The sequence below is a fragment of the Lacinutrix sp. YIN62 genome, assembly GCF_057219185.1.
Genome location: NZ_JBXVVH010000026.1, coordinates 1 through 47,341, shown reverse-complemented (window position 1 = coordinate 47,341; position 47,341 = coordinate 1). Strand labels below are relative to the sequence as shown.

General features: G+C 33.0%; 42 protein-coding genes, 1 tRNA gene and 1 pseudogene. 19 read left to right on the top strand and 25 right to left on the bottom strand.

The window, feature by feature from the left end; genetic code table 11:
• Positions 1-700 precede the first annotated feature (700 nt).
• The 6 genes from AC2D8I_RS14590 to aroC form a co-directional block, all read right to left on the bottom strand.
• The gene (locus tag AC2D8I_RS14590; RefSeq protein WP_484706766.1) at positions 701-1,861 is read right to left on the bottom strand and encodes a peptidase MATCAP family protein; all 1,161 of its coding nucleotides are present in this window, start codon (positions 1,859-1,861) and stop codon (positions 701-703) included.
• Positions 1,862-1,863: 2 nt separating this feature from the next.
• Positions 1,864-2,691: an N-formylglutamate amidohydrolase gene (locus AC2D8I_RS14585; RefSeq protein ID WP_484706765.1), complete on the bottom strand. Its 828-nt coding sequence runs from the start codon at positions 2,689-2,691 to the stop codon at positions 1,864-1,866.
• 4 nt (positions 2,692-2,695) lie between these two features.
• Entirely contained in the window at positions 2,696-3,538 is an 843-nt protein-coding gene (locus AC2D8I_RS14580; protein WP_484706763.1) for a sulfurtransferase, read from the bottom strand.
• Between the two features lie 76 nt (positions 3,539-3,614).
• Complete coding sequence (gene gshB / locus AC2D8I_RS14575; RefSeq protein WP_484706762.1) at positions 3,615-4,652, bottom strand: glutathione synthase; 1,038 nt, start codon at positions 4,650-4,652, stop codon at positions 3,615-3,617.
• A gap of 58 nt (positions 4,653-4,710) precedes the next feature.
• Positions 4,711-6,030, bottom strand: coding sequence for a dicarboxylate/amino acid:cation symporter (locus AC2D8I_RS14570; RefSeq protein ID WP_484706761.1), 1,320 nt, complete (start codon positions 6,028-6,030; stop codon positions 4,711-4,713).
• A 145-nt stretch (positions 6,031-6,175) separates the two neighbouring features.
• Complete coding sequence (gene aroC / locus AC2D8I_RS14565; RefSeq protein WP_484706760.1) at positions 6,176-7,234, bottom strand: chorismate synthase; 1,059 nt, start codon at positions 7,232-7,234, stop codon at positions 6,176-6,178.
• A gap of 118 nt (positions 7,235-7,352) precedes the next feature.
• Between aroC and AC2D8I_RS14560 the strand changes: the two genes are divergently transcribed.
• Positions 7,353-8,207: a hypothetical protein gene (locus AC2D8I_RS14560; RefSeq protein WP_484706759.1), complete on the top strand. Its 855-nt coding sequence runs from the start codon at positions 7,353-7,355 to the stop codon at positions 8,205-8,207.
• A gap of 140 nt (positions 8,208-8,347) precedes the next feature.
• Positions 8,348-9,184: a UDP-2,3-diacylglucosamine diphosphatase gene (locus AC2D8I_RS14555; RefSeq protein ID WP_484706758.1), complete on the top strand. Its 837-nt coding sequence runs from the start codon at positions 8,348-8,350 to the stop codon at positions 9,182-9,184.
• Here the strand turns inward: AC2D8I_RS14555 and AC2D8I_RS14550 are convergent.
• Positions 9,181-12,099: an FAD-binding and (Fe-S)-binding domain-containing protein gene (locus AC2D8I_RS14550; RefSeq protein WP_484706757.1), complete on the bottom strand. Its 2,919-nt coding sequence runs from the start codon at positions 12,097-12,099 to the stop codon at positions 9,181-9,183. The two genes, AC2D8I_RS14555 and AC2D8I_RS14550, sit on opposite strands and share 4 nt — an antisense overlap.
• Positions 12,099-12,566, bottom strand: coding sequence for an Lrp/AsnC family transcriptional regulator (locus AC2D8I_RS14545; RefSeq protein WP_484706756.1), 468 nt, complete (start codon positions 12,564-12,566; stop codon positions 12,099-12,101). The genes AC2D8I_RS14550 and AC2D8I_RS14545 overlap by 1 nt, the downstream gene beginning before the upstream one ends.
• Before the next feature lie 155 nt (positions 12,567-12,721).
• Between AC2D8I_RS14545 and AC2D8I_RS14540 the strand changes: the two genes are divergently transcribed.
• The 4 genes from AC2D8I_RS14540 to AC2D8I_RS14525 all read left to right on the top strand — a co-directional run bounded on the left by AC2D8I_RS14540 (position 12,722) and on the right by AC2D8I_RS14525 (position 16,172).
• The gene (locus AC2D8I_RS14540; protein WP_484706754.1) at positions 12,722-13,528 is read left to right on the top strand and encodes a 2-oxoadipate dioxygenase/decarboxylase family protein; all 807 of its coding nucleotides are present in this window, start codon (positions 12,722-12,724) and stop codon (positions 13,526-13,528) included.
• An 83-nt stretch (positions 13,529-13,611) separates the two neighbouring features.
• Positions 13,612-14,085, top strand: coding sequence for a hypothetical protein (locus tag AC2D8I_RS14535; protein WP_484706753.1), 474 nt, complete (start codon positions 13,612-13,614; stop codon positions 14,083-14,085).
• 96 nt (positions 14,086-14,181) lie between these two features.
• Positions 14,182-15,090 carry a sugar phosphate nucleotidyltransferase gene (locus AC2D8I_RS14530; RefSeq protein WP_484706752.1) on the top strand — a complete coding sequence of 303 codons (909 nt, stop codon included), beginning with the start codon at positions 14,182-14,184 and terminating at the stop codon, positions 15,088-15,090.
• Entirely contained in the window at positions 15,084-16,172 is a 1,089-nt protein-coding gene (locus tag AC2D8I_RS14525; RefSeq protein WP_484706751.1) for a phosphotransferase enzyme family protein, read from the top strand. Before AC2D8I_RS14530 ends, AC2D8I_RS14525 begins: the two co-directional genes overlap by 7 nt.
• Here the strand turns inward: AC2D8I_RS14525 and AC2D8I_RS14520 are convergent.
• The 12 genes from AC2D8I_RS14520 to AC2D8I_RS14465 form a co-directional block, all read right to left on the bottom strand.
• The gene (locus tag AC2D8I_RS14520; RefSeq protein ID WP_484706750.1) at positions 16,158-17,561 is read right to left on the bottom strand and encodes a Gfo/Idh/MocA family protein; all 1,404 of its coding nucleotides are present in this window, start codon (positions 17,559-17,561) and stop codon (positions 16,158-16,160) included. The genes AC2D8I_RS14525 and AC2D8I_RS14520 overlap by 15 nt on opposite strands.
• A gap of 144 nt (positions 17,562-17,705) precedes the next feature.
• Positions 17,706-18,842 carry an N-acetyl-alpha-D-glucosaminyl L-malate synthase BshA gene (bshA, locus tag AC2D8I_RS14515; RefSeq protein WP_484706749.1) on the bottom strand — a complete coding sequence of 379 codons (1,137 nt, stop codon included), beginning with the start codon at positions 18,840-18,842 and terminating at the stop codon, positions 17,706-17,708.
• A 15-nt stretch (positions 18,843-18,857) separates the two neighbouring features.
• Positions 18,858-21,782, bottom strand: a complete 2,925-nt coding sequence (locus tag AC2D8I_RS14510; RefSeq protein ID WP_484706748.1) for a serine hydrolase domain-containing protein — start codon at positions 21,780-21,782, stop codon at positions 18,858-18,860.
• A gap of 261 nt (positions 21,783-22,043) precedes the next feature.
• A complete protein-coding gene (locus AC2D8I_RS14505) occupies positions 22,044-22,529 on the bottom strand; it encodes an ABC transporter ATPase (RefSeq protein WP_484706747.1) in 486 nt (161 codons plus the stop codon).
• 46 nt (positions 22,530-22,575) lie between these two features.
• Complete coding sequence (locus AC2D8I_RS14500) at positions 22,576-24,066, bottom strand: PH domain-containing protein (protein WP_484706746.1); 1,491 nt, start codon at positions 24,064-24,066, stop codon at positions 22,576-22,578.
• Positions 24,059-24,568 (bottom strand): PH domain-containing protein, encoded by a 510-nt coding sequence (locus AC2D8I_RS14495; RefSeq protein WP_484706744.1) that lies wholly within the window; start codon positions 24,566-24,568, stop codon positions 24,059-24,061. The genes AC2D8I_RS14500 and AC2D8I_RS14495 overlap by 8 nt, the downstream gene beginning before the upstream one ends.
• A gap of 77 nt (positions 24,569-24,645) precedes the next feature.
• Positions 24,646-25,437, bottom strand: coding sequence for a (Fe-S)-binding protein (locus AC2D8I_RS14490; RefSeq protein WP_484706743.1), 792 nt, complete (start codon positions 25,435-25,437; stop codon positions 24,646-24,648).
• A 51-nt stretch (positions 25,438-25,488) separates the two neighbouring features.
• Positions 25,489-25,929, bottom strand: a complete 441-nt coding sequence (locus tag AC2D8I_RS14485; protein WP_484706742.1) for an LNS2 domain-containing protein — start codon at positions 25,927-25,929, stop codon at positions 25,489-25,491.
• Positions 25,926-26,285 (bottom strand): hypothetical protein, encoded by a 360-nt coding sequence (locus AC2D8I_RS14480; RefSeq protein WP_484706740.1) that lies wholly within the window; start codon positions 26,283-26,285, stop codon positions 25,926-25,928. The genes AC2D8I_RS14485 and AC2D8I_RS14480 overlap by 4 nt, the downstream gene beginning before the upstream one ends.
• A gap of 53 nt (positions 26,286-26,338) precedes the next feature.
• Positions 26,339-27,652 (bottom strand): 4Fe-4S dicluster domain-containing protein, encoded by a 1,314-nt coding sequence (locus AC2D8I_RS14475; RefSeq protein WP_484706739.1) that lies wholly within the window; start codon positions 27,650-27,652, stop codon positions 26,339-26,341.
• 15 nt (positions 27,653-27,667) lie between these two features.
• On the bottom strand, positions 27,668-28,615 hold the full coding sequence (locus AC2D8I_RS14470) for an MlaD family protein (protein ID WP_484706738.1): 948 nt from the start codon (positions 28,613-28,615) through the stop codon (positions 27,668-27,670).
• A 56-nt stretch (positions 28,616-28,671) separates the two neighbouring features.
• Complete coding sequence (locus tag AC2D8I_RS14465) at positions 28,672-29,733, bottom strand: N-acetylmuramoyl-L-alanine amidase family protein (protein ID WP_484706737.1); 1,062 nt, start codon at positions 29,731-29,733, stop codon at positions 28,672-28,674.
• 134 nt (positions 29,734-29,867) lie between these two features.
• On the opposite strand from AC2D8I_RS14465, the gene AC2D8I_RS14460 reads away from it, so the two are divergent.
• Both AC2D8I_RS14460 and AC2D8I_RS14455 read left to right on the top strand, forming a co-directional pair.
• Positions 29,868-32,636 (top strand): putative LPS assembly protein LptD, encoded by a 2,769-nt coding sequence (locus AC2D8I_RS14460; RefSeq protein WP_484706736.1) that lies wholly within the window; start codon positions 29,868-29,870, stop codon positions 32,634-32,636.
• A gap of 43 nt (positions 32,637-32,679) precedes the next feature.
• Positions 32,680-33,060: a RidA family protein gene (locus AC2D8I_RS14455; protein WP_484706735.1), complete on the top strand. Its 381-nt coding sequence runs from the start codon at positions 32,680-32,682 to the stop codon at positions 33,058-33,060.
• A gap of 179 nt (positions 33,061-33,239) precedes the next feature.
• Here AC2D8I_RS14455 and AC2D8I_RS14450 read toward each other — a convergent pair whose 3' ends face one another.
• The 3 genes from AC2D8I_RS14450 to AC2D8I_RS14440 form a co-directional block, all read right to left on the bottom strand.
• Positions 33,240-34,622: an alanine/glycine:cation symporter family protein gene (locus tag AC2D8I_RS14450; RefSeq protein ID WP_484706734.1), complete on the bottom strand. Its 1,383-nt coding sequence runs from the start codon at positions 34,620-34,622 to the stop codon at positions 33,240-33,242.
• Positions 34,623-34,860: 238 nt separating this feature from the next.
• Positions 34,861-36,192 carry a DEAD/DEAH box helicase gene (locus AC2D8I_RS14445; protein ID WP_484706733.1) on the bottom strand — a complete coding sequence of 444 codons (1,332 nt, stop codon included), beginning with the start codon at positions 36,190-36,192 and terminating at the stop codon, positions 34,861-34,863.
• A gap of 239 nt (positions 36,193-36,431) precedes the next feature.
• Positions 36,432-36,653 (bottom strand): hypothetical protein, encoded by a 222-nt coding sequence (locus tag AC2D8I_RS14440; protein WP_484706732.1) that lies wholly within the window; start codon positions 36,651-36,653, stop codon positions 36,432-36,434.
• Positions 36,654-37,519: 866 nt separating this feature from the next.
• Here AC2D8I_RS14440 and AC2D8I_RS14435 point away from each other — a divergent pair.
• From AC2D8I_RS14435 to AC2D8I_RS14400, 8 genes are all read left to right on the top strand, one after another.
• Positions 37,520-38,368 (top strand): DUF2911 domain-containing protein, encoded by an 849-nt coding sequence (locus AC2D8I_RS14435; RefSeq protein WP_484706731.1) that lies wholly within the window; start codon positions 37,520-37,522, stop codon positions 38,366-38,368.
• Positions 38,369-38,637: 269 nt separating this feature from the next.
• On the top strand, positions 38,638-39,027 hold the full coding sequence (locus AC2D8I_RS14430) for an acyl-CoA thioesterase (protein WP_484706730.1): 390 nt from the start codon (positions 38,638-38,640) through the stop codon (positions 39,025-39,027).
• A gap of 95 nt (positions 39,028-39,122) precedes the next feature.
• Positions 39,123-39,207, top strand: a tRNA-Ser gene (locus AC2D8I_RS14425).
• Between the two features lie 860 nt (positions 39,208-40,067).
• Positions 40,068-40,379 carry a hypothetical protein gene (locus tag AC2D8I_RS14420; protein WP_484706729.1) on the top strand — a complete coding sequence of 104 codons (312 nt, stop codon included), beginning with the start codon at positions 40,068-40,070 and terminating at the stop codon, positions 40,377-40,379.
• Between the two features lie 284 nt (positions 40,380-40,663).
• Positions 40,664-41,167 carry a hypothetical protein gene (locus AC2D8I_RS14415; protein WP_484706728.1) on the top strand — a complete coding sequence of 168 codons (504 nt, stop codon included), beginning with the start codon at positions 40,664-40,666 and terminating at the stop codon, positions 41,165-41,167.
• 295 nt (positions 41,168-41,462) lie between these two features.
• Complete coding sequence (locus tag AC2D8I_RS14410; RefSeq protein ID WP_484706727.1) at positions 41,463-41,645, top strand: hypothetical protein; 183 nt, start codon at positions 41,463-41,465, stop codon at positions 41,643-41,645.
• Between the two features lie 488 nt (positions 41,646-42,133).
• Positions 42,134-42,277, top strand: coding sequence for a hypothetical protein (locus AC2D8I_RS14405; RefSeq protein ID WP_484706726.1), 144 nt, complete (start codon positions 42,134-42,136; stop codon positions 42,275-42,277).
• A 4-nt stretch (positions 42,278-42,281) separates the two neighbouring features.
• Entirely contained in the window at positions 42,282-42,659 is a 378-nt protein-coding gene (locus tag AC2D8I_RS14400; protein ID WP_484706725.1) for a hypothetical protein, read from the top strand.
• 73 nt (positions 42,660-42,732) lie between these two features.
• On the opposite strand, the gene AC2D8I_RS14395 is transcribed toward AC2D8I_RS14400, so the two are convergent.
• Positions 42,733-44,286, bottom strand: a complete 1,554-nt coding sequence (locus AC2D8I_RS14395) for an IS1182 family transposase (RefSeq protein ID WP_484706724.1) — start codon at positions 44,284-44,286, stop codon at positions 42,733-42,735.
• Between the two features lie 283 nt (positions 44,287-44,569).
• On the opposite strand from AC2D8I_RS14395, the gene AC2D8I_RS14390 reads away from it, so the two are divergent.
• Positions 44,570-45,091: a hypothetical protein gene (locus tag AC2D8I_RS14390; RefSeq protein WP_484706723.1), complete on the top strand. Its 522-nt coding sequence runs from the start codon at positions 44,570-44,572 to the stop codon at positions 45,089-45,091.
• Positions 45,092-45,189: 98 nt separating this feature from the next.
• Here the strand turns inward: AC2D8I_RS14390 and AC2D8I_RS14385 are convergent.
• A pseudogene (locus AC2D8I_RS14385) lies at positions 45,190-45,537 on the bottom strand (transposase); the annotation flags it as partial.
• Between the two features lie 69 nt (positions 45,538-45,606).
• Between AC2D8I_RS14385 and AC2D8I_RS14380 the strand changes: the two are divergent.
• The gene (locus AC2D8I_RS14380; RefSeq protein WP_484706722.1) at positions 45,607-46,011 is read left to right on the top strand and encodes a hypothetical protein; all 405 of its coding nucleotides are present in this window, start codon (positions 45,607-45,609) and stop codon (positions 46,009-46,011) included.
• A gap of 79 nt (positions 46,012-46,090) precedes the next feature.
• Positions 46,091-46,657: a hypothetical protein gene (locus AC2D8I_RS14375; RefSeq protein WP_484706721.1), complete on the top strand. Its 567-nt coding sequence runs from the start codon at positions 46,091-46,093 to the stop codon at positions 46,655-46,657.
• Positions 46,658-47,341 lie beyond the last annotated feature (684 nt).

Below are 47,341 nucleotides of genomic sequence, written 5' to 3'. Positions count from 1 at the left end.
AACAAGTGCATAGAATTTTATTTTTACTCACATCTTTAATTATTTGCAGAAACTTCAAATGTGTTCGTGAATCTCGTAAAAAGTCGATTTCTTAAAATTTATGCTGTTGTGGCAAGCTTACGAGAATCGTCTAAAATTTTTTATTACGTACATTTTATCGAATACGCGATTTTTATTAATAGCAAAAAGGTTAGCTTTTTTTGGCGCTGGCAAAGCGGTTGGAAATTGAGTTTAAAATTAAATGCCATAAAGCATTTAATTTTTTAAAAACAATAAAGCGGTTGGGCGCGGCAATTTTACATAGCGACTAATTATAGTACACTTATTTAGTTCTGAAGTTTCTTGAGAATCGCGTATTTAAAAAATGTTGAAGGATTGTACAGAATATTAAAATTAAACGAGAAGCAAAACGATGAAGTTTAATGACCCAAACAATAAATATTATAATGCACAATAAACACTCTGGGATATTTTACATAATATAACATTATAGCTACACATCTAAATTATTCTAACGAAGCCACAAATTAGCTTTTACATAATGGCTGTCGATATAAAACACTAGCGTGTTATTATATCTGCAATTATGTAAAATGCAAGCATCCGCCAATTTGCTATATGAATGTACTATAATTTTTATTATGTAAAATAGACTATTTTGATGCCCCTTTTAAATTAAAACACATTTGATTAGCTCTACTTATATTAAGTTGTTTAAAATAGAATCAAAATCGGTATTAGAATTACTATTCTTATAATATGCTTCTGTAAAATACTTATTAGGTTTAGCTAAACCGAGTCTCTGCATTTTTTTTATAACCTCTTTATACTCTAGAGTAACTTTCCCTGTGAGTAATACTTTAAGATCTTTCTTATTTTTGGCATACTGATAGACTTTATTTAAACCTGTTAGGTATAAATAATCTTTTGTGAAACCGCCACCTCTATGGATTCGTACGGTGATTCCAAAAGCATCGTCTCTATTTAGTTTATATTCCTTATATAGTAAATCGAAGGTCATTTCAAAATTAAAGCCTTTTGCTAACGTATCGGTAGCAATCACTCTATAGGCTAATTCTCTTAAGCGTGTTAGCGTTAAGCAGTCCGACATATATTCTGAATACACTGCTAGGCCTTCTTGTGTTTCTACATTTTTAGGAAAACCACTCCAAAAAATATGTAAGGGTTGCTCTAAGGCATTAAAAGTTGTTACGAGGTGTACTCCAATTTCATGATTGGCTAACACTTTTAATTCATTTTTACTGTATTTATAGTTTTTCTGTATGACTAATGTCTTTTGTTTATTTAATACCATTGCCATAGCAGATAGTTTTGTAGACTTTTTAATCGTGAATTTAAAACCATAGCGTTGGGCATAGGTTTCAAAATAAGCTATGGCATCATCTGCGCTATACATGGGCAAATGTTCCTCTAGATTAGAGCTTTCAAAATTTAATATCCTTTTTGCGTTGTCTATGTCTTGTACTGTTGGTGTTTTAAAAACCGCTAAGCTTTTGTTATAAAATGCTTTGCCTTGGCCAATATTTTCAATACATTCAATAATACCAGCATATTCAAATATAATGTCCTGGTACAGTTTTTTTATATCGTCATCTTTTATTCCCTCTAAATCAATCGCTCGTATCTTTTTATACAACTTAGCCGTATCAAATTTTACTTCAGGATAATGAAATTGTGGTGAATAGTTATATCGTGAAGAAAAAAAACGTGTCTTTTCTTCTACTATATTCAATGGGTTTATATAATTGAGAATTTGGATCTTTTGCGTTAGTTGGTCTAACTTTTTATCTATTTTAAATAGCTCCTTATAGGGATTCGCTAGATCTTCATCAATATTCATAGTTATAAATGTCTTTTTAAAAAGGCATTTGTATGTGTTACCATACATTCTCTAAGTTGAAGCTCTACAGCTGCAATTACTTCTGGGTATATTATGTTACCATATTCGTCGCAATATACCTTTGCCATTTCAGTAGCCAAAACTAAGGTATTTTTAAAGTTTTGCGAAATGAATTTTAAAAAATAACCATTGCCTTTAAAAGTATCATTTATCTTAGCTGTTGATTTTATGTTATTTGGCAATTTCAAGTCTTTTAAACATTGCTGCCATTCGACTATAGCTATTGCAAAACGTTTTTGGTCTATATTGCTTGTTCCAAGGTTCCATACAGGGACTTTTCGTTGCCATCGTTTCCAATTATAACTGTGCATATCGTACACTATAGCCATTCCAAATTTGGACTCTATTTTTTGTATTAGTGCAAATATCACTTTATAAAAAGCGGCATGTTTAGCTAATGAGAATTGTTTTTCTGTTTCTGGCAAAGGAGTTTTCCATAATTGTTTCCCCCAAGCACTCGTGTAGACTGCCTCCTCTGGCATTCGGTTTAAATCGTACTCGAAACGCGAGTCACGACCGGCAATAACTATAGGGTGTGAAATGACCATATCCTTGGTTTCTGGATCTTCTTCGTACCAACGCTCGTATTCTGTATGTAAACAGTTATCCCATAGCGATTTTCTAAACTGGTGCCCATCATGTATTGCGCCACAAACATATGGCACATATTTCTCTAGTTTTAAAGTAAAAGAATAGTCCTCTGCAACCGCATGAAAGGTTGCTTCTGCTTCAATCCTAGCGATAATATCTTCTATACTTAATTTTTGCATTTATTTACAATGTTGTTAAACTTCCGTATTCTGTCCAGGAGCCATCATAAACGCGTGTCTCTTGATAACCAGCAACTGTGGCTGCTAAGTCCAAGATACAAGCAGTAATACCAGACCCACAAGTAAAAACAAGTGTATTCTCTATAGGGAACTGTTCTTTAAATATATTTTGTAATGCTGTTTTCGATTTTAATTTCCCATTTTCTATACAGCTTGTAAATGGGAGGTTTTTAGAGTTTGGAATGCTTCCGCTTCGTAAGCCTACTCGCGGTTCTGGGATTTCACAATAGAACCGTTTAGAAGATCGTGCATCAACGATAGACACCCGAGTGGCCTTTGAAAGCTGTTCTATTTCGGAAAAATAAACTATGTTTTCGCGGTTAAATTGTGCCTTAAAATCTCCATAAAGGAGGCTTTTATTATTTTGTTTGGCTTCTGTTTTATAGCCTAAACGTTGCCATTCTGGAAGGCCACCATTTAACACTGTAACCTTAGTAAACCCAAATGTTTTAAACAGCCACCAAGCTCTGGCACTGGAATAAATACCTTTATCGTCGTAAATAACTATTGTACTGTTATTATTTATACCTAGTGCCCTTACTCCTTCTTCAAATTGAGTTTGTAATGGGAAACTGTTAGGAAATGTTCCGGAAGGATCACTAAATACCTGTTTTATATCAAAAAAAAGAGCATTAGGTATTTGCCGTTCAGCGTGAGTTATATTTGGTGCTGTCACCTTAGAGATGCTCGCATCTAGTATTACTACATTTTCTATCTCTAATAGCCTTTTTAATCTTTTTACAGAAATAATTGGCTTCTCAAGTTCTATTTTAGGAAGTAAAATCATAATATAAATAAAATTAACCTTTATTTTGTGATGTTACAAAACAAGCACAATCTAAACGCGATTCTCATTGTTACAATTAAGCTTCTTCAACAGTCTTCCGCAACCGTGAGCGTCTGTTAAAAGCTTCCAGTTTATCTAGGACTTTACTTTCTAGAAAATCAATAACTTTTTCTTCTACTTTAAATTTATTTTTGCCTACTTTGTTAATATTAATAATGCCCCCTGGCGACATAACGTTAACTTCTACTAGCTTACCACCAATAACATCTAGTCCAACAAAAAACAAGCCGTCCTTTACCAGTTTAGGTCCAATTTGCTTACATAAATCTTTTTCAACTTTAGTTAAGGTATGTTTATGTACAGTACCTCCAGCAGAAACATTAGAACGGTGATCATCGCTTCCAGGAACGCGTTTCATTGCCCCTAAGGGTTCTCCATTAAGCATTAATATACGCACATCGCCTTTGTCTGCGCCTTCTATATAATCTTGAAGGATTACATAATTAGAGGCCCCATTATTATTATCGATATAAAAATCTAGTAACGAATTTATATTGCTCATCGCGCGTTTCTCTATTAAGATAACGCCAGAGCCTCCAAAACCATTTAGTGGTTTTAGGATCATTTTATCGGCTTTAGACTCTTTTATTTGTTGAATTAAGTATTTTTTATTTTTAGAGACATGTGTATTGGGGATAATATTACTATGAATATCTCCAAAAACAGCGGTATATAACTTATTATTGGCCTCCCGCATTCCTTGTAAGGAATTCATAATAAACACATCATCCTTAACCGAATCTAAAAAATTAAGCATAATAGGGTCTAAGGGCGGATTAGCTCTAAAAAAGATAACATCGAATCCAGCCAGTGGTAACATTTCTTCCCGGGGCACTACTTTTTTATGAAACGCTTTTAATGTGGGTGGTACCTTATCCATTTTGTCTATAACAGTACAAAAGGCATTAGTAACACTATTGCGTATTGTTAGATTTGCAGGAGAACATAAAGCAACTCCATGCTTTCGTTTTACACATTCTTTGATTAAAGCGAGACTTGAATCCTTTTCTGGTTCTATATCTTCCCAAGGATACATTAAAAAGCAAACATTCATATTCCTATAATTAGTTGGTTATCATAAAAATAGGAATAAAAATTAACTTTTAGTGTATTTATTCCTTGGAATAATTATCATCCCATTCTTTTGGTTTTGGATCGTGTAGTTTTCCTAAAGATTTAGCTACCAGCATAGATACAGTAGCATCTCCAGTAACGTTAACTACAGTTCTACACATGTCTAACGGTCTATCTACAGCAAAAATTAATGCCAATCCTATTGGTAATAATTCTGCAGGAAATCCTATAGATTCTAATACAATAACTAGCATAACCATACCTGCACTAGGTACTGCTGCGCTTCCTATAGAAGCTAATAAAGCTGTTGCTATAATAACCAATTGATTTGTAAAAGTTAAGCCTTCTGGCCAAATAACTTGCATAATAAAGACGGCAGCTATGCCTTGATACAAACTGGTTCCGTCCATATTTACAGTAGCACCAACAGGCAATACAAATCCAGAAACCTCTTTATCGACACCAAGATGTTCTTCTACACGTTCCATAGTTACGGGTAAGGTTGCAGCACTAGAACTGGTTGAAAAAGCCAATAATTGCGCTGGGCTTATTTGTTTTAAAAACCACAAGGGTGATTTTTTAGTATATACTTTTATTAATAGTAAATAAAACCCAATCATTAAGGCCAATCCAAGGACCACACAACCGGCATACCAAAGGAGTTTTATAAGAATCGCTGTGTCATCAAAAGCAACAATAACGTTGGCCATTAAAGCAAATACTGCATAAGGGGCAAATAACATTATTAAATCGACCATTTTCATAACAACTTCGTTTAGGGAATCGAAAAAGTTCACTAGAGGCTTTGCTTTTTTCTCTGGGATTAGCAATAGACAAATTCCTACAAAAAGTGCAAAGAAAATAACTTGTAACATTTTTGCATTTCCTAAGGCTTTAAATATATTACTTGGAAAAATATCGACTAATGCTTGTAGTGGTCCAGCATCTTTTTGTGCACTGGCTTTCATTAATTTATCTGTAACACCAGCATCATTTTCGTACTTCACTTTTATTTTCTCAATGGTCTCTTGAGACATGCCTGTTCCTGGCTGTACTGTATTTACGATGGTAAGCCCTATAATAATAGCCACTAAAGTGGTTCCTATATAAATAACAATGGTTCGCAATCCCATTGTTTTAATTTTGGAAATATCTTTTAAATCGGAAACCCCTTTAATTAGTGATGCTAATATTAATGGCACCGCAATAAGCTTTAATAGGTTTATAAATATTTTACCAAAAGGCGCAATCCAATCGGATACAAACCCCTTACCATCAACGGTATTCATGATAAACCCAAAAATGATCCCTAGTATCATTCCTATTATTATTTTCCAGTGTAATGCGATTTTCTTCATTAAAAATTTATTTTTATTCCATATAAAATGGAACGCTATTTTATTTGTTAGTCTTTGTCTTTAAATGGGTTCATTATTAAAAATGAAATAAACCGCCTTTAATTTGGTCTACTAAAAGCACAAGCCCTTTCATTAGAAAAGCAGATCAATACATTTTATTCAATAAATGCATATCGGCAAGTACCAATGCTGCCATAGCTTCTACTATAGGTACTGCTCTTGGTACAACACAAGGGTCATGGCGTCCTTTTCCTTGCATTTTAACAATGTTTCCTGCTTTATCTAATGCGTCTTGTTCTTGCATAATAGTTGCAACGGGCTTAAACGCTACGCGGAAATAAATATCCATACCGTTGCTAATACCGCCTTGAATACCACCAGAAAGGTTTGTTTTTGTAGTGCCGTTTGGGTTAAACAAATCATTATGGTCACTACCTTTCATTTTAGCGCCACAAAATCCGCTACCGTATTCAAATCCTTTAACCGCATTTATCGAAAGCATCGCCTTTCCTAAATTAGCATGTAGTTTATCGAATACAGGTTCTCCTAATCCTATTGGAACATTTTGAATAACACACGTAATTGTACCACCTATAGTATCCCCTTCTTTACGAATCGCCTTAATACGCTCAATCATTAGTTTTGCAGTTTCAGGATCAGGACATCTAACGGCATTAGATTCTATTTTAGAAAAATCTAAATCTTGATAAGGTTTGTCTATAAAAATAGCACCAACAGAAGAGGTAAATGCATTTATTTTAATGCCTTTTAGTACTTGCTTAGCAATAGCGCCAGCAACGACTCTACTCGCGGTTTCTCTAGCAGAACTTCGTCCACCACCTCTATGGTCTCGATGGCCATATTTTTTATCGTAAACATAATCGGCGTGACTTGGTCTATAGGTGTCCTTTATATGTGAATAGTCCTTAGATTTCTGATTTGCATTTTCAATAATAAACCCAATCGGGGCTCCTGTTGTTTTGCCTTCGAAGATTCCAGATAGAAATTTGACTTCATCGGGTTCCTTTCGTTGCGTAACTATTGCAGATTGCCCAGGTTTACGTCTATTCATTTCATTTTGAATAGACTCAAAATCAATAACAACCCCAGAAGGACATCCTTCTATAACGCCACCTATAGCGACCCCATGTGACTCGCCAAATGTGGTAAGGTTAAATAACTTTCCAAAGGAATTTCCTGCCATACGATCTATTTTTGTGCTAATGTAAATGTTATATCACAAAAACAAAAATTGTACTTTAAGTTTATCCTTTTTAACTAAAAATAAACTAATTTAGTGCGTTTATATAATTATTGTTTTTATGAAATACTATAAAGTCCCTAATTTACTATTTCTTGCCTTATTAATGGTTATGTCTTGCTCTAAAGATGACGACGCCTCTATATCGAACCTAGATACCACAACTATAAACGGTAACTACTTCCCTTCTACTCTAGACAGTTCATGGGAGTATACCATTTCCAATAATAACACGGTCACTAATGCATTAACGACCACTACAGATAACCTCTATGTGGTAAACGAAACAGACGAGCTATTTGAATTAGAAGCAAATAATAACACTCTTGCAAATGGCTTTGTGAATGGTTTATTAACGGCTACGGCATTATCGCGAACAACGACAGCATTAACTTTAAATGGCACACTGGGTTTACCAGCACCTATTGGCGATTTATTGGCTTTAGATATTGAATTAAACAACATTAAACTTTATCAAACTAATGCGGCCAATGGTACCGTATTATCTAGTGATAGTAACACTATAGAAGAAGATTTTAACAGTTTCCCGTTAACTGTAAATTATACGTTATCTACAACAGCTCTGGGATATATAGAAACTATAGAGTTTAATGGCGATACTTATAACGATGTTATTTCATCAAGCCTAAAGGTAAATTTAAATGCTACTACTGCATTAGTGGTTGGTGGTTTCCCTGTAAATTTAACTATTATAGAACCACAAGACGTTATTGTTGTAACTAGTTATTTCGCTAAAAATATTGGTTTAGTACATGCTGAAACAAACATGAACTATACGCTTAGTGCAATAGCGATAGCGGCACTGGAAGCTCAAGGTATTGATTTAGAAGGTTTACCGACTGCTGGTGCGACCACAAACACACAAAATTTAACAACTTATACAATTAGTGAGTAGGTTGTACTTCCTTTTATTTTCTCCTAGCTCCTTTTTTTTAATAAACAATTAGTTTACAATTACTTATAGATATGATAATTAACTGCTAATGTTTAAGTAATATTAGTGTGTGTTCTTTGTAATGATAAAACACACACACATTGAAACTAAAACGTAAAATAGAAATTGCTGTTATTTCCGATGTACATTTAGGCACCTTTGGATGTCATGCCAAGCAGCTACTAACTTATCTAAATAGTATTGCCCCTAAAAAACTCATTCTAAATGGTGATATTATAGATATTTGGCAGTTTAATAAGCGTTATTTTCCGAAAGCTCACCTACAGGTTATAAAAAAAATAATGGATTTTGCTTCAGAGGGTGTAGATGTTATTTATATTACAGGAAATCACGATGAAATGTTACGCCGATTTAGTGGTACTACTATTGGTAATATCTCTATTGTAAACAAAAAGATTTTAGAGCTTGATGGTAAGACCGCTTGGTTTTTTCACGGCGATGTTTTTGATGTCTCAATCCAAAACGCCAAATGGCTCGCCAAATTAGGGGGCTACGGTTACGATTTACTAATCTTAATAAATCGTTTAGTAAATTGGGGATTGATAAATTTAGGAAAAGAAAGGTTCTCGCTATCCAAAAAAATAAAAAACAGTGTAAAACGTGCCGTAAAGTACATAGGTGATTTTGAAAATGTAGCTGCCGATTTAGCAATTGAAAAAGGGTATGATTATGTTATTTGCGGACACATACATCAACCCAAAATGCTACACAAAAAAAACAAATTAGGCGAGGTTATTTATTTAAATTCTGGCGATTGGGTAGAAAATTTCACAGCACTAGAATACCAATTTAAACGGTGGAAAATTTATAATTATAACAACGATAAACGTACTGCCTTTTTTGCAGATGAAGACCTCAAAGATATGGATATGAAAGACCTTATTGCTGCCATAACAATTCTAAAGCCTAAAAACTAAATTAATGCCGCCTTCAAAATAGAAATAGGATGCAGTGCTTCCCGCCCTGTTCCGTCTTTTATTTGATGTCTACAACTGGTGCCGTTAGCAGCGATAATAACAGCTTCTGAGGCTTTTCTTACCGCTGGAAATAATGTTTGCTCTCCAATCTGCATACTCACTTCATAATGTTCTTTTTCATAACCAAAACTCCCTGCCATACCACAACAACCACTAGGAATTAGTGTTACTTTATAATTTTTAGGCAAATTTAACAGGTTAAAACTATGTATTTGGCTACTTTTTGCCTTTTGATGGCAATGCCCATGAAATTTAATCGTACATTCTTGTTGAGTAAATTGACTTGTTTTAATATTTCCTATGGCAATTTCATTGCTTATAAATGCATCTATTAAAAAAGTGTGTTTTGCTATTTTATTTGCTGATGGCTTATCCTTGGCTAGCTTTAAATATTCATCTTTAAAAGTTAATATCGCAGAGGGCTCAATGCCAATTAAAGGGGTGTCTTCTGAAATTAAATCTTTGTACAATGCTACATTGTCATTTGCTACTTTTTGAGCCTGTTTTAAAAGGCCTTTGGAAAGAAATGCACGACCTGATTCTTGGTTTTTTACTATTTTAACCTCATAGTTTAAAGCCTTTAAAAGCGTTAAAGCATCTGCTCCAATAGGACTATCTAAATGATTGGTAAACTCATCATTAAACAAATACACTGTTTTTATTTTACACGATGTAACTTCTTGTTTTTTAGTGTTTATATATATATCATATAAAGAATTACTTGATAGCAGTGGTAAACTCCGTTCTTTTGCGACATTAAGTGTTTTCTTTAAAATAGCGGCTGTTATTTTATTAGAAAAGATCCTATTTGTAAAACCAGGCGCCAACCTTCCCCAGTCGTTTAACTGGTTGTTGTATGCAAATAATTTTGTGCGTAAAGACACCCCGTTTGCTTTTTGATATTGGTATAAAAATTCAGCTTTCAAGCTTGCAATATCAACGCTACTGGGACATTCACTAGAACAAGCTTTACAACTTAAGCATAAATCGAAAACGTGTTTTAACTCTTCTTGGTCAAATTTATTAACCTTATCAGACTGCGTTAAAAACTCTCGTAATGCATTTGCTCTTGCTCTTGTGGTATCTTTTTCATTACGCGTTGCGCGATAACTGGGACACATTGTCCCTCCAAACTCTGGTGTTTTTCTACAATCTCCAGAACCATTACACTTTTCGGCTTCTCTTAAAATACCTTGAGATGCCGAAAAATCCATAAAGGTTTTAATCTCTGGGGCTTTTCTTCCAGGAGTATAACGTAACGATTTATCCATAGGATAGGCCGCAACGATTTTCCCTGGATTATAAATATTATGAGGATCGAATACCGATTTCACCTGCTTTAAAAGCTCATAATTAGCATTACCAATCATTAACGGTATAAATTCGGCACGTACAATTCCATCGCCATGCTCGCCACTAAAAGAGCCGTTATATTTTTTTACTAGTTTAGCAACGTCTGTTGTTATTTTTCTAAATAGCACAACATCTTCTTCTTGCTTTAAGTCTAATATAGGCCGTAAATGAAGCTCTCCTGCACCGGCATGTGCATAATACACAGCATCTTGGTTATACGTTTTCATTAATGCCGCAAACTCCGAAATATAATCTGATAAATCCGATAAGGTTACTGCTGTATCTTCAATACAGGCTACCGCCTTTTTATCGCCAATAATATTTCCTAATAAACCTAAACCTGCACTACGTAAGTTATTTGCTTTATTAATATTGTCGCCAACAAGCATTGGGTTTGCATAACTTAATTTTGTTGCGTCAATAGTTTTTACTAAAGCTGCAGCTTTAATTTTAGCCTCTTCTAAGGTGTTTGCTCTAACTTCACACATTAAAATAGCTATAGGGTCGCCTTTTATAAAAGCCCTATTCGCTTGCTGTGTCGCATTTCGTTTTGTACAATCTAAAATGGTTTTATCCATCATTTCACAGGCATACAAATGATGTTTCATTGCTGGTGCTACAGCTTTCAAACAGTTTTCAATACTCGCAAAATGCGCAGCTACCATTACCCCTTCTTTAGGTGGTAATCGGTCCAATTTTAAAGTGATTTGTGTTGTAAATGCTAGGGTTCCTTCACTTCCTGTTAGTAATTTACACATATTAAAAAGTGTTTCATCTTCAGAAAATACACTTGTATTTAGTAATTCATCTACCGCATAACCTGTACTCCTTCTGTGTATTTCAGGTTTAGGAAACTGTGCTTTTATTTCTTTTTGTGTCGCTGCTACATCAAGACTGGTATATAGAGAATTATAAATAGCACCTTCTAAGGTTTTTAGTGTTCTTTTCTGCTGAAAATCTGCTGCGCTTAGTTCTGAAAAAACAGCTTCACTACCGTCGCTAAGAATGGTATGTAATTCCAGCACTTTATCTCTTGTAACGCCATACTGAATAGACGTTGTACCTGAAGAATTATTACCTACCATTCCACCAATCATACACCGATTAGAAGTCGATGTATTCGGCCCAAAAAATAGACCGAAAGGCTTTAAATAATTATTTAATTCATCTCTAACAACTCCTGGCTGTAAGGTAACTGTCATTTCAGATTCGTTAACCTCTACTATTTTGGTAAAGTGCTTAGAAACATCGACAACAATGCCTTTACCAACACATTGCCCTGCTAAAGATGTTCCTGCTGTTCTAGGAATTAACGAGGTATCATGTGTTTTTGCAAACGCAACAAGCGTTTTTATATCTTTATTATGTTTTGGGTAAGCAACTGCCAAGGGCAACATTCTATATACAGATGCATCTGTAGCGTATAATGCACGCATAAGAGCGTCATAATGAAGTGCCCCATCTAAGGTTTCTGCTAATGCTTTTAAAAGAGTATTTTTCATTATTCCGTCTTAGAAATTACAGGGATTGATCGATTAAAATTAGTTGTAAAACAAATAAAAGAATCTGTTCCCGCCACACCTTCAATTTCATGAATTTGATTGTATAAAATTTGCCTTAAATGGTCATTGTCCATTGCATAAATTAATACAAAAATAGCATATTTACCAGACACGTAATTGCATTCTTTTATTTCAGGAATCTGTTCTAAAAACGCTACTACTTGAGTTGCAGATCGTGCTTCTTTTAATCGAATACCTACAAACGATTTTGTACTATATCCTATTTTTCGTTCATCTAATATTAAATCTGCCTTTTTTATAACGCCATCGTCTTTCATTTTTTTTATACGCTGGTGCACTAAAGAATTCGAAATCTTTAACGCTTCGGCTATTTTAGAATACGCTTTTCTAGCATCCGTTCTTAAAGCAGATATAATCTGTTTATCTACATAATCAAGTTGACTCATCTGTTCAAAAAAAATAAATTATAAAAACCAATTTAACCATTAAACAATTCAATAGCTATTTAATATTAAAAATAACATTCAAATTAAAACAAAAGTAATCATACAAGACCTACATAAAGGTTAATTTGATTTAAATTTGCTGAAAAATAATTTTTATGACGACTACAGTGTTATTTAACAAATTATGGAATGAATACACAGAACGCACTCCATCTGCAAAAAAGATAAACCATTTATTTGAATCCCAAGGCAATACGATCTCTAATGATCATGTTGCATTTAGAACTTTTGATGATCCTAGAGTAAATATTGATGTTTTAGCGACCGTATTTATTAATAATGGTTATGAATATAAAAAGGACTACCATTTCTCTAAGAAAAAATTATACGCAAAGCATTTTGAACACAAAACAGATAAGCAAGCCCCTTTAGTATTTATTAGTGAGTTAATTACCAGTGCATTTTCTGTTGAAACGCAATCCATAATTAACAACACCTTAAACAGTATCGATTTTAATAGTATCCCTGCTGCAGAACTTCCATTTTTGGGCCGCTTATGGAGCACCCCTTCATATGAATTATATACCACACTATTAAAGGAGTCTGAATATGCTGCATGGTTATACGCTAATGGCTTCTGTGCTAATCATTTCACTATAAATGTAAATGCTTTAGAAACTTTTAAAACCCTTAATGAAGTCAATATTTTTTTAAAAGACAATAATTTTAAAATGAATACTTCTGGAGGAGAAATTAAGGGAAATCCTACATTATTATTAGAACAATCTAGTATATTAGCAGACAAAATAACCCTTGATTTTCTTGAAGAGAAAAAAGAAATAACATCTTGTTACTACGAATTTGCGTATAGATATATGAGAGCGGGCATTTTATTTAAAGGTTTTATTGCTGATTCTGCAGATAGAATTTTTGAAAGTACAGATGTAACACTTATTAGTTAAAATTAAATTCAACAATAAAGAATGTTAATTTTTTTTTTAACATAAAAATGTTTAAATTTAAATTAAATAAGAAAACTAAATTTATGAAAAAATTATTTTTATTAGCACTAGTTATAATGGGGTTTACAACTAGCGCAGCTGCACAGGAGGTTTCTGAAAACGCTATCGGACTCCGTTTTGGCGGCAATGATGGCTTTGGGACTGAGATATCGTATCAACGTGCATTATCGGGAAATAACCGTTTAGAATTAGGCTTAGGCTGGCGTTCTGGCGACGACCATGATGGCTTTAAACTTATAGGTCTTTACCAATGGATGTGGCACTTAGAAGGTAATTTTAACTGGTACGCAGGTGCCGGTGGTGGTTTTGCCTCTTACGAATATGAAAATGATTTAGGTGATGATTCTTTTGTATTTGCTGCTGGAGATATCGGTATTGAATATAATTTTGATATTCCCTTACTAATCGCTGTGAACATAAGACCTGAAATAAGTTTTGGAGATCATAATGATGATTTAGATTTTGATTTCGGCCTTGCTGTTCGTTACCAATTTTAATACTATATACCCCTACATATACACAAAAAACCATTTCTTAATTGAAATGGTTTTTTGTTTATTTGAATTTTAAGTGTAAAACATACTCGGTAGACTATGAAACAACAAAAGGCACTAGCTATAATGGCTGCAGGGCTAGGTACCCGTTTTGGAGGTGTAAAACAGTTGCATTATGTTAGCTCCAACAACTATTCAATTATTGATTTTTCGATTTACGATGCGCTAAATGCGGGTTTTAATACCCTTATTTTTATTATAAGCGAAGCGCTCTTAAGCGCGTTTAAAGCGCGTTATGAAAACACCTTTGACGCTACAATTACGGTTCACTTTGTTATTCAAAATACGCAGGCTATCCCCAAACAGCATCACATTACATTGCAGCGAAAAAAACCATGGGGCACAGGTCATGCGCTTTTAATGTTGAAACATATTGTAACTCATAATTTTGCACTTATTAATGCGGATGATTTTTACGGTAGATCGGCTTTTAAAACCATGCATGATGCGCTTTTTAATAAAACGCTTATTACTCAAAACTTCTTTATTGGCTATCCTTTAAAAAACACACTTTCTAGTAACGGTACAGTCTCTAGAGGCGAATGTATTGTTACTTCTGAAGGGCTTTTAAAAGGTATTTATGAACGAACACAAATTCAACAATTAGAGCCTGGCTTAATTCATTATATTGCGCTTGATAACACAAAAAAAACACTCGCTCCAGAGACTAATGTTTCTATGAATTTTTGGGGGTTTTCAACACAAATATTTGAAGTTGCTAGCACTCAATTTGAGTCTTTCTTAAAGCAACTTTCTCCCAATGATACTTCAGAGTTTTTTATAACAACGCTTGTAAACTATGCCATTAAGAATACGTTAATGTCCTTTAAAATGCTCCCAACCACATCGCAATGGTTTGGCATTACATACAAAAATGACCTTAGTGAAGCCTCAAATACACTTTCGCATCTTATAACTGAAAAGATCTACCCCGAAACACTATGGTAATCCCTAAAAACATACAGGCTATTTGTACTCAATTTTGTATTTCATCGGGTTTAAAAAAGGTAAAAACCTTAGATTCTGGGCATATAAATGATACGTATTTAATTATTACAAATACAGATGAACGTTATGTTTTACAAAAATTAAACCCTCATGTTTTTAAAGACATTGAGGACATTATGGCTAACAAAATTAATGTTAGTGAGCATTTAAAATCTCAAAATTCCCCCTATGAAACTCTAAACTTTATAAGTAGCAAAAGCGGTTTATTTTACTATATCGATGCGAATAAAAATTATTGGAATATGACGGCCTTTATTTCAAATTCCTACACGCATACTATAGCCACAAATACAACATTGGTTTTTGAAGCCGCAAAATTATATGGTAGTTTTATGTCTTTAACAGCAACACTTCCATTCAATAAAATAAAAGAAACACTACCTAATTTCCATGATGTTCCGTTACGGTTTTCTCAATTTGAAAACGCACTTAGCACCGCCTCAAATGCCAGAAAAGACAAAGCTAAAGCGGCCATTGCTTTTGCTTTCCAACAAAAAGCTACTCTGTTTGAATTAGCACAGTTAAAAGCAAAGGGCTTGTTTCCTATTAGAATAACACATAATGATGCTAAGTTATCTAATATTTTATTTAATAAAAAAGATGAAGGACTGGCTGTAATAGATCTAGATACCGTAATGCCAGGGATTATTCATTATGATTTTGGAGATTCTATTAGATCCATATGTTCTAATACTACAGAAGATGACAATAGGTATAATACTATTGCTATTAAACTGGATTATTACGAAGCCTTTTGTAAAGGCTATGCACATTCTACAGCAGGGATATTAACACCTCAAGAGGTGAAATACCTTCCGCTAGGCGTTAAAACCATTATTTTTATTATGGGCTTACGCTTTTTAACCGATTACCTTAATAATAACATTTATTACAAAGTAAAATATGATTCTCATAATTTGGTGCGTTGTAAAAATCAATTTAAGCTTTTAGAAAGTGTTGCTCAGAGTTATGATAAAATTCTAAAAATAACCTATAATGCCTACGGTTTAGATTTCTCGTAAAACTTCGGGATCTCTATAGTTTTTCCATGTTCCTCCTGTAAAGTCCGGGATTTTTGTGCTCGCGCTATTATTAGCTACCGAAATTTCCGAAAGCGGTGTGATAGCGCTCCAAAGCACGCCATCGTATAAGTTTATATCCAATGGTAGCCCTTTATTTAAACAACGGATTAACCTATAAATCATAACAAAGTCCATTCCGCCATGCCCTACAGCATTAGCATCTATTTGTGTTTTTAATTTATTCCATAACGGATGATCGTATTGTTCTCTATATTTTTTGTAAGCTTCGTCTTTAAGCCAATTGTGTCCCCAATATTTTAATTCTGGCTCATTAATAAACAAGCGCGAAGGGTAGCCTTGATGCACCGCTTTTGTACCAGTAAGTGTATTTAACCTAGAATACGGGCGCCCAGTATGCACATCAAACTGAAGCATAATACTTTTCCCTTTTTTGGTACGTATTAAGGTGGTATTCATATCTCCACAAGCAAAGTTTGAAACGGTACTGTTTTGTGCTTTTGCAGCCATAGACAAGCTTTGTTCCCTAGAGCTCATAGACACAAGGTGATCATAATTATCGCCTCTACCAATATCCATATAAAAACTAACAGGTCCTAATCCGTGCGTGGTATAAAAATTACCATTGCGTTCCTGATGATGTTTTATACGCCATTGCTCTTCATAATAAACATCATCCAACAGGTGTTTTCTTAAATCATGAATATAAGCACCTTCTGCATGGTTTAGCTCTCCAAAAACTCCTTGATTCACCATATTTAAAACCCACAACTCTTCGCCATTAAAACAACAATTCTCCATTGTCATACAATGTTTTTGTGTACGCTCGGCAGTTTCAATAAGACGCCAGCAATCTTCCAATGTATATGCTATAGGGACTTCGCAAGCGACATGTTTACCATGCTCCATGCCATAAATAGACATTTCTGTATGATATTCCCATGGTGTTGCAATGATAAGTAGGTCTATATCCTCTCGTTCTGCCACTTTTTTCCATTCCTCTTTTCCGCCAAAATATAAATCGGCCTTTTGGGACTGAATGGTTTTAAGGTAGTTATTATTTTTTGTGAGTTTATCTTCTTTCAAATCTGAAAGCGCTACTATTTCAGCAAAATTATTCTTAATCAAATACTCAAACATTTGAATAAGCACACTGCCTCTATTTCCCATTCCTATTATACCCACTCTAGCTTTACTTATAGGCTCCGTTTTAAGGTTTACAACAGTTCCTTTTGCTTTCTTTTTTAAAAGCAGCTCATTAAGCGCTTCTTTATCTGCTATTTTAGCTGTTTTACAGCTAGCTATAACTGGGGATAAACCTAAGAACAAACTTGCTCTTGCGCTTAAATTTAAAAAGGATTTTCTATTCATCTGTATAGTCATTTTGAGCTAGGGAAGTTATTAAAATAATTAACAATTATTAATTGTTTTAATATTAATTTCACAAAAAAACGCCTTGAATATTTAAAATATATTAAAATTACTTTAGAATTAAATAATTTTAAAAGCACCCTATTATAAGTGGAGGCATTTAGATAATGTTGCCTCGTAAATCGCTTCATATTGTGGAACGATTTGAAGAATATCAAATTTACGCGCTTGTGCCTTTGCATTTTCTTTAAAAGTAGCCAATACATCATCATCATTTAAAATCCGTAATGCATTTTCACTCATTTCTTTTACGTTTCCTACATCGCTTAAGTACCCGGAGAAGCCATCTAAGTTCACTTCTGGAATACCACCTGTATTGCTTGATATTACAGGAACTCCTGAAGCCATAGCTTCTAAAGCAGACAGCCCAAAACTTTCCGTTTCGCTTGGGAGTAAAAATAAATCTGTAAAACAGAGAATGCGGTCTATCTCATTACTATTTCCAAAAAACACAACTTTATCTGAAATTCCAAGCGCTCTACATTGGCGTTCTGCTAATTCACGCTCGGGACCTTCTCCCACCATCATTAATTTCGCGGGTCTTTCTTTTTGAATGTTATAAAATGTTTTAATAACATCTGGAATACGTTTCACTTTCCTCATATTACTTATATGAGTAATAATTTTTTCGTCTTCATTAGCCATCATTCCACGTTGGCAATCTGTAAAATCGTGTTTAAATTTTATTAAATCTATAAAGTTAGTAACAACATCGATATTATTTTTAATATCAAATAAGCGCAAGGTATCCTCTTTTAAATTTTGAGATACCGCAGTTACGGCATCAGACTTATTTATACTAAAAGTTACGGCTGGTTTATAAAATGGATGACTGCCCACTAGCGTAATATCTGTACCATGTAATGTGGTTACAATTGGCACATAAATATTATCTTCTCTTAAAATTTTTTGAGCCATATAGGCTGCATAAGCATGCGGAATAGCATAGTGCACATGCAATACTTCTATTTTGTGAAGCTTTACCATGTCTACTAATTTACTAGACAAAGCCAACTCATAAGGTTGGTAATGGAATAAAGGGTATTCGGGAACATTTACTTCATGATAATGCACATTGTTACCTAAGAGTTCCAATCTAACCGGTTGATTGTATGTTATAAAATGGATATTATGTCCGCGTTTAGACAACTCCAACCCTAATTCTGTAGCAACGACTCCACTCCCTCCAAATGTTGGGTAGCATACTATTCCTATTCTCATTTATGTTTTATTTCTTTATTCAATTATAGCATCATATATTGCTTCTTGAATATTTGTTCGTATATCTTCTCTTAGCAACCTATTCTTTCCTTTAGCGCTAGGATACGTTCTATTAGCTAAGAACACATATACCAATTCCTTTTCGGGGTCGGCCCATGTGTATGTTCCTGTAAAACCAGAATGTCCAAAACTACTTTTACCAACACAACCGCAAGTAGGGCCTTCTTTTTTTAATTGTGGCTTATCAAAGCCCACTCCACGTCTTACTTTATTTTTACAATAATAGCAGGTATTAAACTTATCTACTGTTTCTGCTTTTAAATAGCGTTTCCCGCCATAAAATCCTTTTTGCAAGTACATTTGCATGATTTTAGCGATATCGTTTGCGTTACTAAAAACACCTGCATGACCACCGACACCACCTTGCATTGCCGCCCCCATATCATGAACATAGCCCTGTATTTTTTGATATCTAAAATAATCATCCTCTTCTGTAGGAATAATATTTTTGCTACTTACCGTATTATAGGGATTATATTTTGTGTAATTGGCCCCTAATGATTTATAAAAGTGATCTTGTGCTAACTCATTTAATGGTTTGTCGTAATGACCTTCAATATATTTCTTTAAAATATAATACGGTAAATCACTATAACGGTAACGCAGTCGTTTTAAGAGCTCTGTATCCTTAATTAAATTTGGTATTGAATCCTTATAATCACTTCGTAGGTATAAATTTTTAGCGACTTCTATATTAAATGTTTCTGTTTCTGTTGTGCTGTAATAATCTGAAGATGGCTTATGTGTCGCAGAATCTAAAGTTGCATAATAAAAGGGAATCCAAGGTTTTAATCGCGCATAATGCGACAGCATTTTTTTTATTGTAACATTTTTCTTGTTCGTTTTTTTGTATTCAGGAAGTAATGCTGATAATTTACTATTTAAGGAAACAATACCATCTTCTTCAAGCTCCATTAGCAATGGTAATGTGGCTACAATTTTAGTTAAAGAAGCTATATCGTAAATATCTTCGGAAGTTACTTTTTCGCTTTCTTTTTCGTAGGTATGTGTTCCAAAATTTTTGTTATAGATTACTTTTCCTTTTCTAGCAACAAGCAATTGAATTCCTGGGGTCATTTTAGAATTCACAGCATAATTAGCTATTGAGTCTATTTTTTTTAACCGCTCCGAACTCACGCCTACACGCTCTGGAATAGTGTAACCCAAACGCTTTATCGAACTGTACGATTCTCCATCTCCTAATTTAAAATATTTTCCTGCTGAAACTGGTAATTTACCTTTTGCTCCTAAGGCACCAAAAATAATTTGTGCAGATTTTTCTTGAGCAATTTTACTATTTTGATAGCTCACGATCACGCTCTCTATATTGGTCACCGATTTTAGATCTAATAAGGCATATGGCTTTACAAAAATATCTAAAATAACATTATTCGCCTTTGCTATTTTATTTAACCATTGGAGTTCTTTTTTTGAAAATTTATAGCCTTTCCAAGGGTTTTCATTAGAACGGTGAAACCCTACAATAACTGTGTTATAGTTTTTTAGCTGACTTAATAAGTCCCCTAGCTTATCGGCTTTTACTTCCTGTACATTCGCATACTGTTTAAGCGTATTTAAAAAAGGAGTCCCTTCAGCATCACCTAATTTTACATAGGCTATTTTTTTTGTTTCTAAATGACGTAGCGGCAATGTATTTCGGACATCTCTTGCTACTGTAATAGCTTCTTCCATTAGGGATTCATACAACGCATTGTCTTTTATGCGGTTTAAATCACTCACTAAATGACTAAGACCTACTGGGGAGTATCTATTTAGGCCTGCTTTAAATTTCGCCTGCAATACTTTTTTTACAGAATGCGCCAAGCGTTTCTCTGTTATCGTTCCCGCTTTATAAGCATTGGTCATTTTTCTAATTCCTTCAGAAACATCACTAGACATTAACATTACATCATTCCCCGCTAAAAAAGCCACCAAATCAATATCTCCAGGAGCACTAAAATTAGAGGCGCCTTTCATTGTTAAAGCATCTGTAAAAATAAGTCCTTTAAACCCTAGACGTTGTTTTAAAATATGAGTGACTATGTTCTCTGAAATAGACGATGGATAGCCTTTTCTAGGCTCTAAACTAGGAATATTTAAATGGGCCACCATTACACTAGACAAGCCTGCTTTTATAAGTTTTTTGTAGGGATACAACTCAATAGAATCTATGCGTTCCTCATCAAAATCTACAGTGGGTAGTGTTTTATGAGAATCGGCTTCAGTATCTCCGTGCCCTGGAAAATGTTTCGCATTGGCTAATACACCAACACTTTGCATGCCTTTCATAAAAGCCAAAGCTTTATCTGTTACATTATCGCGATCTTCTCCAAAAGAACGATTGCCTATTATTGGGTTTTTAGGGTTTGTATTAATATCTACAACTGGTGCAAAATTAAAATGCACTCCTAAACGTTTACAATGTTCCCCTAACTGTCGTCCCGTTTGTTCTATTAATTTATTGTCTTGAATAGCGCCTAATGTCATATTCCACGGAAAGGAGTAAGTAGAATCTAATCGCATGCTTAACCCCCACTCGGCATCCATTCCTATTAATAATGGGGTTTTTGAAATCGCTTGCAATTCATTATTTAATTTTGCTTGGCGTACGGGGCCACCCTTAGAATAAATAAGGCCTCCTATTTTATATTTTTGGATTAAATTTACAAGTTTCCTTTTTTCTTTTAATGTTTGACTAGAAAACACTTGCACCATATATAACTGTGCAATCTTTTCTTTTAAAGATAAGGACGAATAAACACTATCGACCCATTGTTCTTGGGCTTTAACATTTCTAGCTAATAATGGGTTTTCCCCATTTTGAGCTTCTAAAACATTTGAAATCAAACACAGGGCAATAAGAAATAATAGTTTACGCATAAATAATAAGTTTTATTAGCTGCTTCTATTATTTCGCAACTAAAAACTATGCCAAATTAGCACATTTCTTCTTATTATTAAAGACTTTAAGATAGATTTATAAAGAAGAAAAAACTTTTCTAAAATTAAAAATATTTTCTATGTTTTTTTTTTAAAAATCGCACTTTGGTTTATTGTTTAAAGAAGCCCATCCCTATAAACAACTAAATATATTATAACGCAACCTTTTCAAGGCTCTCGTTTTTATGTGTAAAAAATAAATTAATTTAAAAAGCGATTATGCCAGCTATCACTAGCAGGGACTTCCCAATTTTCGTTTAACTCTGCAATATTCGTAACTAAATTATTAAAAACGATTGTGTTTTTAGAAACTGCTTTTTGTTTTGCCATGGTTCTAAAATCCGTTAATGTTTTATGAGCAACAAACTCTCCTTGCTTATACGACACATTCATTTTATCCATTAAATCCACATTATAGGCTTTTTCTAAGCCTTGAATAAAATGTACAGATGCATCTATTGAGCATCCTGTAGCAGCTTGTATATCTTGATCTAAAGCAATGATTATAAAGCGTTTGTAACGTATCTCGTATCCCGCATTTAAATCACTCCCGTGCGCTGTCCAATTTGTAATAAAGGTATTTAATTTTGATTTTATTTCGTCAAGTTCTTCTATTGAAAAAGAACGGTTTGCTTGGTAAATCCAAACTTTTGAAGTTTCTGGTAATGTATTAAAGTCTACTAGCATATCTCAAGATTCTATTTTAATTCTATAGTCTTACAAAAGTACTACTTTACATCCAATCTAAGCGCTGAGATTCTATCTTATACAGCAGATAATCTATAATTGACTGTGCGTTTTTATATTTTACAAATGGAATGGTTACTACTTTTGATGCTGTACAAACCTTTATAGAAGCGATCCCTTTTTGCTTTTGAAAAAAACTCTGCACCATACTTATAGATTGTATTTTATGTATTTCTAATAACGTTATTTTTGTTCCAATAAGTCCGCCACTACCTATTGATAAATAATGGTCGTCTAGAGTGTAAAAGGCCTTTTTAAAACGAAACTGTACTGTAATTAACAGGTACGGGATTGCAATTAGATTTACCACCCAAAAGAAATTCCCAAAAAGTTTGTATGCTATAGTATTAGCAATAAGAAGGAAAGGGATGTGGTATAACAGTACTATTTTTTTATAGTAGCGTTCTGGTTTAAGCTTAATTAATTGTTGTTTATAATTTTTAAAAAGACGTTGTACCAGATAATCACTTTCATTTTTACTCAAACCAACGATTGAAAAGTGCTTGCGTTGTTTTTTAGCAACCATAGCTTGTTTAAAACTCATAGTATGCAATCCAAAATAACGCTTAAATCGATTCGTTGTAATCTCTATATTTTGAATTCGTGACGGTGTAAGGTTTAATGATACTTTATTAAATACCCCTTTTGTTATTTCAATGGTCTTATTTCTATCTATAACTTGCAAGTTATAATTGAGTAAAAACGTTTTAATTAACGATAATAAGAACGTAATAACTATTAATATAATAACAACAACAGAATTAAATAATATCGCTTTATAAAAACTTAGCTCGTCCATTTTCAACCAGTTATCAAAATAATCTTGCCAATTCAACCGTTTTATAAAGTCCTTAAAATTAGCATATAATCCCCCTATAAAAGCGAGGATAATAAAAAAGCTTTTTATATGGTTTTGACTAATACCTTCAAGTAAGAGCTTTTTAGGGGAGGCTTTATAAAATACAGCGGCTTGATCTGTCGTCGGTTTAGTTACCTCTTGCGTGCTTACAAACAAAGCCTTTTTTAAACGTTCTGCATGTTCCCGCTTTAAAGCAGAAATTTCGATTTCTGTACTATTATCACCAGCTGTTTCGACATTAACCTGAACAACATTTATTAATTGCTGCAATGCGTTTTGTTTGATATAAACGTTTTGAATTTTTGACTTAGGAATTGTAAGACTCTCCTTTTTTAATATTCCTGTTGCTAAATGAAAATCGTCTCCTGAGACATAAAAAGTAAAATTTAAATAGCTTAAAAATGCTTTTATAAGTAAAAACACTCCTATACCTATAAGTATTAGTATTACATAAGAGGTACTAATACCAAAGACACTTCCTTTTTTAAATACACTAAACGCGAGCACAAGAAATAAGGTCGCGCTTTTTGTTATAAATTTGTAGGAAGTAAATGCAAAAATAACGAATACTCCTTTTGCAGATTGCCGACTCGGACTATTAAGATCGAAATCACTCATGCAACCTACTTGTTATACGGTCTTTTATTTTTTGAGCATCACCAAACGGCATCCCTTTAATAGACAAATCATCTCCAGCATCGCCTGCAGAATAAATGTTGAGCGTTGCCAAATTAAATTTTCTAGCCATAAAAGATCTTGAGATCTCTACATGTTGAATTCTAATAAAAGGAACGGTTGTTACACTATTAACGATAAGTCCTTTGGTATAAATAATATCCTGCTCCCGTAGCGCGTACCCCCGCTTTGCAAAGCCTAATACAGTGATAATAAGACTTAGTATTAAAAAAAACAAGAGACTAAAAATAAGGGGCCAAAAATAATGCATAACAAAACTATTGTCCGACATTAATTTTACCATAAACACCCCTATGCAAACGAATATCCCTATTATTATTTTATTAAAAATTAAAATAGTCAAATAAATCTTTGCGATAGGTTTATAAACAACCGAGACTTGTGAAGGCAGGGCGTCTACATTTATTTGTTCATTAGTAAACATATGTTATCTTCTCTACTTTATAGGCCTTCCTTTATAATTAAACATTTAGAATACTTAACAAATTTCAAGTGGTTTTTTTATAAATCTTGCGCATTAGCTATTAATTCCGCTATGTCCATAACAGCAACGTCAGCTTCTTTTTCTTTACTTTTTACTCCATCGGTTATCATTGTATTACAAAAAGGACAGCCTGCAGCTATAATTTGGGGTTTGGTTTCTAACGCTTGCTCTGTTCGCTCAACGTTAATATCTTTACTTCCTTGCTCTGGTTCTTTAAACATTTGAGCCCCTCCTGCTCCACAGCACAACCCACGAGATTTACAGCTTTTCATCTCGACCAATTCTGCATCTAATTTTCTTATTAAATCTCTTGGTGCTTCGTAAACGTTATTTGCACGCCCTAAATAACACGGATCATGAAAAGTGATTCGTTTTCCTTTAAATTGCCCACCTTCTACAGTTAAACGTCCTTCATTTAATAAATCTTTTAAAAATTGGGTATGATGCACCACTTCGTAGCTACCACCTAATCCTGGGTATTCATTTTTAAGCGTATTAAAGCAATGGGGACAAGCCGTTACAATTTTTTTAATTTCGTAAGCATTCATTACCTCTATATTAGTAACCGCTTGCATTTGAAATAAAAATTCATTTCCAGAACGTTTTGCTGGATCTCCTGTACAACTTTCTTCTGTTCCTAAAACAGCAAATTCTACATTAGCTTTATTAAGTAGTTTAACAAAAGCTTTTGTTATTTTTTTTGCTCTATCATCAAAACTGCCAGCACAACCTACCCAAAATAAAACTTCAGGTTGTTTGCCTTGGGCCATAAATTCTGCCATTGTAGGCACTTTAAGTTGTTCGCTCATAATATTGAGTTTATCTATTATTAACACACTGTTTTAGGTGTCTATTTTTTATTATTTGGCATCATCAAATACCTGAATGGTTACTTTTTTATCTACTAAATCGGTAAATTGTCCTTTATACCGTGTTGCTTTTACCAGGTGGTTATCTATCCAGTGATAATTACCGCCTCTAGGTTTCCCCATTAACAAACTATGAAACTTAAAACCATGTGTCTTCAACCAATTAGTTGTAACTGCTCTATGGTCTTCTGTTCTAGAGGTAAAAAAGCAGATCATATGCCCTTCATCATACCATTTGTTACACGTTTTTAATGCATCAGGAAATGGCATACAAGTTCCCATACGCTCGGGTTCCTCATTAGGAACATCTTCGGTAATAGTCCCATCTATATCGATTAAGTAGTTTTTCACGCCTTCGGGTAGTACTGGACTAATACGGTCACCTGCTTCTACCTTTTCATGTAACAATTTGTCTGCTTCTTCCCGTTTCATTCCTTCAATTTAGTGTTTTCCTTTTCTGTTATCGCTGCAAAATCTTTTCTTGCGATTCGTATATATAAGGCCAATCTTTTTTTACCATTTATCAATTTATTTTCTGGGCTATATTTTTCAGAATCGGCTCTTCTTACAGCTTCTATTCCAATACTTTCAGATTGTATATCAGAGCAATAATCGCAAAAAACCTTCTTTAATTTGACTTGAACAGCATGACTATTATTATAGGTAATCTCTGTATAAACCTTTATTTGTAAAGAGTCTTTCTTATACGATTGTGCTATTACAAATTGGTATCCCAGACAAAAAAAGACTAAAAAAAGAAAATTATATTTTTTATTGGTCTCATTCATTTGTCTAGCATTACGCTTTATCTATTTTTATTTATCCTTATTCTCCTAAGAATTTATTCATTTTTCCAATTTAACCTATCCATTTGATTATAAGGCCATGGCGCACCATTGTTTTCTATATTGGTCATCATATTATTTAACTCCATAGGAGCCGCTGATTCTTCCATTACCAAATAACGGCGCATTTCCATTATAATATTTAAGGGGTCTATACTTACAGGACAGGCTTCTGTACATGCATTACAAGAGGTACAAGCCCAAAGTTCTTCTTTAGAAATATAGTCATTAAGCAATTGCTTCCCGTCTGCTTTAAATTCTCCTTTGTTTGCATCTATATTTTTCCCTACTTCCTCCAAACGATCTCTCGTATCCATCATTATTTTACGTGGAGATAATTTTTTTCCAGTTTGGTTTGCAGGGCATTCGCTAGTACAGCGACCGCATTCTGTACAGGTATAAGCATTAAGTAAATTCACCCAACTCAAGTCTTGCACATCACTAGCTCCAAACTTAGCAGGTTCTTCTTCATTTTCGTCATTTTCTGGCACTGCGAAAGGATCGGCATTTGGATCCATCATTAGCATGACTTCTTTAGTTACAGATTCATTATTAGCAAATTGCCCTTTCGGGTTTAAATTCCCATAATATGTATTTGGAAAAGCCAAAAGGATGTGTAGGTGCTTTGAGTAATATAGGTAATTTAAAAAAACTAAAATACCTAATATATGTAACCACCATGCTGAGCGTTCTATAATATGCAAACTAGATGCTGATAACCCATCAAACAATGGGGCAATAAACTGACTTATTATGTTTCCTGAATATAACTCCGCATTTTGAAACGTTAAATCTGTTGCATTCATAACTAAAAACAATGTCATTAGCACCATTTCAAAATACAAAATAAAATTACCATCATGCTTTGGCCAGCCTTTCATTTCTGGACTCATAAAACGCTTTAATTTAACAATATTACGTCTTATCCAAAAAACTACCACAGATACAAATACTAATGCTGCTAAAATTTCAAAGCTTGAAATTAAAACCCCGTAAAACGTTCCCATACCAGAAAACAAACGGTGTGTTCCAAACAGTCCATCGATTATAATTTCGAGCACTTCTATGTTTATGATAACGAATCCTACATAAACAATAATATGAAAAAAACCAGCTACAGGACGCTTTACCATTTTACTTTGTCCCAAAGCGATCATAGCCATATTCTTCCAGCGCTGTGACTTATTGTCACTTACTTCTTTATCTTGCCCAAGCTTTATATTTCTCCATAATTTCTTAACATTTCTAGCAAAATAGCCAATGCCAAAAAACAAAGCGATTGCAAAAATTACATTTGGTAAATAATTCATAGTTAATAGGTTAGTTTACTCTCTTTCATCTTCTGGTTTAACATATCCTTTCTTGTCTTTCTTTCCAAATACAGATACGTTTATATAGCGTTTAGGGTTTAGTTTTACGTCTTGTAATAGCTCTTTTAATTGATTTGATGCCACTTCTAAATTATTGTATAATTTATCATCTTTCATTAATTTACCTAAGGAACCTTCGCCTTGCTCTAAGCCTACTAATACACTATTAACACTCCTTAAAGTTTGATCTAGATTGCTTATGGTTTTAGAGAACTCTATCGTTTTTAAATCGTTAGACATCGTCGCCAAATCTTGACTAGTTTTATTAAAATTATTTAAGGTTGCGCTTAATTTCGCTTCATTATTGGACACGATTGCGTTTAAAGAGTAAGATAACGCTTTAAAAGCTCTTAAGGTTTCATTAAGCTCGCCTATCGTGTGCTTTAACCCTTTTTCAGAATCATCTTCTACAATCTCATTAAGATTCATAAAAAGGGAATCTGCCGATTTCAAAGTCATATCTAATCCAGAACTCAATCCTGAAAAATTGCTCGTTAAGTTTTTTACCAATCCAACTTCAACCTCCGAGGCTATAAAATCTCCACTTTTAGCAATATTATTATTACTTGCAGGAATTAGGGCTAATCCATTACCTCCCATAATTCCTAGTTCATATAGCCTAATTTTACTATCCTTAGAAAAAACCAATTGCTCATTCACAGAAAAGGAAACTCTCGTTTTTCCTGTTTTAAAATCATAAAGAATATCTGTTATTTTACCAACAGCATTTCCTTTTATGGTAACTGGTGAAGATGTTGTTAACGCATTATAATCGAATTCTGTATAAAATACATTTGAAGCTTTTAGAAGATTCTTTCCTTTTAGATAACTAAAACCGAAAATAAAAAAGACGATTCCTAATATAACTAATATTGCAGTTTTTACTTCTCTAGATACCTTCAAAGTGTGATTGTGTTTGGTTAAGTAGCAAAAATAAAAATATTTTATTAAGTATTGCGCTAATTAGCCTCTTGTTTTAAAGCTTTTGCTAAACTTATTTGTTTACCATCTTTAAATGCAACTAAATAACTGTCTTTATATCCTTTTTTACTGGCTTCTATTTGTAATTTTTGAGCCTTATTATAGTCTGAAGTATAGCCATAATAATACTTATAAAACGGGCCTGATTTTTCTCTAGAAATCCCTTTTAGTCCCTTAAAATTGTATGGTTTAGGTTCCATTTTAGTAAAACTTGCAGCGACTTGTACCTTAAAGACTATATTGTTAATTATTTTTTCTTCCGAAGCGATTACTTCATTAGCATCCTCTTGGATTTCATAATCAAAATTACCTGTATTATCATCGATACCCGATTTGTACTTTATTATAGCTTTTTGAATTGCACCGGCTAATTCCTGTTGTCCTTTTTTAGAATTTAAATATTTGCCTTCTTTTGTATTGGTAATAAAACCCGCTTCAATAAGCACGCTAGGCATAACCGTTTGGTGTAATACAATAAATCCGGCTTGTTTAACTCCGCGGTTTTTTCTTTTTAATTTTTTAGTAAAATTGTCTTGAATGTTTTTTGCTAATTGTATGCTTTGGTCCAAATACTCTTCCTGCATTAAAGTCAACCCTATAAAAGATTCTGGGGAGTTCGGATTATAGCCTTCATAATTTTTCTTATAATCTTTTTCTAAGAAAATAACTTCATTCTCTGCTTTAGCAACATCAAAATTAGTTTTATTTCGATGGACTCCTAACACATAAGTCTCAGAACCTTGTGCCTGCGAGTTATGCGCATTACAATGAACAGAAACAAACAAATCTGCATTTGCCTTATTCGCTATTTTCCCTCTAACAAACAAGTCTACAAAAACATCCTTTGTTCTTGTGTACACGACTTTTATATCGGGATGTTTAGCCAAAGCCTTTCCAACAGCTAAAACTATTTTTAAAGCAATGTCTTTTTCTTTGTATCCATATTTGGAGGGTTTCCCAGGGTCGTGCCCGCCATGTCCAGCATCTAAGACAACAACAAATTTCTCATTACTGGTCTGTGCTCCTAGCATATTTAACATTAGTATAATAGTAAGCACAGAAAAAATAAATTTTCGATACGTTTGCATAAGTATTCTATCTAAATTTTAAAGTATTTATATTGTTTCTTATTTTTTAATGAATAATAAAATATTCACAAAAAAAATATTTAATTTTGGCAAATCAACAACCGAGCCATACTTTAGCAAAAATACATTTAAAAGCATTGCATACAAATAGATTTCATATACTTTTATTCTTAAGTTTTACAGTGTTTATAAACACTTTCTGCTTTGCGCAGGTCGACGGACAAACTCAAGATGTAGAAATACCATTAGTCGAAGACGAAAAAGCAACAACTAAAGTGTTGCAAGATTCATTAACCATAGATACTGATGAGCTAATATTAAATGAAAAAGTAAATGACTCTACTAAGACCGATACTTTAAAACAAAAAAAGCAATTATTAGAGAATATTGTAACCTATAATGCTACAGACTACACCTCTTTTAATAAGCAACAACAAAAATTATATTTATATAATGAAGCAGAAGTTCTATATGGCGATATGGAAATTACCGCTGGAAGTATTGTTATAGATTATAATAAAACCGAAGTTTATGCTGGTCGTATAAAAGATTCTGCTGGAGTATATTCTCAGCTTCCAGTATTTAAACAAGGGGAATCTGTAGTTAAACCCGATTCTATTCGTTTTAATTATGTGACTAAAAAAGCTAAAATTTGGAATTCTAGAACCGAACAAAATGGAGGTACTATTCTTGCCGAAGTAACAAAAAAAGAAAATGATTCTGTTTATTTTATTAGTGATGGCCAATTTACAACATCTAAAAACTTAGAGGATCCTGAATACTATTTTTTACTACGACGCGCTAAAGTTGTCCCTGGAAAAAAAGTAGTTACAGGCTTAACCAATTTATTTATTTATGGTGTTCCCACACCTATTGGTTTACCCTTTGCTTATTTTCCTTTGAGTACAAAGCAAACTGCAGGTGTTATTTTTCCAAGCTTTGGAGAACAAAACGACCGTGGGTATTTTATACAAAATGGCGGGTATTATTTTCCTATAAGTGATTATATGGATTTAACGCTATTAGGGGATTATTACACCAATGGAAGTTACGGTATTCGCATTGAAAGCAAGTATGCTAAACGTTATAAGTTTAATGGTAATTTTGCCTTTCGCTATGAAAACCTTATTAATAGCGAGCGTGGATTTCCTGATTACTCTAAAAGCACCATTTATAACTTAAGGTGGTCTCATAATCAAGATGCTAAAGCGAGCCCCAATTCGCGTTTTTCAGCTTCTGTAAACTTAGGGAGTAGTAACTATTACCAACAATCGAATAACCAAGTTAATGCCCCAAGTTTTTTAAATAATACCTTATCTTCTTCTGTTTCATATTCCAAAACTTTTCAAGGAGAGCCTCAAGTAAATATGAGTTTATCGGCCACGCATTCTCAAAATACACAAACCGAATCTATTAACTTAACTTTACCTACACTACAAGGAAGTGTTGGTAGAATTTACCCTTTTGCGCCCAAAGTTGGCGCTAAAAAAGGAATTGTTCAAAACATAAACATACAATACTCGGTACGTGGAGAGAACAGAATAGAAACCACAGATTCCTTATTCTTTAAAAAAGAAATGTTTGATGATGCAAAAATAGGAATGCGTCACTCTATTCCGCTTTCTACAAATTTTAAAGTACTACAATATTTTAGTTTAAGTAGTAGTGTTAATTTTGAGGAAACATGGGCTTTAAATACCATAAATCGTTTTTACGATGAAACGAGTGACCTTGTTGTTACAGAAGATCTTACTGGCTTTGCAGCCTATAGAACATATAACTTTAGTACAAGTTTAGGAACCACAATATATGGGCTATTCAACTTTGAGAAAAAAGGAGAAGATAAAAAATTAAAAGCCATACGCCATGTTGTGCGCCCTTCTTTAAGTTATAATATAAACCCTGCTTTTGATAAATATTACGATACTTACGAAGAAACAGATATTAATGGCGACCCTGTTGAACGTGAATTTTCACGCTTTGAAGGTAGCTTATATGGAGCTCCAAACAAAACATACTCTAGCTCTATAGGGATTTCGCTTTCTAACAATTTTGAAGCAAAAGTAAGAGATAGAGATAGCACAAAAACTGAAGCTAAGAAAATTGTACTTCTAAATAACTTAAACTTTTCTACCAGTTACAATTTGGCTGGCGATTCTTTACGCTGGAGCCCTGTTAGAATGACTGGTGGTACACAGCTGTTCGATAATAAAATGGATATTAATTTTGGTGCAACTTTAGATCCTTACGCATTAGACAACAACAATCAAAGAATAGAAGAGTTTAACATAAATAATGGCGGTAGCTTATTTCGAATGACTAGTGCAAACCTAACTTTAGGCTATAGTATAAAAGGAGGCGGTCGTAAAGATGATGAAATAACCAGTAGCAGTAGTAGAGAAGAAACATTGCAAAGTGGCGGAAGAGATGATGATTTATTTGGTCGCTCAGAAGATTATTCCGACCAACGTTTTGATGATGAAGAGGATGAAAATAAAGTGCCCAGTGATTTTTATAATTACAAAATTCCTTGGAATTTACGTATGGCTTATGCTGTAAATTATTCTAATTCTGCAAGGCAAAAAGAAATTTCTTCGCATTCCTTAATGTTTTCAGGAGACATTGATATATCGCCTCGCTGGTCTATAGGCGGTTCTTCTGGTTATGATTTTAAAAATCATGGGGTTACTTATACTCAATTGCGTTTTTCAAGAGATTTATTAAGTTGGAAAATGAACTTTAGCTGGTATCCTTTTAACGATACGGGCTCATGGAATTTCTTTATAGGAATTAAATCTAGTGTACTAAAAGATATTAAATACGAAAAACGCAGGCGACCAGATCAACGTTTATAATATTTAATCTTATTTAAAAAACAATATATTTATTAAAGCTATTATGAAAAAAATTATCGCAACAACAAAAGCGCCTGCTCCTATTGGGCCATATAATCAAGCCGTTTTAAGTGGAAACACGTTATATACTTCTGGGCAGATAGCTTTACATCCAGAAACAGGTGCTCTTATTTTAGGCTCTATTACTAAAGAAACAAAACAAGTTATGGAGAATATGAAAGCAGTTTTAGAAGCTGCAGAGATGTCGTTTGAAAATGTAGTGAAAACTTCAATTTTTATTAGTGATATGAATAATTTTAGCGAAATAAACAGTGTGTATGCTACTTATTTTGATGAAAATACGGCGCCTGCACGCGAAACTGTTGAAGTAGCTAATTTGCCTAAGTTTGTAAACGTTGAAATTAGTATGATTGCTGTGAAGTAATTATAACAACCAAGCCATAAGTCGGTATTAAAAAAAGTTAGCCTCTTCAATATTTAAAAATAATGATGAGTCGTAAGTACGACTAGTAATAGTTTTCTTTTTTGATTTATTATGAACTTAAAAAAGAGGATCATTTTATTAAGAAACAAATAGTACTTTATAAATAGAAAAGTCACATTTTAATGTGGCTTTTTTATTTTTAATCTTTCAAAGTAGTCATTAGCTTCTTTTAAAACTTTTGGAGCCAATACTATTGTTGTAAACATTGTAGGTATGGCCATAAGCGCAAAAAAACCATCAATCAAATTAATCATCATATCCAAAGAAGTAGTTGCGCCTAAAATAATACTCAAAATATAAAGATAATTATAGTAGTGTTTTTTATCTGCTCCAAGTAAAAACGACATACATTTTGTCCCATAATAAGAAAACGAAAATAATGAGGATACGCTAAAAACAATGATACAAACTAATAATAAGTACTTCCCTATTCCTGGCATTGCAGTACCAAAAGCTGTTGCTGTTAAAGACACCCCGTTGGCAGCACTCGTTTGCCATACGCCTGTTACTAAAATCGCTAAGGCTGTAAGTGTGCAAACAACCAAAGTATCTATTGCAGGCCCTAACATTGCAACCAAGCCTTCTCGCGTAGGCTCTGTTGTTTTTGCAGCTCCATGAGCCATTGGCGCTGTTCCTATTCCTGCCTCGTTAGAAAATGCGCCTCTACGAATACCTAGAAGAATAATTCCGCCAACAATACCGCCCAAAAAGGCATCGCCTTTATAATGATTCGCAAAAAAGGCATCTGTAAAAATAAGTTTAATATATCGCGGAAGCTCCTCTATATGTAATCCCAATATAATAAGAATCAATATAAAATAGAGCCCCACCATTGCAGGCACCAATTTTGAAGCGACCTTACTAATTCTATTTAAACCTCCTAAAATAACAATGGCGGTTATTGTTACTAATATTAAACCAATAATTGTATTTGATGTGTTCCCAACTTTAACACCGTTAGGTTGTAACAATATGCTATTAATTGCTTCTGTGAGTTGATTAACATTAAATACCGGCAAGGCTCCTACTAAACCACAAACACTAAAAAATACAGCTAAAGGTTTCCAATGCTTCCCCAAACCTTCTACTATAAAATACATAGGCCCGCCTTGCAATTCCCCATTACTATCTTTTCCTCTATACATAATAGCCAAAGCAGAAGTGAAAAACTTTGTAGACATACCAATAACAGCACTTACCCACATCCAAAAAACTGCACCTGGCCCTCCTATAGAGATAGCAACTGCAACGCCTGCAATATTACCCATTCCAATTGTTGAAGATAGTGCGGTAGTTAAAGCCTGAAAGTGATTTATTTCTCCTGGGGCTTCTGAATTATCGTATTTCCCTCTAAGTACATCTATTGCATGTCCAAGGTACCTAAATGGTAAAAATTTAGCGCGTATTAGTAAATACAAACCACCACCCACTAGTAAAATTAATAAAGGTAATCCCCATACAAATGATGCAAAGTCTTTTATAAATTGATTCCCTCCTTCCATTGCTATAATTTATGTTATTCCTTTTTATAAATCAAAAAAAAGTGCGCTATACACTTTTTATCAAACAATGTAAGTAACATAAAATTTATAACAATATCTATTATTTAACCTTTCTTTGACACTAATAATCTTCAACTGTTAATTTTAAAACTTAAACTACAGATAAGCTTGTTTATCTAATCCTATTATTGTGATTATTACTATTATATCATCACAAAAACATCATGATTAACACCTCTTATTTTTTAGATTTATTTTTAGCAGGATGTGTTCGGTCTGCTTGCTGATTCATATAATTTGCAAGCATTTTCTCAATAAGTTCATCTTTCGTTAAATGATGAAATATCGTTTTAATATTATTTTTAAATTCTGGAGAAAGGTTATGATTTGGCTTCGTTTTAAAAATCTGTCTTGCCCATAGCACGCCATTATTCTCTTCTATGCTTTGCGCATTAGGTTTTTTATAGGCTTTAAATTGAATTCCTAACTCCTCTTCAAATTCAGGGATTTCAAAAGCTTCATCGGGCTGTATTACTGTTAAAGCTAGCCCCTTTGCTCCTGCTCTAGCTGTTCTTCCACTTCTATGTACATACGATTCATAAACATCTGGCAAGTGATAATTAACAACAAAAGCAACCGCCTTTACATCGATACCTCTAGCGGCTAAATCTGTAGAGACTAATATATTAATATATCCTGCTCTAAATTGCTCCATTATACGATCACGAATACCTTGACTTAAACTTCCGTGTAGCGCTCCTGATGAAAATTTATTAATCGCTAAGTTTTTTGCTAATTTATTAACTGCCGCTTTAGTTTTACAGAAAATAATTCCGCGTTGGCCTTCCTTTGCATTCAAAAAATGCATCAAAACATTTAATTTCTCTATTGGTTCTACTATAACATATTGATGGTCTATACCTTTGTGGCCTACAACTTCCATATCTGCACTAACTTGGGTTACCTGCTTAGACATATAGTTTTGCACCAACTGTTTTACGGTTCCTGGTAAGGTTGCCGAAAATAAAATAGTCCGTCTTTGTTTAGGCAGTTCAGAAACGATAAGGTCTAAATCCTTTTTTAAAACGTTTATCATCTCATCGACTTCATCTAAGACCAAATACTTAGCTTCTTTTATGTTAACTGCTCCTCGTTTAATCAAATCAATTAATCGTCCAGGAGTTGCTACAATAATATGTGTCGTTTGAGCTAAACGTTCTATTTGTGGTTTTATAGGAATCCCTCCGCAAACACTAGCGATAGATAATTCGGGTAAATATTTAGCAAAAGCGTTTAGGTTCTCGAAAGTTTGATGCCCTAATTCTCGTGTTGGCACTAATATAACACCTTGAACATTACTTTTATTAATATCTATTAATTGCAATAAAGGCAAGCCAAAGGCCGCTGTTTTTCCTGTGCCTGTTTTTGCAATCCCAACAAAATCATCCGGTTTGGAAACTAAAACAGGGATCGCTTTTTCTTGAATTTCTGTAGGGTTAACAATTTTAAGAGCAATCAATGCTTTTAATATGGGATCTGAAAGCCCTAATTCTGAAAAGGATTTTGACATAATACTATTTTTCGCAAAGGTAATATTCTTTAAAAACTAATGTTGTTATTTTCTATTTGAATTTACAACAAACTTATTTTATAAATCTTATATTAAATACAACAAAAAAAGCTGCCAAATTGACAACTTTTTAAAGTTTACTTACAATAAGTATACTGTATACTTGACATATAAAGTGCTCTATTTACTAATATATAATCTTGGTAAATGCTATGACCTTATACTCTAAGCATTTATTTTTACTCCGTTGGACGCCCCTTAAGACGCTTTTCTATTTTTTGTTTAATAAGCGTAAGGCGCTTCATAACATCCATTAACTCAGGATCTTTATTTTCCTTATAAATTTCATTTAAGCCAAGAATAAGTTCTTTAGCTTCCCTAGATGCTACAATACGTTCGTTTGTAGTTTTAAAAGAAGTTCCTGCTTGTTCAAATTCCAATGCTCTTTTTAACATATCCATTTTTAATCTTTTAATTAATTCTCTAATCCAGTTATTTTAAGCATTTTGAATTAAAACCTAATACTATTTAAAAAATATTATATCAAGAGATTAAACACTTCTTCATACAATATTTTTTAAATAAAACCGTTACAATTCACTTGCTTTATTATACATAATCTACTATGATTATGTGTGTTTTTGATTTAACTTCAATGAACCAATAACCTTGCCATAAGAAAAATGTGACATTTAGGGGTTTACCTATCGTGTGTATTTTAGGGATTGGCACTGTTATGGTAATACGTGGCCTATTTTTCAAAACGCTTGGTTGTAATGGTACTTAATTTTTCAAATAAAGTAATTTTTGATTTATTAATTAGAATTAATTCTATAAATATTTCTTAAATCACTTCTTTTACAACTCTTTTTTGATCCTTCAATTTAAGTTTTAAATTAAAAACATCAAACAAATATTATTAAATATACATAATATTCTCTCATTTTTAGTATCATTATAAATTATAACACTATAAATACTATAAATACTTAGTAACATTTAAATCTAAATTTATAAAACATATCTTAATAAAACAATAATTGCAAGCATAAAAATAATTGTGCTTTTTATAATTCAAAATAAATAATTCTCTATTTTATAATACTATTACTTTCTATGTTTTTTGTAATTAGTTTTAATCCTCTATTGTTAATTCATAAAAAAAAGCTTAGTCCAAAATACTCAATACATTAGTAATAAATTTTATCCTGTCTTATACATTTAAGTAAATCTTTAATTATGTATTTTAAGGTTTCATTAACAATCAAAGGATTTACTTATATGTAAATTTACACTTATAAATCAAACACTAATTATATAAATTATTATGAAAAAACTACTAATGATGGCTTTAGTTTTTACTGTATCTTTTTCGGTGAATGCTCAAGTAAAAACACCGCAACCCAGTCCTTTTAGTAAAGTAGAACAAAAGGTTGGTTTGACTGACGTTACTCTAGAATATTCAAGACCAGGAATGAGAGGTCGTACTATTTTTGGAGATTTAGTTCCTTATGATAAACTTTGGAGGACTGGAGCTAATGCAAATACAAAAATTACCTTTAGCGACGATGTTATAATAGAAGGGCAAACCTTAAAAGCAGGGTCCTACGCTATTTTCACAACTCCAACTAAAAAATCTTGGGAAGTTGTTTTTTATTCAGATACTGAAAACTGGGGAACGCCTCAAAATTGGGATGACAATAAAATCGTTGCAAAAGTTAATACGAAAACATATGAAATGCCAATGAAAATAGAAACGTTTACAATGACATTTGATGATATTACGAACAACTCTGCAGTATTAGGAATACTTTGGGAAAACACTTACGTTGGTGTTAAATTTGAAGTTCCTACAGATGCCTCAGTTACACAATCGATAGAGAAGATTATGGCTGGTCCAGGTGCTGGTGACTACTTTGCTGCTGCAAGATATTACTTAGAAGAAGGAAAAGACATTAACAAAGCTGTAACTTGGATAGACAAGGCTATTGATATGACTAAAGACAATCCTCGTTTTTGGTATTTACGTCAACAAGCTTTAATTCATGCAAAAGCTGGAAAAAAGAAAACAGCTATAGCAGCTGCAAAAGCCTCTTTAGCTGGTGCAGAAAAGGCTGGAAATGCTGATTATGTAAGAATGAATAAAGTATCTCTTAAAGAATGGGGGGCACTGTAATTTTTAGAACATAAACAACTCGTTTACAGTTAAATAAAAACTGCAACTTATTAATAATAAGTAATAATTAAAACTGAACATTGAATTTAATGTTCAGTTTTTTTTTGCTATGGGTTATATCTTATAATAAAAATAGCTATTTAAAGCCCCCTTTTACGCCTGTTAATCGTCTTAATGATTATGTGCCTAAGTATACTTTCCGTTCTAAAACACGATCTTTACCTCAAAAAATTAGACTTTAAACCCCTATAATAAATTACAAAACCATTATGAAACTAACAGAAGAACTTATTAACGCCTCTGAAACCAGAATATTTAAGGCTATTTTCCCAAATACAACAAATCATTACAATACACTTTTTGGAGGCACAGCATTACATATGATGGATGAAGCTTCATTTATATGTGCCACCAGATTCAGCAGAAAAAAAGTTGTGACCATATCTACAGATAAAATTGACTTCACAAAACCTATTCCTGAAGGTACAATTGTAGAATTAGTAGCACGAATAAGCAAAATTGGAAAAACAAGCTGTATTGTAAAAGTAGATATTTATATGGAGAAAATGTATAGTAAATCTAGGGAACTATCTGTTACTGGGTTCTTTACATTCGTTGCTGTAAACGATCAAATGCAACCGATTCCCATCTTAGATTAAAAAAAATAAAAAAAAACATTTTTTTCTTTTTTTTAATCTAAAAAGCGTCTTATATTTGCACCCGCAATCAGGTAATAACTTGATGAGACACTCAAGGAGAAATGGCAGAGTGGTCGAATGCGGCAGTCTTGAAAACTGTTGAGGGTCACACCTCCGGGGGTTCGAATCCCTCTTTCTCCGCAGACTTTTAAAGCCCCTGTTTTTACAGGGGTTTTTTAATTTAATGTTGTTAAAAAAATACACACATTGATACTTCTCTAATCATTTTAATTAAAAATGATTAATTCATAAAGTCCAAATTATATATATTCCATCTAGAGCTTAATACAACTGATATAAACGTTTATAAACGACTACAAATGTTTATTTACGGCTATTAAAATATGTTTTCTTAGGGGGAACCTCAATCGTAATGCCTAGCACGGCTTAATAATCTCCTTTTGGCTATCATTATATGTGTTAAAATAAACTATATTGCATAAGAAATATAAGTGCAAGTGAGTTGCACTTATACAATAGTTGTGAGCAATAGTTCTGTACGGGTAGACCATTTTTTTAAGAGGAGTACGCAGGAAAAGGGTTGTTTTACTTTAAAAAAGGCAATACGATTAGAGCCTTTGATAAAAGGATATGCTCAAGTACTTTTCGCTGATATCGTGGAGAGTTACACTATCCAAACGTTAGCACGTTACAGAGTACTTGATCAAGATCGTGAAAATTTTTGACAAAGTCAAATTTTAAGCGCTATTGATTAAAGCCTTTTTAAAAGTAAAGTAGTGTTTAGTCCCTTCATCCACGGATTATACATGGCTATGTATAGTCCATAGACTTGGGGAAGCTCTAAAAAAAATGGAGCACTTAAATTGTTGCCGTAGCAGAACCACTGTCCCTTTATTTTTTTAAACCTAATTAAAAAACATAAAGCTAACAACATAGTATATGTGTCATTTGGAAAATAGTTTATCTTCGCTTTCGCTACGTAAACGATTATAACCAAACAACACATATACTTAAACGTTACCTGCAAGCTAAAAAAACCGATGAACATTCCAAAAACATCAGATGATTTTCAAAATGAATTTTATTCGTCTATTGACTTAATCGATAAAATTGGAGATTTAAGAATTCAACAATTTATGGACAGACTGAATAAAGTTTCTGATAAAATAATAGTAGACGGAATTGTTAAAGTGTTTAAATATGAAGAGAGACCTGAAACGGAGTATATTGACCAAAAATACGCTGGGAAAATATTAGAGAAGCTAAAACCGAAATCTGATTTAGATTTACTTGTTGTTTTAGAATCAACAATTGGAAATTGGAATAAAAGCGTTGAGGAATTCCCTTTTTGAATAAAAGAAAACTACGGAATTGAATCTGTAAAAAATAAATTAACTGAATTTGAAACTCAAAATCTGACCGAAATAGAATCGGACAAATTGAAAACGATAAAATGGTGGTTAAAAATCTAAATCGGAATAAAAGACAGCAGGTAACAAAATGTAAAAATAATTGCTTGGTTCTAGCCTACTCGGAAAATCCGCAGGATTTTCCTCTGGTTCGTTCCATTTTTGTTAAATTAGTAGCTTAACCACGCAACTATCCTTACACAAAACGTTACCTGCAAGCTCAAAAAATGAGAAAACTATATCTAATCATATTATTACTAATAGCAGAATTGAGTATTGCTCAATCTGTGGACTTTGATTTAATAAAATATAATGGACTGAATTTCCGTTCTACTAAGTCGGAAATAATTAAAAAATTAGGCGAACCGAAAAAGACATATGACCCAAACTATGAATGTGGATTTTTATCAACGGATTCTCAAGATGGTGAATATTTGACACTTGATTATGGTAAAATAAAATTCACTGGAAACGAAAAAGAACTGTATGTTTTGGAGCAAGTTGATTTAGAAAATGACAGTTCAATTATAATAAAATATGGAAATGAAAACCTGAACTGTAAAACTGACTTGACAAAATTGATTGAAATATTTGGAGATGGATTGGCTAAGCATTTTGAAAATGAATTGGACGGAGCGGTAGTCATTTTCAACGAAAAAGCTGATGACGGAATACGTTTAAGTATAAAAAACGGAAAACTCATCCAATTCAAATATTGGTCACCCTGTTAAAAAAGCCAGCAGGTAACAATGGCTATAATTAATACGGGGTTTGGAGCTTAACCCAAAGTTTAGAGCTTTTAACCAAGTCCGCCAAATCTTTTGATTTGGCTTTAGAATAGAAAAAGATAAAACAAAATAAAAAGTTTTGGCTAAGTGCTTAACCGAAAGTTAAGTGCTTTTAATTCCCGCACTAACCATAGCCGGAACGTTGCCATTCATTGGCGAAATGAACTCTGAAAGGAAATAAAATTTATATTTTTGTAACATTTAATTGAAAAAAGACTCTAATAAAAAAACTAACATTATGAAAACTAAAGAAAGTGAATTTTTTATTGATAAAATGATTTTAAAATATCAATCGCTATCAAAAAAAGAAAAGTCAATTATTAATTTATGTATAGGAGGATTTTTAATTCTATTTATAATTGGAAAAATATATAATGGCGGAGAAGTTTTTGGTGAATTTTTATATAATATTAGTCATTAAATTGCACAGAACTTAAAGCTTGTTTACCAATTGAAACTTTAATAGAAAACAAAAAAAACGAATTGTGTGCGGAATTTAGCAAGTAGCGGAATTACTCACTCAATCAGAATTGAAAAAGTTTGTGGAATAAAACGCTTACTGAATTTACTCAAACGCTGAAAATCTGAAAATGGAATTTAGCGGAATAAATTGAATTCTGAAAAAACAACGAAATGGCAACACCGTATAAAATTAATTGCTGGTAATAACCTATTTACGAAAGCCCTCGCGCAATTTCTATCTGTGTTTATTTACTAACTTTAGTGCTTAAATCACGCAACTAATCTTATACAAAAACGTTGGCAAACATTAAAATAGACCTACAAAAAATATGTATTAAAGTGGAGTATATTGAATTACTTGGAGTCAATTCTCCTTCGTTTAAATTTAAATTAATCCAGTTTCTCTCATCAATACCTAGTGCATATTCGATGAATGAAATTAAACTATTGATTGAGAAAGTCCTCAATGATGAAAAGATTCGATTTGAATTTAACCTTCCGATTGATAAAGCTAGAGATTTTACGTCTGAACTAATAGAACATGGGTTTTCTATTGGAGATAGTTCAATACATGAAGATGATAACGATTAAAGAGATGAAACAAGAACAAAAAAAATATGTTCGGAATTATTTTGGAATTGCAATATTAGCAAATTTAATTCCGATTCTTGTAATGATAATAAAAATTGGCAAAATTCAAGGAGAGGCTCAATTGGGTTATATAATTTTTGGAGCTTGGAGTATGATTTGTGCCATTGTTTACGGATTTTATTTTGCGATTCCTGAATTTAGCAGAAATTGGGAGAAAATTGTTGGTCTACTATTTCCGACTATTATTTTGAGTTTAGCTCTTTTCGAATTTCCAGTATTCTCAATTCTAATCGGACTAAATTTAATAATGAATGGATTATTCGCTTGGCATCTGAAAAAGAAAACGTTTGCCAACAAAGGTAATCGTTGCACAAGCCTCTAAAAACATTCAAAAGCTCCTTTTATAGGAGCTTTTACTTTGTTAAAACCAATACTATTTAAATTTAGGATGCCTATTATATTCGTTCTAACAGCTTTATTTGGGGACTAAACAAGCGTTTTACAAGGCAAAATAAATACCCCATGGCTTTGGCATCCATTTTCACATTTTTTACAATGAATTTTAAATATTTCTTCAAGTTGTAGGCAATTGCAGACAGATGCATGACTTTGTTTGCTTGTTGCATTCCTATAGTGTTGATTTTCCGAAGTCCCATAAACTGTGTGAGGGTCCCAAAAACGGGTTCTACCGTACTTTGCCGTTTGGATTTTAGATGCCTCCCTTTTGTACTATTTACTCGTTTGTTGTTACGTTCGTATTCTTCTCGGTAATAGGTCACAGAAAATGTTTTCTCTTTTGCACTTTTTCCTAAACACGCTTTGGCTATGGGACATCCTTTGCATTGCATACTTGAACCTCTGTACGCTTTCTTTTTGGTTTTGGTACGGGAATCCAAAAACACCTTTTTAAAGGGAATGATAGTTCCTTGTGGACACAGGTAATGATCCTCTTCTTTTTTGTAAACAAATCCCTCTGGACCGCCTTTATAAGTGCCATGAGGGGGAATATAACTTTCCAAACCTATTGCTTCTAAAAATGCATAATTTTCGCCACTGCTATAGCCCGTATCAGCAACACAGTTCCGCCAAAGTAACCCTTGCTTGTGCAGTTTAGTTTTTAAGCGTTTGGTGATGTCCTGTAAATATTGATTGTCCTTTTTATCGGCATGGTATGCTCTTATATCTGTAATTACATGATGCGCCGTATCTACACTAAGCTGGCTCATATAATTTAACTTTCTCGCTTTTCCTGGTTTTACACTTATACGTGCATCTGGATCGGTGGGACTGTAATGGGTTTTATTGGAGGTGTATCTACTTCCTTTATTTCCAGCGTCAGGACGCTGATCTTGCTCTGCTGCCCACTTCTTATTTCTGCTTTTTAGGGCTTGTAATTCTTTTGCATTGGCGGTGATGCTTTGCTGGTCTTTTGAAGCTTTATTGTTTTGAGCTTTACGGATTATAGTTTCCTTATCGCGACTACTTATGTGACGTATTTTTCTCAAATGAGCATCCAAATCTTCTTTAGGAACTTTTAGCTCTAAAGTATCCATAGAAGCATTCGCCTTTACAGGAGCTGAGTCAATGGTTTGAGTATGGCCACTTACCATCTCTTTTTCAACGCACATACTCAATACCTTTGTAAAAACGTCTTCAAAAATATGTTCAGGAAATAATTGACGCGTGCGACTAATGGTAGAATGCCAAGGCAAAGCTTCATCAATATCATAGCCCAGAAAATACAGTATATCTAAGCGCATACTGCAATGTTGTATCAATTTACGGTCGCTTATTAAATTTTCTAAATACCCCACCAAACACAGTTTAAAGAACACAACAGGATCAATACTTTTCTGACCACTCTCGCCATAAAAAGGCTGGGTTGATGCATATAAAAAATCTAAATGTAATACCGCTTTTAACTTGCGGTAAAAGTTGTGTTTCGGAACGCGTTCGCTCAATTGAAAATGAGAAAATAATTTTTCTTGGTACTTTTTTTTGCCTTGCATAACTAAAGTTAAGAAATAACTAAGCCGCTTTTAAATTCCTTTTCTATCTTTATCAACAAACTTGTGCAACAGGCACAATATATAAACGGCATTAAAACGACCGTTTATACGGGACGTTATGCTACATTAAAACCAACATAACGGTCAAAAACGGACTGACCATCCAAAGTCAAAATAATTTTGATTTGACATTAAAAAACATTAAATTAGAGAACGTTATGAGCGTGTGTTTGAAAATCGATAAGAGTAAAGCAATTCTATTGATAACTTAAAATCAAATATTATGAAATTTTTAAAAAACAAAACATTGGCTTTAATATTGTTAACTATCTCTATAGCCTTCATTGGATGTCAATCCGAAAATGATGAAATTCAAAATGAAACTAACATTGCTAAAAGTAGTAAAATAGAGGATGTTAAGACAATTGACAACCTCTTAATTAATATAAAACCAGATTTGCAATCTAGACTCTCAAAAGCAGACGAATTTGAATATATTACTTTTGAAGTAGTGAAGAATTTTGATAATGGAAAAATATCAATTGAGAATATTCAAAATAAAAAATTCTTTCCTATAGCAGATGAAAGTCATTATCAAAACAAAAAAGATGCTTACCAAGTAGACTGTGATTTACCAGGAGATGATAATGATTGGAGTGACACTTGTGATGGTAAATGGTCGTGTGGAGGCTTGATTTATGATTGTCTTGAAGCTGGCGGTTGTGCAACAATCTGTAATAATGGACGTAACGCTAATGGTGGTAATTTTGGTTCAGTAAAAGTATTATATATTCCAAAAAAATAATAACGTAGTAGAACCACTGTCCCTTTATTTTTTTAAACCTAATTAAAAAACATAAAGCTAACAACAAAGCACTGAGGTAAAAACCAAATAAAACGCAATTAATTACACCTCAAAACATTGCTATATTCATCGTTATAAGGCACCCCATTTTTAACAATAGAAAACGCTTGTTTTAGTAACTTATTACACACTGCTATTAAAGCCAGCTTTTGCCTTTAGCCTCTATTCTATCGAAAAGGGCTTTACATGCCCGGTTATATTTACAGGCATTAAAAGGGCACATAAATAATAAATTTCTAAGTTTTGGGTTCCCCATTTTACTAATTCGCGGGCGCCCTTTTACACGACTTCCACTTTGTCTTATTTATTGGAGTTAATCCAGCATAACTACATAACGCTTTTGAACTTTCAAAACGATGAAAACCATCTGTAAAGACCAATAACAATGAACTACCTCGAGGCAGAGCCATCGAGGTAGTTCATTAGTTCCTGAGAAATTTATTAGAAATGCGTTTATGAAGATCGAACATATTCAGATTGTAGGTGTCATAGGAATTCTGTATTTTTCGACTTTGCTATATTCCTTTTTGGTTATTCTTCCAAGAAAATATGCTATCATAATTTCAGATGATTTCTTAATTGATAATTCAAAGTATGAATCTTTAGGGGAAATTAAATGGACTGATATTTCTGGGATAAAAAGATTCAAGGAAAGAAATATTGAAATCTCTTTAAAAGTGGATTTATACAGTAGCGAAAAAAGAAGTTTGCTCAAGAAATTTCTAACGTTTATGCACAATTGGAATAATAATAATAATAATAATAATAATAACCGAATTCTAATTTCAAGTGCTCTAATAGACAGCAATATTGAAGCTTTTTTTGAGGAAATTAAAAATGCATATAGAACTAATAAATAACACACAACACTATGTAAAAATGCCTTAAAACGCATTTTACACTAACCGTTGTGTGCAATTTGAGAAAACTCTGAACTAAATGAATATTATTCAAGAATTAACAGAAAAATATAGCGGAAAATATTTAGAGGATTTGACTAAAAGTGTAAATAGTCCGATAGGAAAATACACCTTTCAACCGAAAAACGGAATTATAGAAGTTGGCGGAACTAAAATCAGTATAAATCTGAAGGAAGTTGGTGGAGCAATGCCAGTAACTGAACCATTCCGAATTTCTTTGCATTTAGACAAAAAATACGAAACCGAATTGACAATATTCCCAATTGATTCGTGGAATAAACTTTTAAATTTTCTATTTCCGAAAAGACGTGAATTTGTTCCTAAACCGATTTTGAAGCAATTTTGGTTTGGAGGAAATATTGACTTATTAAAACAACTTGCATCTGACAAAGAGTTTTGCGACAAAATAATAGGCGAAAGAATTTATATAGAAACTAGGGTTAAAACAACTGACCGAATTGTATTAACACCTGAATATGGAATTAAGGACATAGAGCAGTTCGAAAAGTTTGTTTCTGCCCTAAAACGAATTGAAAATAAAATAAAAACTACTTACAACAATGGTAATCGTTGCACAAGTCTATAAAAACATAAAAAAATATTCAAAAGCTCCTTTTACAGGGGCTTTTACTTTGTTAAAACCAATACTATTTAAGTTTTAGGATGCCTATTATATTAGTTCTAACAGCTTTATTTGAGGTATAAACAAGCGTTTTACAAGACAAAATAAATGCTTGATTACTTTACAATCTGAGTTATTTTCATTTTATCAAATTTTTCTTGAGCCACTTCCAAAAAAAGAAAGAAAGAAAGAAAGAAAGAAACCAATTCACATTTAAACGTTCAGCTCTAAACGTGTCGTTAAAACGCTCTACACTCTTAAGTTTACAACAGGCTAAACTAAGGTTGTATAATTCTATTCGGTTTAATATCATAAACTGAATAGTTATTTTAGTACGGGGCATGCAGATGCTTAGTTAATGTTTACTTCATAGATACTCCCTATTAAAGCCCTATATAGTTGCGGTTAGTTAACCTTTTTAGCTAAAACCCCATGTTACACACATTTCAATTCACTTCTACGCCACTTCGTAAAAACAGTGTGCCATTACAATACATAAAAAACTTTTAAGAGATTATTTTAAGTAAAATATATTTAATCTTATCCAAATACCCCACCAAACACAGTTTAAAGAACACAACAGGATCAATACTTTTCTGACCGCTATCGCCATAAAAAGGCTGGGTTGATGCATATAAAAAATCTAAA

Coding starts and splice junctions, on each gene's coding strand:
- AC2D8I_RS14520 (WP_484706750.1), bottom strand. CDS start 17,561: ATGAATAGAAAATCCTTTTTAAATTTAAGCGCAAGAGCAAGTTTGTTC.
- AC2D8I_RS14375 (WP_484706721.1), top strand. CDS start 46,091: ATGAATATTATTCAAGAATTAACAGAAAAATATAGCGGAAAATATTTA.
- AC2D8I_RS14390 (WP_484706723.1), top strand. CDS start 44,570: ATGAAATTTTTAAAAAACAAAACATTGGCTTTAATATTGTTAACTATC.
- AC2D8I_RS14445 (WP_484706733.1), bottom strand. CDS start 36,192: ATGTCAAAATCCTTTTCAGAATTAGGGCTTTCAGATCCCATATTAAAA.
- AC2D8I_RS14430 (WP_484706730.1), top strand. CDS start 38,638: ATGAAACTAACAGAAGAACTTATTAACGCCTCTGAAACCAGAATATTT.
- AC2D8I_RS14380 (WP_484706722.1), top strand. CDS start 45,607: ATGAAGATCGAACATATTCAGATTGTAGGTGTCATAGGAATTCTGTAT.
- AC2D8I_RS14525 (WP_484706751.1), top strand. CDS start 15,084: ATGGTAATCCCTAAAAACATACAGGCTATTTGTACTCAATTTTGTATT.
- aroC (WP_484706760.1), bottom strand. CDS start 7,234: ATGGCAGGAAATTCCTTTGGAAAGTTATTTAACCTTACCACATTTGGC.
- AC2D8I_RS14480 (WP_484706740.1), bottom strand. CDS start 26,285: ATGAATGAGACCAATAAAAAATATAATTTTCTTTTTTTAGTCTTTTTT.
- AC2D8I_RS14465 (WP_484706737.1), bottom strand. CDS start 29,733: ATGTTAAATATGCTAGGAGCACAGACCAGTAATGAGAAATTTGTTGTT.
- AC2D8I_RS14415 (WP_484706728.1), top strand. CDS start 40,664: ATGAGAAAACTATATCTAATCATATTATTACTAATAGCAGAATTGAGT.
- AC2D8I_RS14455 (WP_484706735.1), top strand. CDS start 32,680: ATGAAAAAAATTATCGCAACAACAAAAGCGCCTGCTCCTATTGGGCCA.
- AC2D8I_RS14545 (WP_484706756.1), bottom strand. CDS start 12,566: ATGAGTCAACTTGATTATGTAGATAAACAGATTATATCTGCTTTAAGA.
- AC2D8I_RS14550 (WP_484706757.1), bottom strand. CDS start 12,099: ATGAAAAATACTCTTTTAAAAGCATTAGCAGAAACCTTAGATGGGGCA.
- AC2D8I_RS14495 (WP_484706744.1), bottom strand. CDS start 24,568: ATGTTTACTAATGAACAAATAAATGTAGACGCCCTGCCTTCACAAGTC.
- bshA (WP_484706749.1), bottom strand. CDS start 18,842: ATGAGAATAGGAATAGTATGCTACCCAACATTTGGAGGGAGTGGAGTC.
- AC2D8I_RS14590 (WP_484706766.1), bottom strand. CDS start 1,861: ATGAATATTGATGAAGATCTAGCGAATCCCTATAAGGAGCTATTTAAA.
- AC2D8I_RS14485 (WP_484706742.1), bottom strand. CDS start 25,929: ATGAAACGGGAAGAAGCAGACAAATTGTTACATGAAAAGGTAGAAGCA.
- AC2D8I_RS14585 (WP_484706765.1), bottom strand. CDS start 2,691: ATGCAAAAATTAAGTATAGAAGATATTATCGCTAGGATTGAAGCAGAA.
- AC2D8I_RS14505 (WP_484706747.1), bottom strand. CDS start 22,529: ATGCTAGTAGACTTTAATACATTACCAGAAACTTCAAAAGTTTGGATT.
- AC2D8I_RS14535 (WP_484706753.1), top strand. CDS start 13,612: ATGAAAAAATTATTTTTATTAGCACTAGTTATAATGGGGTTTACAACT.
- AC2D8I_RS14440 (WP_484706732.1), bottom strand. CDS start 36,653: ATGGATATGTTAAAAAGAGCATTGGAATTTGAACAAGCAGGAACTTCT.
- AC2D8I_RS14435 (WP_484706731.1), top strand. CDS start 37,520: ATGAAAAAACTACTAATGATGGCTTTAGTTTTTACTGTATCTTTTTCG.
- AC2D8I_RS14580 (WP_484706763.1), bottom strand. CDS start 3,538: ATGATTTTACTTCCTAAAATAGAACTTGAGAAGCCAATTATTTCTGTA.
- AC2D8I_RS14420 (WP_484706729.1), top strand. CDS start 40,068: ATGAACATTCCAAAAACATCAGATGATTTTCAAAATGAATTTTATTCG.
- AC2D8I_RS14570 (WP_484706761.1), bottom strand. CDS start 6,030: ATGAAGAAAATCGCATTACACTGGAAAATAATAATAGGAATGATACTA.
- AC2D8I_RS14530 (WP_484706752.1), top strand. CDS start 14,182: ATGAAACAACAAAAGGCACTAGCTATAATGGCTGCAGGGCTAGGTACC.
- AC2D8I_RS14450 (WP_484706734.1), bottom strand. CDS start 34,622: ATGGAAGGAGGGAATCAATTTATAAAAGACTTTGCATCATTTGTATGG.
- AC2D8I_RS14395 (WP_484706724.1), bottom strand. CDS start 44,286: ATGCAAGGCAAAAAAAAGTACCAAGAAAAATTATTTTCTCATTTTCAA.
- gshB (WP_484706762.1), bottom strand. CDS start 4,652: ATGAATGTTTGCTTTTTAATGTATCCTTGGGAAGATATAGAACCAGAA.
- AC2D8I_RS14540 (WP_484706754.1), top strand. CDS start 12,722: ATGACGACTACAGTGTTATTTAACAAATTATGGAATGAATACACAGAA.
- AC2D8I_RS14560 (WP_484706759.1), top strand. CDS start 7,353: ATGAAATACTATAAAGTCCCTAATTTACTATTTCTTGCCTTATTAATG.
- AC2D8I_RS14490 (WP_484706743.1), bottom strand. CDS start 25,437: ATGAGCGAACAACTTAAAGTGCCTACAATGGCAGAATTTATGGCCCAA.
- AC2D8I_RS14400 (WP_484706725.1), top strand. CDS start 42,282: ATGAAACAAGAACAAAAAAAATATGTTCGGAATTATTTTGGAATTGCA.
- AC2D8I_RS14500 (WP_484706746.1), bottom strand. CDS start 24,066: ATGAGTGATTTCGATCTTAATAGTCCGAGTCGGCAATCTGCAAAAGGA.
- AC2D8I_RS14475 (WP_484706739.1), bottom strand. CDS start 27,652: ATGAATTATTTACCAAATGTAATTTTTGCAATCGCTTTGTTTTTTGGC.
- AC2D8I_RS14510 (WP_484706748.1), bottom strand. CDS start 21,782: ATGCGTAAACTATTATTTCTTATTGCCCTGTGTTTGATTTCAAATGTT.
- AC2D8I_RS14410 (WP_484706727.1), top strand. CDS start 41,463: ATGAAAACTAAAGAAAGTGAATTTTTTATTGATAAAATGATTTTAAAA.